The organism is Aeromonas sp. D3 (genome assembly GCF_027705025.1).
Taxonomy (GTDB): domain Bacteria; phylum Pseudomonadota; class Gammaproteobacteria; order Enterobacterales; family Aeromonadaceae; genus Aeromonas; species Aeromonas salmonicida.
In genome coordinates, this window is record NZ_JAPDBE010000026.1 from 1 (window position 1) to 56,073 (window position 56,073).

General features: G+C 59.5%; 54 protein-coding genes and 1 pseudogene (1 of these 55 only partly in view). 30 read left to right on the plus strand and 25 right to left on the minus strand.

The window, feature by feature from the left end:
• Positions 1-249: 249 nt before the first annotated feature.
• Entirely contained in the window at positions 250-750 is a 501-nt protein-coding gene (locus tag OKC28_RS14905; protein ID WP_059168347.1) for an NUDIX hydrolase, read from the plus strand.
• Between the two features lie 62 nt (positions 751-812).
• Here OKC28_RS14905 and OKC28_RS14910 read toward each other — a convergent pair whose 3' ends face one another.
• Together OKC28_RS14910 and OKC28_RS14915 are read right to left on the minus strand one after the other, a co-directional pair.
• A complete protein-coding gene (locus OKC28_RS14910; protein WP_270690024.1) occupies positions 813-2,102 on the minus strand; it encodes a HAMP domain-containing sensor histidine kinase in 1,290 nt (429 codons plus the stop codon).
• The gene (locus OKC28_RS14915; protein WP_234576069.1) at positions 2,099-2,779 is read right to left on the minus strand and encodes a response regulator transcription factor; all 681 of its coding nucleotides are present in this window, start codon (positions 2,777-2,779) and stop codon (positions 2,099-2,101) included. The genes OKC28_RS14910 and OKC28_RS14915 overlap by 4 nt, the downstream gene beginning before the upstream one ends.
• A 149-nt stretch (positions 2,780-2,928) precedes the next feature.
• On the opposite strand from OKC28_RS14915, the gene OKC28_RS14920 reads away from it, so the two are divergent.
• The 4 genes from OKC28_RS14920 (at position 2,929) to OKC28_RS14935 (ending at position 10,831) form a co-directional block, all read left to right on the plus strand.
• Positions 2,929-4,083, plus strand: coding sequence for an efflux RND transporter periplasmic adaptor subunit (locus OKC28_RS14920; RefSeq protein WP_270690026.1), 1,155 nt, complete (start codon positions 2,929-2,931; stop codon positions 4,081-4,083).
• Positions 4,084-4,085: 2 nt separating this feature from the next.
• A complete protein-coding gene (locus OKC28_RS14925) occupies positions 4,086-6,035 on the plus strand; it encodes a MacB family efflux pump subunit (protein WP_442865760.1) in 1,950 nt (649 codons plus the stop codon).
• A gap of 280 nt (positions 6,036-6,315) precedes the next feature.
• Positions 6,316-8,463 (plus strand): prolyl oligopeptidase family serine peptidase, encoded by a 2,148-nt coding sequence (locus OKC28_RS14930; protein WP_270690028.1) that lies wholly within the window; start codon positions 6,316-6,318, stop codon positions 8,461-8,463.
• 214 nt (positions 8,464-8,677) lie between these two features.
• A complete protein-coding gene (locus OKC28_RS14935; RefSeq protein ID WP_270690030.1) occupies positions 8,678-10,831 on the plus strand; it encodes an AsmA family protein in 2,154 nt (717 codons plus the stop codon).
• Between the two features lie 259 nt (positions 10,832-11,090).
• Here the strand turns inward: OKC28_RS14935 and OKC28_RS14940 are convergent, their stop codons facing one another.
• Positions 11,091-11,363: a hypothetical protein gene (locus OKC28_RS14940; RefSeq protein WP_270690032.1), complete on the minus strand. Its 273-nt coding sequence runs from the start codon at positions 11,361-11,363 to the stop codon at positions 11,091-11,093.
• Between the two features lie 219 nt (positions 11,364-11,582).
• Here OKC28_RS14940 and srlA point away from each other — a divergent pair, with 219 nt between their 5' ends.
• The 6 genes from srlA (at position 11,583) to srlR (ending at position 15,693) form a co-directional block, all read left to right on the plus strand.
• Entirely contained in the window at positions 11,583-12,140 is a 558-nt protein-coding gene (srlA, locus tag OKC28_RS14945) for a PTS glucitol/sorbitol transporter subunit IIC (protein WP_005318636.1), read from the plus strand.
• A 20-nt stretch (positions 12,141-12,160) separates the two neighbouring features.
• Complete coding sequence (srlE, locus tag OKC28_RS14950; RefSeq protein WP_099994345.1) at positions 12,161-13,150, plus strand: PTS glucitol/sorbitol transporter subunit IIB; 990 nt, start codon at positions 12,161-12,163, stop codon at positions 13,148-13,150.
• A 27-nt stretch (positions 13,151-13,177) separates the two neighbouring features.
• A complete protein-coding gene (locus tag OKC28_RS14955; protein ID WP_270690036.1) occupies positions 13,178-13,540 on the plus strand; it encodes a PTS glucitol/sorbitol transporter subunit IIA in 363 nt (120 codons plus the stop codon).
• Positions 13,541-13,621: 81 nt separating this feature from the next.
• Entirely contained in the window at positions 13,622-14,401 is a 780-nt protein-coding gene (gene srlD / locus OKC28_RS14960; RefSeq protein ID WP_270690038.1) for a sorbitol-6-phosphate dehydrogenase, read from the plus strand.
• Positions 14,402-14,483: 82 nt separating this feature from the next.
• On the plus strand, positions 14,484-14,840 hold the full coding sequence (locus tag OKC28_RS14965; protein ID WP_265452754.1) for a transcriptional regulator GutM: 357 nt from the start codon (positions 14,484-14,486) through the stop codon (positions 14,838-14,840).
• Between the two features lie 88 nt (positions 14,841-14,928).
• The gene (gene srlR, locus OKC28_RS14970; RefSeq protein ID WP_034523807.1) at positions 14,929-15,693 is read left to right on the plus strand and encodes a glucitol operon DNA-binding transcriptional repressor SrlR; all 765 of its coding nucleotides are present in this window, start codon (positions 14,929-14,931) and stop codon (positions 15,691-15,693) included.
• A gap of 234 nt (positions 15,694-15,927) precedes the next feature.
• Here the strand turns inward: srlR and glnE are convergent, their stop codons facing one another.
• The 6 genes from glnE to OKC28_RS15000 all read right to left on the minus strand — a co-directional run bounded on the left by glnE (position 15,928) and on the right by OKC28_RS15000 (position 22,921).
• The gene (gene glnE / locus OKC28_RS14975) at positions 15,928-18,810 is read right to left on the minus strand and encodes a bifunctional [glutamate--ammonia ligase]-adenylyl-L-tyrosine phosphorylase/[glutamate--ammonia-ligase] adenylyltransferase (protein ID WP_270690042.1); all 2,883 of its coding nucleotides are present in this window, start codon (positions 18,808-18,810) and stop codon (positions 15,928-15,930) included.
• Between the two features lie 242 nt (positions 18,811-19,052).
• The gene (locus tag OKC28_RS14980; protein ID WP_270690044.1) at positions 19,053-19,499 is read right to left on the minus strand and encodes a GNAT family N-acetyltransferase; all 447 of its coding nucleotides are present in this window, start codon (positions 19,497-19,499) and stop codon (positions 19,053-19,055) included.
• A 71-nt stretch (positions 19,500-19,570) separates the two neighbouring features.
• On the minus strand, positions 19,571-20,725 hold the full coding sequence (chrA, locus tag OKC28_RS14985; protein WP_099994342.1) for a chromate efflux transporter: 1,155 nt from the start codon (positions 20,723-20,725) through the stop codon (positions 19,571-19,573).
• 98 nt (positions 20,726-20,823) lie between these two features.
• Positions 20,824-21,267 carry a nucleotide triphosphate diphosphatase NUDT15 gene (locus OKC28_RS14990; protein ID WP_099994341.1) on the minus strand — a complete coding sequence of 148 codons (444 nt, stop codon included), beginning with the start codon at positions 21,265-21,267 and terminating at the stop codon, positions 20,824-20,826.
• 206 nt (positions 21,268-21,473) lie between these two features.
• Complete coding sequence (locus OKC28_RS14995) at positions 21,474-22,478, minus strand: NADP-dependent oxidoreductase (protein WP_265434329.1); 1,005 nt, start codon at positions 22,476-22,478, stop codon at positions 21,474-21,476.
• Positions 22,478-22,921 (minus strand): organic hydroperoxide resistance protein, encoded by a 444-nt coding sequence (locus OKC28_RS15000; protein ID WP_234593076.1) that lies wholly within the window; start codon positions 22,919-22,921, stop codon positions 22,478-22,480. Before OKC28_RS15000 ends, OKC28_RS14995 begins: the two co-directional genes overlap by 1 nt.
• Positions 22,922-23,064: 143 nt before the next feature.
• Here OKC28_RS15000 and OKC28_RS15005 point away from each other — a divergent pair, with 143 nt between their 5' ends.
• The 3 genes from OKC28_RS15005 to OKC28_RS15015 all read left to right on the plus strand — a co-directional run bounded on the left by OKC28_RS15005 (position 23,065) and on the right by OKC28_RS15015 (position 24,216).
• Entirely contained in the window at positions 23,065-23,490 is a 426-nt protein-coding gene (locus OKC28_RS15005; RefSeq protein ID WP_005318661.1) for a MarR family winged helix-turn-helix transcriptional regulator, read from the plus strand.
• Positions 23,491-23,524: 34 nt separating this feature from the next.
• Complete coding sequence (locus tag OKC28_RS15010; RefSeq protein ID WP_270690053.1) at positions 23,525-23,752, plus strand: hypothetical protein; 228 nt, start codon at positions 23,525-23,527, stop codon at positions 23,750-23,752.
• A 146-nt stretch (positions 23,753-23,898) separates the two neighbouring features.
• Positions 23,899-24,216 carry a hypothetical protein gene (locus OKC28_RS15015; protein ID WP_270690055.1) on the plus strand — a complete coding sequence of 106 codons (318 nt, stop codon included), beginning with the start codon at positions 23,899-23,901 and terminating at the stop codon, positions 24,214-24,216.
• A 167-nt stretch (positions 24,217-24,383) separates the two neighbouring features.
• Here the strand turns inward: OKC28_RS15015 and OKC28_RS15020 are convergent, their stop codons facing one another.
• Complete coding sequence (locus tag OKC28_RS15020) at positions 24,384-24,860, minus strand: Lrp/AsnC family transcriptional regulator (protein ID WP_005318665.1); 477 nt, start codon at positions 24,858-24,860, stop codon at positions 24,384-24,386.
• A gap of 117 nt (positions 24,861-24,977) precedes the next feature.
• Here OKC28_RS15020 and OKC28_RS15025 point away from each other — a divergent pair, with 117 nt between their 5' ends.
• Entirely contained in the window at positions 24,978-25,196 is a 219-nt protein-coding gene (locus OKC28_RS15025; protein WP_125599764.1) for a hypothetical protein, read from the plus strand.
• On the opposite strand, the gene OKC28_RS15030 is transcribed toward OKC28_RS15025, so the two are convergent.
• Entirely contained in the window at positions 25,169-25,792 is a 624-nt protein-coding gene (locus tag OKC28_RS15030; RefSeq protein ID WP_087757181.1) for a helix-turn-helix transcriptional regulator, read from the minus strand. The genes OKC28_RS15025 and OKC28_RS15030 overlap by 28 nt on opposite strands.
• A 183-nt stretch (positions 25,793-25,975) precedes the next feature.
• On the opposite strand from OKC28_RS15030, the gene OKC28_RS15035 reads away from it, so the two are divergent.
• Positions 25,976-27,214 carry an MFS transporter gene (locus OKC28_RS15035; RefSeq protein WP_270690060.1) on the plus strand — a complete coding sequence of 413 codons (1,239 nt, stop codon included), beginning with the start codon at positions 25,976-25,978 and terminating at the stop codon, positions 27,212-27,214.
• Positions 27,215-27,354: 140 nt separating this feature from the next.
• On the plus strand, positions 27,355-28,176 hold the full coding sequence (locus OKC28_RS15040) for a Cof-type HAD-IIB family hydrolase (protein ID WP_270690062.1): 822 nt from the start codon (positions 27,355-27,357) through the stop codon (positions 28,174-28,176).
• 139 nt (positions 28,177-28,315) lie between these two features.
• On the opposite strand, the gene OKC28_RS15045 is transcribed toward OKC28_RS15040, so the two are convergent.
• Positions 28,316-28,879 carry a DUF2799 domain-containing protein gene (locus OKC28_RS15045; protein ID WP_270690064.1) on the minus strand — a complete coding sequence of 188 codons (564 nt, stop codon included), beginning with the start codon at positions 28,877-28,879 and terminating at the stop codon, positions 28,316-28,318.
• A gap of 205 nt (positions 28,880-29,084) precedes the next feature.
• Between OKC28_RS15045 and OKC28_RS15050 the strand changes: the two genes are divergently transcribed.
• Together OKC28_RS15050 and OKC28_RS15055 are read left to right on the plus strand one after the other, a co-directional pair.
• The gene (locus OKC28_RS15050) at positions 29,085-29,924 is read left to right on the plus strand and encodes an isopenicillin N synthase family dioxygenase (protein WP_270690066.1); all 840 of its coding nucleotides are present in this window, start codon (positions 29,085-29,087) and stop codon (positions 29,922-29,924) included.
• 213 nt (positions 29,925-30,137) lie between these two features.
• Entirely contained in the window at positions 30,138-31,451 is a 1,314-nt protein-coding gene (locus OKC28_RS15055) for a sodium-dependent transporter (protein WP_059112883.1), read from the plus strand.
• Here OKC28_RS15055 and OKC28_RS15060 read toward each other — a convergent pair.
• Positions 31,413-32,181 (minus strand): annotated as a pseudogene (locus OKC28_RS15060) (substrate-binding periplasmic protein). The gene OKC28_RS15055 and the pseudogene OKC28_RS15060 overlap by 39 nt on opposite strands.
• A gap of 367 nt (positions 32,182-32,548) precedes the next feature.
• Between OKC28_RS15060 and OKC28_RS15065 the strand changes: the two are divergent.
• Positions 32,549-33,862, plus strand: coding sequence for a sodium-dependent transporter (locus OKC28_RS15065; RefSeq protein WP_096119033.1), 1,314 nt, complete (start codon positions 32,549-32,551; stop codon positions 33,860-33,862).
• Between the two features lie 42 nt (positions 33,863-33,904).
• Here OKC28_RS15065 and OKC28_RS15070 read toward each other — a convergent pair whose 3' ends face one another.
• From OKC28_RS15070 to OKC28_RS15090, 5 genes are all read right to left on the minus strand, one after another.
• Positions 33,905-35,530: a hypothetical protein gene (locus tag OKC28_RS15070; protein ID WP_270690071.1), complete on the minus strand. Its 1,626-nt coding sequence runs from the start codon at positions 35,528-35,530 to the stop codon at positions 33,905-33,907.
• A gap of 112 nt (positions 35,531-35,642) precedes the next feature.
• The gene (locus tag OKC28_RS15075; protein ID WP_270690074.1) at positions 35,643-36,368 is read right to left on the minus strand and encodes a DUF3142 domain-containing protein; all 726 of its coding nucleotides are present in this window, start codon (positions 36,366-36,368) and stop codon (positions 35,643-35,645) included.
• A complete protein-coding gene (locus tag OKC28_RS15080) occupies positions 36,338-38,398 on the minus strand; it encodes a hypothetical protein (protein ID WP_270690076.1) in 2,061 nt (686 codons plus the stop codon). The genes OKC28_RS15075 and OKC28_RS15080 overlap by 31 nt, the downstream gene beginning before the upstream one ends.
• 111 nt (positions 38,399-38,509) lie before the next feature.
• A complete protein-coding gene (locus OKC28_RS15085) occupies positions 38,510-38,974 on the minus strand; it encodes a hypothetical protein (protein ID WP_270690078.1) in 465 nt (154 codons plus the stop codon).
• A 67-nt stretch (positions 38,975-39,041) separates the two neighbouring features.
• Complete coding sequence (locus OKC28_RS15090; RefSeq protein WP_270690080.1) at positions 39,042-40,418, minus strand: aminotransferase-like domain-containing protein; 1,377 nt, start codon at positions 40,416-40,418, stop codon at positions 39,042-39,044.
• Positions 40,419-40,534: 116 nt separating this feature from the next.
• On the opposite strand from OKC28_RS15090, the gene OKC28_RS15095 reads away from it, so the two are divergent.
• The 9 genes from OKC28_RS15095 to putP all read left to right on the plus strand — a co-directional run bounded on the left by OKC28_RS15095 (position 40,535) and on the right by putP (position 50,405).
• Positions 40,535-41,131: a LysE family translocator gene (locus OKC28_RS15095; protein ID WP_005318697.1), complete on the plus strand. Its 597-nt coding sequence runs from the start codon at positions 40,535-40,537 to the stop codon at positions 41,129-41,131.
• A 115-nt stretch (positions 41,132-41,246) separates the two neighbouring features.
• Positions 41,247-41,837 carry a LysE family translocator gene (locus tag OKC28_RS15100; RefSeq protein WP_021139498.1) on the plus strand — a complete coding sequence of 197 codons (591 nt, stop codon included), beginning with the start codon at positions 41,247-41,249 and terminating at the stop codon, positions 41,835-41,837.
• 154 nt (positions 41,838-41,991) lie between these two features.
• Positions 41,992-42,690 carry an aspartate/glutamate racemase family protein gene (locus tag OKC28_RS15105; protein WP_270690083.1) on the plus strand — a complete coding sequence of 233 codons (699 nt, stop codon included), beginning with the start codon at positions 41,992-41,994 and terminating at the stop codon, positions 42,688-42,690.
• Between the two features lie 122 nt (positions 42,691-42,812).
• On the plus strand, positions 42,813-43,919 hold the full coding sequence (locus OKC28_RS15110; protein WP_021139500.1) for a 1-acyl-sn-glycerol-3-phosphate acyltransferase: 1,107 nt from the start codon (positions 42,813-42,815) through the stop codon (positions 43,917-43,919).
• A 302-nt stretch (positions 43,920-44,221) separates the two neighbouring features.
• Positions 44,222-44,692, plus strand: a complete 471-nt coding sequence (locus OKC28_RS15115; protein WP_265434343.1) for a YhcH/YjgK/YiaL family protein — start codon at positions 44,222-44,224, stop codon at positions 44,690-44,692.
• A gap of 216 nt (positions 44,693-44,908) precedes the next feature.
• Positions 44,909-46,108, plus strand: coding sequence for an acetate kinase (locus OKC28_RS15120; RefSeq protein ID WP_131730027.1), 1,200 nt, complete (start codon positions 44,909-44,911; stop codon positions 46,106-46,108).
• Positions 46,109-46,241: 133 nt separating this feature from the next.
• Complete coding sequence (locus OKC28_RS15125; RefSeq protein WP_270690088.1) at positions 46,242-47,492, plus strand: mechanosensitive ion channel family protein; 1,251 nt, start codon at positions 46,242-46,244, stop codon at positions 47,490-47,492.
• A gap of 177 nt (positions 47,493-47,669) precedes the next feature.
• On the plus strand, positions 47,670-48,596 hold the full coding sequence (locus OKC28_RS15130; protein ID WP_270690090.1) for a L,D-transpeptidase family protein: 927 nt from the start codon (positions 47,670-47,672) through the stop codon (positions 48,594-48,596).
• Positions 48,597-48,884: 288 nt separating this feature from the next.
• Positions 48,885-50,405, plus strand: a complete 1,521-nt coding sequence (gene putP, locus OKC28_RS15135; protein ID WP_270690092.1) for a sodium/proline symporter PutP — start codon at positions 48,885-48,887, stop codon at positions 50,403-50,405.
• A gap of 45 nt (positions 50,406-50,450) precedes the next feature.
• Here putP and OKC28_RS15140 read toward each other — a convergent pair whose 3' ends face one another.
• Both OKC28_RS15140 and OKC28_RS15145 read right to left on the minus strand, forming a co-directional pair.
• Entirely contained in the window at positions 50,451-51,053 is a 603-nt protein-coding gene (locus OKC28_RS15140) for an NAD(P)H-dependent oxidoreductase (protein WP_270690094.1), read from the minus strand.
• A gap of 136 nt (positions 51,054-51,189) precedes the next feature.
• The gene (locus OKC28_RS15145) at positions 51,190-51,567 is read right to left on the minus strand and encodes a MerR family transcriptional regulator (protein ID WP_265457238.1); all 378 of its coding nucleotides are present in this window, start codon (positions 51,565-51,567) and stop codon (positions 51,190-51,192) included.
• A gap of 750 nt (positions 51,568-52,317) precedes the next feature.
• On the opposite strand from OKC28_RS15145, the gene OKC28_RS15150 reads away from it, so the two are divergent.
• Positions 52,318-52,548: a hypothetical protein gene (locus tag OKC28_RS15150; protein ID WP_270690097.1), complete on the plus strand. Its 231-nt coding sequence runs from the start codon at positions 52,318-52,320 to the stop codon at positions 52,546-52,548.
• A 95-nt stretch (positions 52,549-52,643) separates the two neighbouring features.
• Here the strand turns inward: OKC28_RS15150 and OKC28_RS15155 are convergent, their stop codons facing one another.
• From OKC28_RS15155 to OKC28_RS15175, 5 genes are all read right to left on the minus strand, one after another.
• The gene (locus tag OKC28_RS15155) at positions 52,644-53,033 is read right to left on the minus strand and encodes a hypothetical protein (protein ID WP_270690100.1); all 390 of its coding nucleotides are present in this window, start codon (positions 53,031-53,033) and stop codon (positions 52,644-52,646) included.
• Positions 53,034-53,553: 520 nt separating this feature from the next.
• Positions 53,554-54,426 carry a class A beta-lactamase gene (gene bla / locus OKC28_RS15160; protein WP_270690102.1) on the minus strand — a complete coding sequence of 291 codons (873 nt, stop codon included), beginning with the start codon at positions 54,424-54,426 and terminating at the stop codon, positions 53,554-53,556.
• Between the two features lie 282 nt (positions 54,427-54,708).
• Positions 54,709-55,293 (minus strand): lysozyme inhibitor LprI family protein, encoded by a 585-nt coding sequence (locus OKC28_RS15165; RefSeq protein ID WP_333562741.1) that lies wholly within the window; start codon positions 55,291-55,293, stop codon positions 54,709-54,711.
• 106 nt (positions 55,294-55,399) lie between these two features.
• A complete protein-coding gene (locus OKC28_RS15170) occupies positions 55,400-55,762 on the minus strand; it encodes a DUF2061 domain-containing protein (RefSeq protein ID WP_017413068.1) in 363 nt (120 codons plus the stop codon).
• Between the two features lie 195 nt (positions 55,763-55,957).
• Positions 55,958-56,073, minus strand: the final stretch of a protein-coding gene (locus OKC28_RS15175) for a 23S rRNA (adenine(2030)-N(6))-methyltransferase RlmJ (RefSeq protein ID WP_270690104.1). It continues 739 nt past the right edge of the window; the window shows 116 of its 855 coding nt (coding positions 740-855); the start codon falls outside the window, past its right edge; the stop codon is at positions 55,958-55,960.

Consider the following 56,073-nt stretch of genomic DNA (forward strand, 5'->3'; position numbering starts at 1 on the left):
TGTCCGTTTCACACCTTGTCCCATCGGGCTCTCCATTTATGTGGGGGAAAGGTGTAAACCATATTCAGGACGGGACATTTGCATCACAGCCAAGCTCCAACACAACAAGGCTTTCCCGTTTGGGAGGGCCTTTTGTATTTCGACTACGGGGTCGTCTAGTACCTGCTGAGCAGTGGACTCTATACTGGCTGATTTGAAGAGGCTTTGCGGCATACAATGCACTTTGGTTTCAAATGGGAGGTGGCCTCTATGTTTTGCCCGCGCTGTGGTATCGAATCGCTGCAAAAGCGCAGCGAGAAAGAGTTTGCCTGTGGTTGTGGTTTCCACTATTTCCAGAATGTGGCGTCGGCCGTGATGGTGGCGCTTTGCTGGCAGGATGAAGTGCTGGTTGCGGTGCGAGGGCGGGAGCCTGGCAAAGGACTGCTGGATCTGCCCGGTGGTTTCGTCGATCCTGGTGAGTCGCTGGAGGCCGCATTGGTCAGGGAGCTGAAAGAGGAACTGGGGCTGGATCTGGGGAGAGAGGCGCCTCGCTATCTCAGCTCCTTTGCCAACGTCTACCCCTATGACGATGTTGTCTATCACACCTGCGATACCGTCTTCATGCTGGAGCTGGCACACAAACCTGCTGTCGTTGCGGCCGATGATGTGGCCGCTTGTGAGTGGCGCAAGCTGGCCGGGATTTCGCCCGCCGAGTTTGCCTTTTGCTCCACCGCTGCTGCCATCACCCAACTGCAACGCTTGCGGGGGTAAGCAGCTGATCCACTGTCCCAGGAGCCGCGAACTGGGGCGGCGAGAATGCTGAGGATGAATGGCTAGCCCGGCAGGGATAGGGTGACTATCAAACCGCCGTTATCGCCGTTTCTGGCCTCGACCCGGCCGCCCTGTGCCTGAATGGCTTTACGAGTGATGGCGAGTCCCAACCCATAGCCCTTGCCTGCAGAAGGGGACCCGATCCGCACGAAGGGATCGAACATGCTGGAGAGCTTGGTTTCGTCCACCCCCATGCCTTGATCCGCCACCTCGATGGAGAACTCTCCCCCTTGCCTGTGCAGGGTCAGGGTGATGGATTGACCAGGGTGAGAGAAGCGCAGGGCATTGCGTACCACATTGTCGAGCGCGCGGCGGATAAGCTCAGCCTGACCGCAGATGGTGTGGTCCACCGCCTCATTCACCAGTTGCCTAATCTCGACACCCATGTGCTGCGCCTCGTAGCGGGCATCGCTCACCACTGCCTCAACCAGGGCTTGCAGATCGTAATACTCCTCACAGTCCCGTTCACCGTGGCTGGCACGGGTGAGGGTGAGCAGTTCGCCGATCATCTTGTCCATGCGATGGGTTTCGAGCTGGATCCGCGCCAGGGATCCCTCGATCCTGGCCGGATCCTGCTGGGCCAGACCGATAGCCAGTTGCAGGCGTGCGAGGGGAGATCGCAGCTCGTGGGAGACGTCGTGCAGCAGCTGTTCACGGCTCTCGGCCAGCAGTTGCAACCGCTCGGCCATGGCATCAAAGTCACGGGCCGCCTCGCTGATCTCGTCGTGGCGTCGTCGCATCAGAGGATAGAGACGCACGCCCAGATCACCCTGGGCGAGACGCTCGAATCCCTGCCGAAACTGGTTCATGGGGCGGGTCAGATGCCAGGCGAGCAGGGCGCTGAAGAAGAGACCGCCGAGGCCGCCTATCCACCACATGGGCGGCGGCATGTTGAGCCAGTCGTTGCGTCGCGGCGGCGGTGCCAGTTGTTGCTGCAGACCGGACGTGTCGTAACCAAGCCAGTAACGCTGGCCATCGGCTCCTTTGACAGTGCGGGTAAGCAGATGAGGGAAAGGGGATTGGGCGGCTTCACTCTGCTGGATATGCAGAAGCGGGCGTTCCTCGGCGGGCCAGCTGGTCGTCAGGGTATTCAGGGCGGCGGGCCCCTTTTCTTGCAGCAGGGTCGCCGCCGAGTTCAGTTGCCGCCCGGCCAGCTGCCGGGCCATTCTCTCCTCTGGCGGTCCTTCATGGCTGTAGAGACTGAAAGCGACCCATAGCAGCTGGCTCATCATTATGATGGTGAACCAGAAGCCGAACAGTATCTTCCAGAACAGGTGGCCCTTGAGGATCATGTCAGCCGGTATCCTATGCTGCGCACCGTCTCTATGCCGATGGCCTCACCCGCCAGCGCCTGCAGCTTCTGGCGGATATTGCAGATGTGCACGTCGACGCTGCGATCATAGGGCTCGCGCGGGCGGCCCAGTCCGTGCAGGGATAGCTCATCCTTGCTGACTACCCGCTCTGGCGCCCGCAGCAGCAGTTCCAGCAGATTGAATTCCGTGGCGGTCAGCTCCAGTGGCTCGCCTTGCCAGTGACACTGGCGAGTGGCGGGGGAGAGGGTCAGTTCCGCCAGACGCAAACCGTCACCCTTGCCAGCTGGCGCCGGTGCAGGTTCGACTCGTCGCAGCACGGCCCTCAGCCTGGCGACCAGCTCTCTGGGGTAACAAGGCTTGGGCACATAGTCGTCGGCCCCCATCTCCAGTCCGATCACCCTGTCGATGTTGTCCCCCTTGGCGGTGAGCATGATGACGGGGATCTTGTTGTCGTGGCGGATCTGGCGCAGCACCTCGCTGCCGTTGATATCGGGCAGCATGATATCGAGCACCACGGCCACATAGTTGCCGGAGAGAGCGTGTTGCACACCGCTCTTGCCGGTCAGCACATGGGTGGTGACAAAGCCTTCGCCGCCCAGGTATTCACTCAGCATGGTGCCAAGCTCCAGGTCATCGTCCACCAACAGGATCTTCATTGCTCTTCTCCCTCTCGAGTCGGCGCCATTTTCCCGTGTCTGCATGCGGCTGGCAGCTGCTTTTACGCAATCCTTACACTGCCCTGCAGGAGGCTTAACCGGGCATTGGGGTACATTGCGCTGGCTTGTTTCATCAAAGGATATCCCCGATGACCCGTACCCGTCTGTTCGTTGTCCGTCTGCTGCTGCCAGCCCTCTTGCTGATTGCGGTGGGCTGGTTTTTCAGCGCGACCGGTGCGGCGCCGGTGGCCTCCTATATCACAGCCACCGCCGAGCGGCGCGATCTGGAGCAGAGCGTGCTGGCTGACGGTACCCTGCAGGCCCAGAAGCTGGTGAGTGTGGGGGCGCAGGTCTCCGGCCAGATTAAGGTCTTGCACATTGCGCTCGGGGATCAGGTGAAGCAGGGCGATCTGCTGGTCGAGATCGACGATCTCACCCAGCAGAACGCCCTCAAGGATGCCGAGGCCGCCCTCGACAATGTGCAGGCCCAGCTGGCCTCGCGTCGGGCGACCCTGCGCAACAATGGGCTGGTGTTCGATCGTCAGCGCAAGGTGCTGGCTCGGGGGCTTGGTAGCCAGGCCGACTATGACAGCGCAGAGGCGACACTTATTGCCACTCGCGCCGATATCCGGGCGCTGACCGCGCAGGCGGTGCAGGCCCGCATCGCCGTAGATACCGCCAGAGTCAATCTGGGCTATACCCGCATCGTCGCCCCCATGGCGGGCACCATAGTGGCCATTCCGGTGGAGCAGGGACAGACGGTCAATGCGGTGCAGAGTACCCCGACCATCGTCAAGGTGGCGCGGCTCGACACCATGACGGTGGAGGCCCAGATCTCGGAGGCGGACGTGATCAGGGTGAGCACGGGCCTGCCCATCTACTTCACCATACTGGGGGCACCCGAGCATCGTTACGAGGCCAGGTTGCGCGCCATCGAGCCCGCGCCGGACTCCATCAATGATGACACCAGCAGTTCGACCACCACAGCCGTCTATTACAACGGCCTGTTCGAGGTGAGCAATCCGGAAGGCGCCCTGCGCATCGGCATGACGGCTCAGGTACACCTGGTGCTGGCGACCGAGCGCAATGCGCTGGTGATCCCGGCCATCGCCCTGAGCGGTGACAGGGTGCAGGTTGTGGATGGTGCGGGCAAGCTGCAGTGGCGGCAGGTGAAAGTGGGCCTCAACAACAAGGTGGATGCCCAGATCCTGAGCGGCCTCGAGGCGGGGGAATCCGTGGTGGTGAGCCAGTTGGCGGCCCAGAACCAGCAGAGCGGGCGCATGGGCCCGCCCATGGGGATGTGATCATGACCCAGCCACTGCTGCAACTGAGCGGGATCCAGCGTCACTTCGGCGAGGGGGATCAGCGGGTACAGGTGCTCAAGGGGATTGACCTGACCATAGAGAGGGGGGAGATGGTGGCCATCGTCGGTGCCTCCGGCTCCGGCAAGTCGACCCTGCTCAATATTCTGGGCTGCCTCGACCAGCCGAGCGACGGTCATTACCGGGTTGCCGGTCAGGAGACGAGCAAGCTTGCCGGGGATCAACTGGCGGCGCTGCGCCGCGAGCATTTCGGTTTCATCTTTCAGCGCTACCACCTGCTGGGGGATCTCAGTGCCCGCGACAATGTGGCGTTGCCAGCCATTTATGCCGGTCTGGCTGCCGGTGAGCGGCAGGCCGGGGCAGAGACGCTGCTGCGCAGGTTGGGGCTGGGTACGCGGCTCGACTACAAGCCGAGCCAGCTCTCCGGTGGCCAGCAGCAGCGGGTCAGCATAGCCCGTGCCCTCATCAACGGTGGTCAGGTGATACTGGCAGATGAACCGACTGGCGCGCTCGACAGCCACAGTGGCACAGAGGTGCTCGGCATACTGCATGCCTTGCATGAGCAGGGTCACACCCTGGTGATAGTGACCCATGACATGAGCATTGCCGAGCAGGCCGAGCGCATCATAGAGCTCAAGGACGGGGAAGTGATAGCCGATCGCCGCCGCGTGCCGGCATCTGACCCCCAACCTTTCCAGGATAAACCCCGGCCTGGCCGCTCTGCATGGGGTGGCGAGCTGGACAGGTTTGCCTCTGCCTTCAGGATGGCGCTGCGGGCCATGCAGGCCCAGCGGATGCGCACCTTCCTCACCATGCTCGGCATCATCATAGGTATCGCCTCCGTGGTTTCCGTGGTGGCGCTGGGGCGCGGCTCCCAGCAACAGGTGCTGGCCAACATCAATGCCATGGGCACCAGCACACTGGAGATCTTTCCCGGCAGCGGCTTTGGGGATAAGCGGGCCGAGGCGATACAGACCTTGCGGACCGAGGATGCCGATGCCCTGGCCGGGCTCGATTATGTTCACAGCGTGACCCCCAGTCTGGCGACCAGCACCACGCTGCGCCGGGGCAGTCAGGCTGTCTCCGGCACGGTAAACGGGGTGGGGGATCAGTTCTTTCAGGTGCGCGGCTATCGGGTGTTGCAGGGCATGTTGTTCGATGCCGGTAGCGTGGCCAGTCTGGCGCAAGAGGTGGTGATAGACGCGAACAGCCGGGATCGACTGTTCGATGCGGGGGAATCACCCCTCGGGCAGGTGATCCTGCTGGGCAAGCTGCCGTGCCGGGTGATCGGTGTGGTGGCCCGTAATCAGAGCGGCTTTGGCAGCGACGAGAACCTCAATGTCTGGATCCCTCACACCACGGCCATGAAGCGGATGCTGGGTCAAAGCTATCTGCGCAGCATCAGCGTGCGGGTGCAGGATGAGGTTTCCCTGGCCGCCGCCGAGGATGGTCTCAGCCGGCTGCTGCGCCAGCGCCATGGCAGCCAGGATTTCTTCGTGCTCAACACCGACAGCATCCGTCAGGCCATCACCAGCACCACTGCCACCATGACGCTGCTGGTCGCCATGATAGCGCTCATCTCCCTGGTGGTAGGCGGCATAGGGGTGATGAACATCATGCTGGTGTCGGTGACGGAGCGTACTCGCGAGATAGGTGTGCGGATGGCGGTAGGCGCCAGGGCCAGCGACATCATGCAGCAGTTTCTGATCGAGGCTGTGCTGGTCTGCCTGCTGGGGGGCGCCGCCGGAGTGCTGCTCTCCCTGCTGGTCGGCGTCTTATTCGAGCACTTCAGCAGCCAGTTTGCCATGCGTTACTCCGCAAGCACCGTGCTGGCTGCCTTCTTCTGCTCGAGCCTGATCGGTGTGCTGTTCGGTTTTTTCCCGGCTCGCCGGGCGGCGAGGATGGATCCCATCCATGCACTTGAGCGGGAGTAACCAGACTTTCGGCGCCTTTGTGCGCCAACTCATTCGCATCCTGGGGCGGGAGCTCATCCCTCTTCAACCTCCGGGTGCGGATTGGCCTGACGGCATGGACTGCCAGTCTGGCAAGCCTGAACTGTGTCATTGACGTGACACGCCCTGCTCTGCGCAGGTTTTTCAACCGGGCCCCGTGCCCGGTTTTTTTACGCCTTCCTTTACCGTATTGAGGGGGATGCGATGGACGCGGCTCTTTGTTAACCTGCCTGTTTCACCCGAACCGCAGGGAGCTGCATCGATGCGATCCATTGTCAGCCTGCTGGCTTTGTCACTGCTGTGTGCTTGCAGCAGCCACTCAACCCGAGAGGATGTCATGTCAGGGAAAGAGCGCCTTCACTACCCCGTCACCCGCCAGAGCGATCAGGTGGATCACTACTTCGGTCACGCCGTGGTCGACCCCTATCGCTGGCTGGAAGACGACCGCAGCGCGGAGACCGAGGCCTGGGTCAAGGCCCAGAACAGTGTCACCCGGGATTATCTGGCACGCATTCCGTTTCGCGATGCCATCAAGGACAAACTGGCCGCCTCCTGGAACTACGCCAAGGAGGGGGCACCGTTTCGCGAGGGGCGCTACCACTACTTCTTCAAGAACGATGGCCTGCAAAACCAGCATGTCTTGTGGCGCCAGCAGGCGGGCAAACCCGCCGAGGTGTTCCTCGATCCCAACCGCTTGAGCACCGATGGCACCACGGCGCTGGATCAGCTGAGTTTCTCCCGGGACGGCCGCATCCTGGCCTATTCCTTGTCCCTGGCCGGCAGCGACTGGCGCGAGATCCACCTGATGGACGTGGAGAGCAAACAGCCCCTTGAGGCCCCCCTCAAGGACGTGAAGTTCAGCGGCATCAGCTGGCTGGGCAACGAGGGCTTCTTCTACTCCAGCTACGACAAACCCGATGGCAGCGAGCTGTCGGCCAGTACGGATCAGCACAAGCTCTACTTCCACCGTCTCGGCACGGCGCAGCAAGACGACCGCCTGGTGTTCGGTGCCATCCCGGCCCAGCAGCACCGCTACGTGGGGGCAACCGTGACCGAAGATGATCGCTACCTGCTCATCTCGGCGGCGGACTCCACCTCCGGCAACCGCCTCTATGTGAAGGACCTGAGCAAGGAGAACGCGCCGCTGCTGACGGTGCAGGGGGATCTGGATGCGGACGTGAGCTTGGTGGACAACAAGGGCAGCACGCTTTACTTGCTGACCAATCGGGATGCCCCCAACCGCCGGCTGGTGACGGTGGATGCGGGCAACCCCGGCCCCGCCCGCTGGCGTGACCTTATCCCCGAGCGCCAGCAGGTGCTGACGGTGCACAGCGGCAGCGGCTATCTGTTTGCCGAATACATGGTGGATGCCACCGCCCGGGTCGAGCAGTTCGACCATGACGGCACACGGATTCGCGAGGTGGCGCTGCCGGGGCTCGGCAGCGTCAGCGGCTTCAACGGCAAGCAGGATAATCCCGCGCTCTACTTCGGTTTCGAGAACTATGCCCAGCCCCCCACCCTCTACCGGTTCGAGCCAAAGAGCGGGGCCATCAGCCTTTATCGCGCCTCGGCGGCCCCCTTCAAGCCCGAGGAGTATGTCTCAGAGCAGCGCTTCTACCAGAGCAAGGATGGCACCCGGGTGCCGCTCATCATCAGCTACCGCAAGGGGCTGAAACTCGATGGCAGCAATCCCACCATCCTCTATGGCTATGGCGGTTTTGACGTGAGCCTGACCCCGAGCTTCAGCGTGGCGGTCGCCAACTGGCTGGATCTGGGAGGCGTCTATGCGGTGGCCAACCTGCGGGGCGGCGGCGAGTACGGTCAGGCCTGGCACCTGGCGGGCACCAGGATGAACAAGCAGAACGTGTTCGACGACTTTATCGCGGCTGCCGAATACCTGAAGGCCGAAGGCTATACCTCCAGCGACAGGCTGGCTGTGCGAGGTGGTTCCAACGGCGGTCTGCTGGTGGGGACCGTCATGACCCAGCGGCCGGATCTGATGCGTGTTGCCTTGCCTGCGGTGGGGGTGCTCGACATGCTGCGCTATCACACCTTTACCGCCGGGGCTGGCTGGGCCTACGACTACGGTACCAGCGCCGACAGCGAGGCCATGTTCGACTACCTGAAGGGCTACTCGCCGCTGCACAATGTGCGGGCCGGTGTCAGCTACCCCTCTACCATGGTGACCACGGCGGATCACGACGACCGTGTGGTGCCAGCCCACTCCTTCAAGTTTGCCGCCACCTTGCAGGCCGACAACGCTGGGCCCAACCCCCAGCTCATTCGCATCGAGACCAATGCCGGGCATGGAGCAGGCACGCCGGTGGCCAAGCTGATCGAGCAGAGCGCGGACATCTACGCCTTCACCTTGTATGAGATGGGCTACCGGCAGTTGCCGCGTCGACCCTGACCCATGCGAGATGGGCTACTGGCCGTTGCCGACCAGATCATGACATAAGGGCCCTGTTGGGCCCTTTTCTTGTGGCCGGTGAGCGACTCACGCCTTGTGCTCCCGTGTCGCGACCATCCCTGTCTCGCCATTCTCCCGTTTTGGGTGGAGGGGGCCATCTGCCCCGTCCCCGGTGGTATAGTCAGCCACAGGATCAGCATTCAAGGAGTCCATCGTGAAGAAGATCATTTACATCTTGCTGGGGCTGGCATTGGCCGCCCTGGTAGTCATCACAGCCCTGGTCAAGCTGATTGACCCCAATGAGTTCAAGCCACAACTGGTGGAGCAGGTACGCAAGAGCACAGGCCGCGAGTTGGTGATGGAGGGGGATATCGGCTGGCGTTTCTGGCCGAGTCTGGGTCTCTCCCTCGAGCGGGTGGCGCTTCGCAACCCGGCTGGTTTTGCCGAGCCGGATCTGGTGCGCTTCGAGCGGGGGGATGCCTCGGTCGCCGTGTTGCCCCTGCTCTCCCATCGACTGGACATTGGCGAGGTGACCCTGACCGGTGCCCATCTGTTTATCCAGACCCGGGCTGATGGCAGCTCAAACTTGAACGGTCTCATCAAGACGCCTGAGGCGGCAAAGGACAGCGAGCCCGCGCCAGGTGGCCAGAGCCAGCCCCCTGCGAGCAATGGCCAGACCTGGCAAATCACTTTGCAGGGGGTGGTGCTGGAGCAGGCAAGTGCTCTGGTGCAGGACGATCGCAACGGCACTCTCTCCAGGCTCGATCAGCTCGATCTCGCTCTCGGCCAGCTGACGCCGGGTCAGTGGGTGCCGGTGACCCTGGCCGCCAAGGGGGCGCAAGGCAAGCTTGCCTTCGATATCAAGGGGGAAGGAGAGGTCAAGCTGGCACAGGATGCGCAGGCCAGCGAGCTGAAAAACCTGAGTCTGAGCGGCAGCCTCAGCCAGCCGCAACAGCGGCTGGATAGCTTCTCGGTCAAGGTCGATCGGCTGGCACTGGGAGAGTGGAGCAGCCTCACCCTGAACCTGCAAGGCGCCCAGCTGGAAGGTGACCAACCGACTCTGGCCGGCTCGCTGGAGGGAACCCTCAAGGCGCGAGTAGACAAGGGTTTGCAACTGGTCGAAGTCTCGGATGCGAAGCTGGCGGCCAATCTGCAAGGTAAAGCACTGCCACGCCCGCAGATGAACCTCAAACTGGCAGGGTTTGCCCGCGCCGAGCTGGATCAGCAGAAGATCACCCTGAGCAAGCTGGTGATGAGCGCCGACGATGCCCTGCTCCGTGGTGAAGGGACGGTGCGACTCGGTGCCGTGCCCAAGATTGAATTTGATCTCAAGGGCGACAAGCTGGATCTCGACAGCTGGCTCGGCGAACCGGCAACGGTCAAGGCAGCCGCTCCGGCGCAGCCCGCTGCGGCTAAAGCGGATGATAAAGGCACAGTGCCCGCCAAGGCTGCCAAGGGGCTCTCGACGGTAGAACCGGACCTGAGCGCGCTCAAGGCATTCGATCTTGCAGGGCGCTTGCAGCTTGATAGCCTGCGGTTGAAGGGGCTGGACTTGAGCACCGTCGATCTGCAACTTGCCCTGGCCGGTAGCCAGCTCACCCTCAAGCAATTCAGTGCCGGTGTGGCCGGTGGTCAGGTGACCGCCGAGGGTTCAATAGATGCGCGTCAGCAACCAGCCCGTTATCAGGTACACAAACGGGTGCAAGGGGTGAATGTGCGCCCGCTGCTGCAAACCCTGGCCCAGAGCGATCTGCTGGAAGGCAAGGGGGATCTCGAGGTGCAGGTGCAGGGCACTGGACTGTCTGAGCAGGCGCTGCGCGACAAGATGCAGGGCAAGGTGAGCCTCAAGTTGAGCGATGGTGCCCTGCATGGCATCAACCTGGCCGAGATGATCCGCGAGGCGCGAGCCACTCTGACCGGCAAGGGGACAGATCAGGTCAAGGAGGCACGCAAGACCGACTTCAGCGCCCTCACCGCCAGCTTCCAGTTGGCGAACGGCGTGGCGCGCAGCGACGATATCCAGCTGTTCGCCCCGGCACTGCGAGTGCGGGGCCAGGGTCAGACGGCATTGGTGCCCCAAACCCTCGATTTTCTGTTCCTCACCTCCATAGTGGAGAGCAGCAAAGGCCAGGGGGGCAAGGGGGTGGATGAGCTGAAGGACATCACAATACCGGTACGCATCGGCGGCCACTGGCAGGCCCCTACCTATCGGCTGGATGTGAAAGAGTTGCTCACCAACAACAAGGTGCTGGAGGAGAAGGCCCGCAAGGAGGCCGAGCGCGGTCTCAAGAAGCTGTTGGGTGACAAGGCTGACAACGACGCTGTCAAAGGGGTGGCCGATCAGCTGCTCAAGGGGCTGTTCAAGTAGCAACTCCTTTCTTTTGTTGTCATTCAGAGCCCGCCCCGTGCGGGCTCTTTGCTGTCTGCCATGGTAGAAACGGGTCGCTGTCGGTTCGTTGGCTAGACCGAGTAATACCTCAATTTCCCTGTCGCAGCTCCTTTGCAGCACCATCACCCATACGTTGCTGACAGAAGACTTCTATCAGCAACTCACTCTCTAAAGGCATAAAAGACCTTGTGTTTTATCCGCGGCTTTTGAGGTAGCTCATTTTACGCCTTCGTCGTTTTCAAAGTGAATGAGCCGGGTGATTGTGCCCGATACCCGAGTTAACGACATCAGCCGTGGTGCTTTCATCGATACAGGGTTTACAGGCTTCACTGCTCAGCTTGAAGCCCAATAAGTGCGCCCGTTTTTCAGTGAATTGCCATGTAGATGAACGATGGGAGAGAGCTTTGGTTTTCAATGTGAAAAAGCCGATAGATGTAAAATCGCTGCTGTAACGATTCAGCTTGTTGTGTTTTACAATTTTTGAGATTGTCAGCCTTGGCTTGCTCGCCACAGGTGGCATCGTTAGCGAAACTCAAGGGTAAAAACGGAAAAAGTGCTACTGAAATCACACATTGAAAATCATTTTGTGAAAATCGTCTTTCATTGTGAAAGTATTAGGTTGCTGGGGCCGCACGCTATCAAGGAAGCAGCCAAACCCCCGTCACACAGCTGAAGTCATCCACATTCTGTGTGCCCTTATCAACCACTGGAGTTACTTGAGGACTACACCATGGATATCATTATTCATGCAGCGGAATGGTTCATTGGACTGTTCCATAAAGGAGGTGAGGTATTTGTCGGCATGATGACTGGCATTCTTCCCTTGCTCATATCCCTGATGATCGCAATGAATGCCTTGATTGCATTCATTGGTCAGGAGCGGGTGGAGCGCTTGGCCGCAAAAAGCGCTGGCAATCCCATTTCCAGATATTTGATACTGCCGGTCATTGGCACATTTGTTTTTATGAACCCGATGACCCTCAGTTTGGGACGCTTTCTGCCTGAACGATATAAACCATCTTATTATGCAGCAGCCTCCTACAGTTGCCATTCAATGAATGGTCTATTTCCTCATGTTAATCCTGGTGAGCTGTTCGTTTATCTGGGTATCGCAAGTGGGCTGACTCAGCTTGGTTTGCCATTGGCACCTTTGGCCATGAGTTATTTATTGGTTGGCATGATAAGTAATTTTTTCCGCGGCTGGGTAACAGATTTGACGACGGCATTTGTTGAGCGTCAGCAAGGGATTTATCTTAGTGGCGAAGTCAATATTAAAGTCACTGCTTAAGTTCACTCAGGAGTTTCATCATGGATAATGTACTCTATATAACAAAAGGCGCTTCGGGTTGGGGTGGTCCACTGATTGTGCCGATCAAGCCTGGCAATAAAATCCTGTATATCACGGCAGGTACCCGCCCCGATATTGTTGACAGAATGGTAGAGTTGTCCGGCATGGAGGCAGTGGATGGCTTCAAGTCTTCTGTGCCCGAGGAAGAGATCGCAGTCGTCATCATCGACTGTGGTGGTACGCTGCGGTGTGGTCTCTATCCTAAAAAGAAAATTCCTACTGTGAATATTCATTCCACCGGTAAAAGCGGGCCAATGGCACAGTTTATCGTTGAGGATATTTATGTTTCCGGAGTCACGCCTGATAATATCAGGTTGCAAAATGCCAGCGGGGATGTGTCTACAGAGGCAGCCCCACAGACCTTGGTTCAGAATGCAGACAAACCTCAATACGACAGTAGCAAAAAACTGAGTGAGCAAAGTGACAGCTTGCTTGCAAAAATAGGGATTGGCATGGGCGGGGTCATGGCAACCTTCTTTCAGGCTGGTCGGGAAACCATCAACACTGTCATCAACTCCATTATTCCCTTCATGGCATTTGTATCAATGTTGATTGGGGTAATACTGGCTTCTGGAATCGGTGATGTGATAGCGCATGCACTTATTCCGCTAGCTCAGAATCCGGTTGGTCTAATCATACTGGCACTTATTTGCTCTTTTCCGTTCCTCTCTCCCTTTCTTGGGCCAGGGGCCGTTATTGCACAAGTCATTGGTGTCTTGGTAGGAACCCAGATCGGTTTGGGTAACATACCGCCTCATCTGGCATTGCCCGCTCTGTTTGCTATCAACGCCCAGGCAGCTTGCGACTTCATACCGGTTGGGTTGAGCCTGGCAGAGGCAAAACCAGACACGGTACAGGTAGGTGTCCCATCGGTACTTTATTCCCGTTTTCTAACGGGAGCACCTACGGTTGCTTTTGCCTGGTTTATTTCATTTTTCATTTATCAGTAATCACGCTTGTAGAGAAGGACACAGACAATGCTCTATCGGACGCAAGTAACTCAGATTGGGAAATTCGCAACAGAATCACTCAATGAAAATATGATGATTATCTTCAATGACAATGCACCAAAGGATGTCGCTGACTATTGCTTCATTCATCCAGATGCCGAGTTGAATGGTGAGATTCTGGTAGGTGGAAAATTTTTATTAGGTGCAATCAGCTATCCCATTACGGCGGTTGGCTGTGTAGTAAGCCACAACCTTGATGCATTGGGTCATATTACCATTCGATTTGATGGCGCTTCAGAAGCTGAATATCCGGGGACTGTCCATGTCAATGGCACATGCCCAAAGGCTCTGGAGATTGGCACAGAAATCATATTTACATCGAATCACTGAAAACTCACACCCCCTCTACACATTATTGAGTTTGGTCGCTCTGATGTAGAGGAGGGTGAGATACAACCTTGGGAGAATAACATGTCTAAAGTAGCGCTGATAGTTGGTAGCGGTAAAAGCCTGGGCGCTTTTCTGGCCAAAGGGTTGGCTGATGATGGCTACCGTGTGGTCGTCGCCGATCTGGATGGCGATGCTGCCCGGAAAACAGCGGATGAAGTGGCTCATGATCATGGTGCAGAAAATGTCATGTCGATTCAGGCCAATGCCATTCAGGAAGAAGATGTCATCCGCATGGTAAACGCCATTGATGAGCGCTTCGGTCGTATCGATCTGCTGGTATACAATGCGGGAACGGCTACCGCCGCCAAGATCGACAGCTTTCCTCTCGCTGATTGGCATCGCTCACTGGATATCAACCTGACGGGTTATTTCCTTTGTGCAAAAGAAGTTGCGCGGATCATGATACGGGAGTCTCACGGTGGTCGTATCATCCAGATAAACTCCAAATCTGGCAAAGTGGGTTCCAAGCATAACTCGGCTTATTCAGCTGCAAAGTTTGGTGGTATAGGGCTGACGCAATCTCTGGCTCTGGATCTGGCAGAGCACAACATCACAGTGCATTCACTGATGTTGGGAAATTTGCTCAAGAGTCCCATGTTCCAATCGCTAAAACCCCAGTATGCGGTAAAGCTCGGCATTCCAGAGGATCAAGTGGAACAGGCTTATATCGACAAAGTTCCCCTCAAACGTGGCTGTGACTTTCAAGATGTACTCAATGTGTTGAAATTCTATGCCAGCGACAATGCTTCTTACTGTACTGGCCAGTCCATCAATATTACTGGTGGTCAGGTCATGTTTTAAGTCCATCATGGCTTGTCACCAGATATTTCGGCAGTGCATGAGGCACTGCCGTTTCACTTTGTTTTCGTCAGTGAGGTAACTAATGGATACGGTAAATGCCTTGATTTTTGTTGCATTGACTGCATGGGTTTTGCAAATGGTCTTGGGATTTTTCCAATTAAAATCTTTCAACCGTATGTTGCAGGAGCTGAGCCGAAAGGGAGTGGTCAGGATAGGCCGAACAGCTTCCCGTTGGCGGCCACGCACCCTGGTGGTACTCGTCCATGATGCAGAAGGCGTGATCCTTGATGCTCGCCTGATGAAAGGGATCAGCACCTTTACACGCCCCAAGCCACTAACCGCGTTGTTGCACGCCAGTTTGCCCCTGAGTGAGCAGGATGTGACTGGGTTATCTCCCTCCATCCGGGAGGCGATAGCGTGCGCTTTATCAACTAAGTGACGTTTTTCCTGTACATTTGTTTTCATTTTGAAAAAATGGAGGTAGATTCCTGAACTGGTCAGACTTTTAATCACTGTGAGAATCCTGAATGTCTATAGAAACTCGACGCGATATGCTGGTTCGTTATCTACGTGAAAATGGCAGAACGTCAGTGAAGGAGCTGGCTGACTATTTCAACATCACAGGAGCCACAGTTCGTAGCGATCTTCGCTTTCTGGAGCAGGCACAGCTGGTGATGAGGCGGTATGGCGGGGCGGAGGCATTCAATGGTGCCGCTCTGGAAGACCGTACCATGGACGAGAAAACCACGCTCAATTTGAACATCAAGCAGCGTATCGGGGCCAAGGCTGCCAGCCTTGTGCAAAATGGTGAGTCCATCGTGCTCGACAGTGGCAGTACCACCTTGCAGATGGTGCCCTGGCTGGCTGAACATGTCGGACTCAAGCTGATGACCAACAGCCTGCACATCATGAATGAAGCGGCAGCCCTTGAGAGCTCCCTGACATTGCTGATGCCAGGCGGCACCTATCGCAAACGCTCCGCTTCCTTTCATGGCAAGTCGGCCGAGCAGGCTTTTCGGGACTTCACCTTCGACAAACTCTTTATCGGTGCCGATGGTTTTGATGTTGAACAGGGGATCACCACCTTCAACGAGGCATATCAGGTGAGTCAGGCCATGTGCCAGTCAGCGAAAAAGATCATAGTGGTGACCGACTCCTGCAAATTTGGCCAGCGAACCCCCAACGTGGTCGTGCCGATCGACAAGATAGACATCATCATTACCGACCCCGGGATTAGTGATGCGGACCGTCAGGCACTGGAACGACAGGGTATCGAGATCTTGCTGGTTTGACGCCCGATCCAGGGCAATGGCCTCCAGAATATGCCTGAGAGGCAGGTATAGGCTCTCAGGGACGGAATCATGATTCCGTCTATTGGCCTGTGTGCGCTTCTGAAGAGATACCGCTTATGCTGCCGACTTTTATCGAGCTGGCCGCAGGGCGATAGGGCCAGATGCCACCGACCATCCCGGAAAGTACAAGGGGCGCTGAAGCGCCCCTTTTCATTGCTCCGGCCAAGCCTTGCGTCACTCCCCCAACAGCAGTTGCCAGACCGCCAGCACATGGCCTCGCTCGGTCAGCAACTGGTCGTCCCCCACCTTGCGGGAGATCTCCGAGAGATTGAGGCGATGGCCGAGGTTGCGGATCTCCAGATAGGCGTGTTTCAGCCCTTCCGCCTGCTCCAGGGTGAGCACTCCCGCCATCACGCACTCATCAAAGATACGCACGTTATCGGACCAGCGGGTCAGGGCCTCGGGTTCGCCGTTGGCGTGAGCCAGCACCAAATACTGGGCGATGAACTCGATATCCACCATGCCGCCGGGGGATTGCTTGAGATCGAACTCCCCCTCGCCGGCCTTGAGCAGGTGATCCCGCATCTTGTGGCGCATCTCGCGCACCTCTTTTGCGAGGATGGCGAGGTCTCGCTCCTTGGCCAGCACGGCGCGGCGGATCCTCCCAAACTCGGCGATGACGGTCTCATCGCCGTAGATGGGGCGGGCCCGCACCAGCGCCTGATGCTCCCAGGTCCAGGCCTCGCTGCGCTGATACTGCTCATAGGCGGTCAGCGACGAGACCAGCAGGCCCGAGTCGCCTGAGGGACGCAGTCGCATGTCGATGTCATAGAGGATGCCTGACGGAGTGCGGGTGCTGAACAAGTGCAGGATCCGCTGGGCGAGGCGCAGGTAGAACTGGCGGCTGTCGATGGGTTTGCGGCCGTCGGTATAGCTGTTGGGATCGCCGCCGTGCAGGAACACCAGATCGAGATCCGAGCCGTAGCCGAGCTCGATACCGCCCAGCTTGCCATAGGCCACCACGGCGAAACCGCGCTGGCCGGTCACAGTCACTTCGGGCGGCACCCCGTAGCGTTCGCTCATCTGGGTCCAGGCCTGATTGACCACCTCTTCGGTGATTGCCTCCGCCAGCCAGGTGAGGTGGTCGCTCACCTTCATCAGCGGCAGAGCGCCGGCGATGTCGGCCGCCACTATGCGCAAGAGCTGCACCTGCTTGAACTGGCGCAGCGCCTCCATCTGCTGCTCGACGTCCTCTTCGGGGATGCGCAGCAGGAACTGGCGCAGCTGGGGCTTGTACTGATCCAGCGGGGTCGGGTGGTAGAGGTGCTGGGGATCCAGCAGCTCATCCAGCAGTATGGGGTAGCGGGCCAGCTGCTCGCTCACCAGATGGCTGGCATCGCACAGCCGCACCAGCTGGCGCAGGGCGGCGGGGTTCTCCGCCAGCAGCTGCAGATAGGCGCTGCGGGTGAAGATGCGGGTCAGCAGCTCGCACACTCGCTCGAACAGGCGGGCAGGCTCACGGCTTGCCACCACCAGTCGCAGCAACTCAGGCATCAGCCAGTCCAGGGCGATGCGCCCCTGCGGGCCCACCTGGCGGCGCTTGTACTCCTCCTTGAAGCGCAGCAGGGCGGTGCAGAGCGGAACCGGATCCTGGACGCCCTGAGCGACGAGCAATGTCTCCAGCTCGGCAGCATCGAGCTCGGTGCGCCAGAGATCGAGCCAGAGTTGTTCCAGATGGGCGGGGGCCTCTTTCTCTTCGCCTACCACGGCGGCGAACTCCTGATGAACGGCGGCCATCTCCTCATCCAGATGGGCCATAAAGGCGCCCCAGTCCGTAAAACCCAGGGCGGTGAGCAGCCGCAACCGATCCCGCTCCTCGGTGGGCAGGGTCTGGGTCTGCTGATCGCCGATTTCCTGCAGAATGTTCTCGACCCGGCGCAGGAAGCGGTACGCCACCAGCAAGCGGTCGCAATGCTCTGCCTCGAGGGCGCCGCACTGGGCGATGGCGGCCAGCGCCTCGGGCAGGTGGCGCACCCGCAGCGCAGGCTCGCGACCGCCGCGAATAAGCTGCAGCGCCTGGGCGATAAACTCCACCTCGCGAATGCCGCCAGCCCCCAGCTTGATGTTGCCCTCCAGCCCTTTGCGGCGCACCTCGGCGGCGATCATCGCCTTCATCTGGCGCAGGCCGTCGATGACGCCGAAATCGATGTAGCGGCGAAACACGAAGGGGCGCAACATTTCGGCCAGCGCGACTGCGTGTTGGCACTGGGGGCCCAGCACCCGCGCCTTGACCATGGCGTAGCGCTCCCAGTTACGGCCGTGGTGCTGGTAATAATCCTCCATGGCGGCAAAGGAGATGGCGAGCGGGCCCGCATCGCCGAAGGGGCGCAGCCGCATGTCGACCCGGAATACCTGACCATCCTGGGTGGGCTGGTGGAGGGCATTGATCAGCCGCTGCCCCAGCTTGATGAAGAAGGGCTGGTTAGCGAGTTCGCGCCGTCCGCCGACCGTGTAGCCGTTCTCGGGGAAGGTGAAGATAAGATCGATATCCGAAGAAAAATTCAGCTCGCCGCCGCCGAGCTTGCCCATACCGAGGATCAGCAGCGGCTGCGGGTTGCCATCCCCGTCCATGGGGGTGCCCAGCTCGTTGCACTGCCTCTCGTAGAGCCAGTCGCGGGCGGAGCAAATCAGGGCATCCGCCAGCTTGGTGAGATGGATAAAGCTCTCTTCCACCGCCGAGTGCCCCAACAGCTCGCGCCAGGCGATCACCAGCATGCGGCTGCGGCGGAACTGGCGCAGGGTGCGCTTGAGCGCCTCTTCATCATCCACCTCGGCGAGCAGAGCGGTCAGATCGCGCTGATAGGCGGGCCAGCGTTCTGACCGCTCAAGATCCCCCGAGGCGAGGATCTGCGTCACCAGTTCGGGCTGCTTGATGAGCGAATCGGAGACAAAATCGGAGAGGCCAAGCAGGGTCAGCAGGGTCTGGCGAATCGCCTCGGGCAAGGCGCCATAATCGGGCGCCAGCTCGATCAGCCGTTGCCACTGGCGCTCGGCCTGATCCTGCAGCAAGGGCGGAAGAGAGGAGGGGAGGGAGAGAGAAGCAAAATGCTGGGCCACGGTTGCCGTCCTTGTGGTTAACGGGTCTGCAGAGTGAATGAAAATCCTGGCAGCCAATCTAGCACTGTCGCGCGGCTCGTCACAGTACGACAGAGGTCAATTAGACCAGGGGGGTCAGTGACCTGCCCCAAGGACAATCAAGTCGAGGACACCCTCATCAGGCACTGTCACGCCCCTGCGTCACAGCGCAGGGGCGTGCTGCATGAACCGGCGAGTGCCACGGGCCACCTGCGTGGCAGAGCTCAAGATCGCAGATAAATCTCGGGATCGTACTTTTCCATCAGGCTGGCAGGTTTGCGCGGCGGCTCGAAGCCAAAACCGGCATAGAGACCGTGGGCATCGGAGGTAGCGAGGGAGAGGCGGCGCAGTCCCTGCAATTGCGGGTGAGCCAGGATGGCCGCCACCAGCGCCTTGCTGTGGCCCCGGCCGCGATGGGCGGGCAGCACGAATACATCCGCCAGATAGCCGAAGGTGGCCCTGTCCGTGATGACCCGTGCGAAGGCCACCTGCTGGCCTGCCACGTAGCCACCGAAACAGAGGGAGTGGTTGATGGCTCTCTGTACCGTTGCCTGTGGAATGCCGAGGCACCAGTAGGCCTCCTCGGACAAAAATCGGTGGATCAGCGGCACGTCTAGCCGCCCCTTGTCATCGCTTATCTCCAGTTGGGAGTGATTTTGTGGCTGCTGCATCCTGGCTCCTTGCCGTCATATGAATAAGAAAGGCCCCTGACGGGGCCTTCCAGTTTACTCAAATCGCGGCATCAGGCCAGCAGCATGGCGGCGCCAACCAGCAGTCCCGCAAGGGCCAGAATGGGCAGCTTCAAGACGCGTAACAGATAGAAGCCGATGGCGGTGAGTGCGAGATCGCTCGGGGTCTGCACGGCGCCCAGCCATACCGGCTGGTAGAGGGCGGCCAGCAGCAGCCCCACCACGGCGGCGTTGATCCCTGTCACTGCACCTGCCAGCCGGGGGCGGGCCAGCCAGCTCTGCCAGCTTGGCCCCAGGGCCCACAGCAGCAGAAAGCCCGGCAGGAACAGCGCCAGGGTTGCCAGCAGGGCGCCAAGCAGTGGTGTCGCTGGCAGCAACTGGGCACCAAGGTAGCTTGCCAGCGTGAACATGGGGCCGGGCACCAGCTGGGCCAGACTGTAGCCGGTCAGGAACTGTTGTTGAGTGAGGGTATGGCCCACGCTCTCTTGCAACAGGGGCAGCACCACGTGGCCGCCACCGAATACCAGGCTGCCCGCCTGATAGAAATCGGCGACAAGGCGGCTGACGGAGCCGTGAGCCAGCAGTGGCAGGCCGATAAACAGCAGCGCAAACAGGATCAAGGCAGGCCAGTGGGGCGGGTGGGCGATAGGGGGGTGAGGCTGCGATGAGAGCGGCGTTGCCGGTTGCTGCGCACTGAACCGGGCACAGAGCAGGGCGGCGCCGAGCAAGAGGCCTAGCTGGGTCAAGAGCCCGGGTTGCCACCAGAGTACTGCGGCGGTGGCCACCATGACGCCTTGTTGCAACTGTGTCTTGCAGAACTGGCGGCTCATGGTGAGCACCGCATCCGCCACCACCACCAGTGCCAACAGCTTGAGGCCGTGCAGGGCGGCTTCCAGCCATACATTGGCGGTCAGCTGTCCCAGACCGATGGCGGCGGCCAGCAACAGCAGGAACGAGGGCAGGGTAAAGCCGACAAAGGCGGCCAGGGCCCCCGTCAGGCCGGCCCTGTGGCGCCCGATGGCAAAGCCGAGCTGGCTGGAAGCGGGGCCCGGCAGCAATTGGCACAGGGCCAGCAGCTGGGCAAACTCGGCCTGACTCAGCCAGCCCAGCCGCTCGACGAAGGTGCGCTGGAAATAGCCGATATGGGCGGCGGGCCCACCGAAGCTGACACAGCCCAGCCATAGAAATTGAATGAATACCTGCCCCATGTCGTCACTCCCTTGTTGTCCTTGTCGAGCCGGTTGGGATGATATGACAAAGCGGTGACTTTTTTATGACAAATCAGGGGGCTGATGGCAGGCAATGGTCACTCTGTCGGCTGGCCTGGTTGTGGCAGATAGCAACGACCGGCCAGCCAGCAGGCTATCGATTGGCGACTGGCATCGAAGTGAGGCTCTGGCAGATCGCGGGGATCACACCATACCCAGCCCTCGCATTTTTCCGGCTCCAGCAGTTGCGGCTCGCCTTCCACCCGGGCCAGCAGGGTGACGGAGATGTAGTGCAACCCGCTCTCGCGCCAGGTCTCCAGGTTGTTGGTGACGGCGATGACGCTGGGCGCCGTGATGACGAAGCCGGTCTCCTCCGCCACTTCCCTGATCGCCGCTGACTCGAAGCTCTCCCCCAGTTCCAGATGGCCGCCTGCGATGGACCAGTAGGGGGCATGGCTGCCCTTGCGCTTGCCAAGCAGCACCTGGCCCTGACTGTTGGTGAGGATAACGCCGACACCGACGCGGGGGTAGAGAGTGGACATATGCGAGGCTCCTTGCTGTGGTTATGTGGGGCAAACGAGTTGGTCAGGATAACACTGTCATCGACCACCGACGCGGGGGTAGAGAGCGGACATATGCGAGGCTCCTTGCTGAAACGGCGGATTGCACCATAAAAAAACGGGCCCACCTTAGGTCGGTTGGGCCCGTCATGCAAGTTGCTTGCTCTGTGATGGTCCAGTCCGGCGACTTAGTCCAGCTTGACCAGCATCTTGCCAGTATTGCGTCCTTCGAACAGACCGATGAAGGCCTGCGGCATGCTGGCCAGCCCCTGATAGATGGTTTCCTCGGCTTGCAGTGCACCGGCCTCGAATGCCGGGATCACCTCGGCCAGAAACTCGTCGTAGTGCTGCCAGTGTTCAAACACGATAAGCCCCTGCATGGTGAGGCGTTTGCGGATCACCTGAGAGAGGTTGCGCGGGCCGCTCGCCTCGCCCTTGCTGTTGTACTGCTCAATGAGTCCACACAGCACTATGCGACCGTGTACCGCCATGTTGTTGAGGGCTGCATCCAGCATGGCGCCGCCCACGTTCTCGAAGTAGACGTTGATGCCTTCCGGGGCGAGTCGCGTCAGCTCGGCGTCGAGATCCGGGGTTTCACGGTAGTTGATCACCTCGTCAGCCCCCAGCGTCTTGAGGTAGGCGACCTTGTCGGCCGAGCCTGTGGAGCCGATCACTCTGGCCCCCGCCCGCTTGGCGAGTTGCACCACCATGGATCCGACCGCGCCGGAGGCCGCCGACACCAGCACGGTTTCGCCGGCTTGCAGCTTGGCGATGCGGTTGAGCCCGACCCAGGCGGTCATGCCCGGCATGCCGAGGGCTCCCAAGAATAACTGGGCTGGCAGTGTTGTGTCGGGCAGGCGAGTCAGCTGATCGGCCTTGGCGACCAGTCTATCGCGCCAGCCCAGCATGCTGCTCACCCGATCACCAACAGCAAAGTCGGGATGGCGCGAGTCCTGCACAGTGCCGATGGCACCGCCATCGAGCGCACTTTGCAGGGCAAAGGGCGGTACATAGCTCTTGGCCTCTGTCATGCGACCGCGCATGTAGGGGTCCACTGACAGCCATTGGTTGGCGATCAGCACTTCCCCTTCCTGTAACTCGGGCAGCGCGACCTCGGCCTGGATGAAATCGTTCTGACTGGGCATACCGACCGGGCGGCGCAGCAGCTGGATTTGATGACTGAGCAGACTCATTATTTTTCCTCCAGTTCGATATCGTTTAGCCGCAGGTGGGTGACGACATTGCCCCGCATGGCATTTGAGAAGGGGCAGGTCTGGTGGGCCAGCCGCACTAGCTGCTCGGCCTGCGCCGTCTGTTCAGGCTGCGCTGCGGCGAGCGCCACGTCCAGCGTGATGGCAAAGTTGAAGCGGCCATCGGCCAGTGCCAGCAACTCGACGCTGGCCGTGACCGGCGCGCTGGTGATGGGCGTGCCGAGTTTCTGGGCCACGTGGATCAGGGCGTTGGAGAAACAGGCGGCGTAGCCAGCGGCCAGCAGTTGTTCCGGATTGTTGCCCTTGCCGTTGCCGCCGAGGGCGGTTGGCAGGGCCAGTGCCAGTTGCAGGCTGTTGTCCAGAGTGTGAACTTCGCCGTTGCGGCCCGCCTGGGCGATGGCCTGTGTGCGATAGAGTGTCTTCATGTCGGGTGCTCTGATTTGTTTTGTGTGCAAAGTAAAATCAGACTAGTCCTGAAAGCGAAGGTTGGCAACTGTTTTGTGTGCAAATCATTTTTTCCTCCACCTTGCTGGGGTATACTGGCCCCACTTGCCAACGAGGTGCCCCCATGAGTGAATTGAAAAAGCAGGTCTGTTTTGCCCTCTACAGCGCCTCCAACGCCGTGATGCGCGCCTATCGGCCGCTGCTGGACAAATTGGACCTGACCTATACCCAGTATCTGGTGATGTTGTCGCTGTGGGCGCGGGATGAGGTCAGCCTCAAGGAGATTGGTCAGGAGACTGGGCTGGATGCGGGCACTCTGACCCCCATCGTCAAGCGGCTGGAGAGCAAGGGTTGGCTGACCCGCACCGTCTCCAGCGAGGACGAGCGGCAAAAATGCATCTGCCTGACCGAAGCGGGGCGCCAGCTGCAACGGGAGGTCAAAGCGTGTTGCCTGGCAGACAACTTGCGCAATCAGGTGGATCTGGCCGATGCTGAACTGGCCCAGCTCAAGCAGCTCTGCGATCGCATTTCGGCGCAGCTGGGGCGCTGAGTTCGGCCGACCCATACAGCTGAGGATCCACCCCATGAAAATCCTGTTGCCCCTGTTTGCCCTGCTGCTGACCGCCTGCAGCACAGGTCCTCGCTCTCCTTCGATGGCGATCGATGATGCCGATGCCTGGCAGGCCATCTGCAAGGATGGCACCCGGGTACGTGCCGTGATCGAAGAGGGGATCTGCGCAGATCATAGAGGCGTTGCCATGTGGACGAATAAGCCAAGAGCGGCCCGGATGGCAGAGGAAGCCGCCAAATAGTGTGATCTCGGCGCCATAAAATGACACAACCGGCCCATTGGCCGGTTTTTTTTCGCGATCTCGCCTGCACTTTGCCACCTTGTTCATGGTGTGCTCACGCTTCTCTTCCCATACTGGCTCCACAGTTCCAAAAGAGGAGAGACAAGATGCAAACATCTTTGGTCGGGCTCTCCATTCTGTGGGGGCTAGCCAGTTTTGGTGTTCAGGGGGATTTCATCGAGAGCCGTGATTCCGTTGCGCCTTCCTGGCAAGCCGAGTCCAGAGTGGAGATGGAAGGTTATCTGATAGAGTCGCTGGGGGAAGATCGCTGGCTGTTCGACAATGGCAGCGAGAGTCTGCTGGTCTCCCTGCCCGAGGGGCAGTGGATATCGACCGGTGAGCGATTGCGGGTGAGCGGTGAGCCCCAGCAGGAGCAGGCTGGTTGGCTGCTGCAGGTGCAGGATGTCAGCCAGGTCGCGGTCTGATCAGACTCAGTATCAGGGCATTGAGTCGCGACATGAGCGAGTGCCAATAGATAGCAATCAATAAAGAGAGGAGGCCCCGGGGCCTCCTCTCTTCGTCAGGTGTCTCTCATGCTCCAATCCGCCTCACCTCGCGTATCGAGGTGGACACATGGCGGCAGGCTGATCCCTTACCCCAGATGGTTCAGCGGCAGTGCCGTCTTGTGCTTGATGCGGCGCAGCACAAAGCTGGAACGGACGCCGGTCACGCCCGGTATGTGGGTCAGCTTGTCCAGCAGGAAGTGCTGGTAGTGCTCCATGTCCCTCACCACTACCTTGAGCTGATAGTCGGCATCGTTGCCCGTGATGAGGTCGCACTCCAGCACTTCGGGCAGCTCCTTGATGGCCTTGTCGAAGTTCTCGAACCGTTCCGGCGTGTGTCTGTCCATGGAGATATGGATATAAGCGGTGAGGGTGAGCCCCAGCTGGCGGGCGTTGAGCAGGGTGACGTGGGTATCGATGAGACCGGCATCCTCCAGCGCCTTGACCCGGCGGGAGCAGGGGGAGGGGGAGAGCCCGACCAGCTCGGCCAGCTCCAGGTTGCTGATGCGGCCATTCTCCTGCATCAACTCCAGAATATGCCTGTCTATGCGATCAAGTTTCAGCATTCTCCGTTCCTCGTTGCAATTATTAATTCACTTTTCCTAGATTAAGGGTGAACTATTGCAAAAACAACTGGAAATACATGCTACTTCGCAACCACTCACCGCACCGGGAGGGATACTATGGTTGCATCTTCCGGTGGCAAGACAGATACCCAACCCGGTCTCTGTGGTGAAGGACCTTACCGGGTCACACACCCCATCAGCCGTCCGACCTTATCGGGAAACGACGGGCTGGAACGAGAGCACCTCCTCCCCGAAGGCAACAAAGCAGGCATCCCGGCGCCTGCTTTGTTGTTTCTGGCATTCGGCGATCACGGGGTCGGCGGCGTGATGCGGTAGAGGCAGCGGTGATCCCCGTCCAGCAGGTATTGTTCCCGCTCCACCCTGGCCGGTGCCAGCAACTGGCGAAACATCTCCAGCTCGCTGCGACAAAACCCCCGACAGGCCCGCGCCGCGGCGCAGATGGGGCAGTGGCTCTCCCATAGCAACCAGCTGCCGTCCTCCTCCTGGCGCATATCTGCCATATAGCCCTCGCGCGTGCGCTGCTCTTTCAACGTGGCCAGCCTGTCTGCCAGCGCAGGCTGAGTCAGCTGTGCCTGATAACGGCCCAGCTGTTGCTGCTCACGCTGCTGGATCAGTCGCTCCATGCCCACCTCGCCAAACAGCTGCTGGATATTGTCGATAAGCTGCAAGGTCAGTTCGCTGTGGGTATCGGGGAAGCGCTGCCAGGCCTGTTCGGTCAGATGCCACAGGCGCACGGGACGGCCACGGCCGCGCGCTTCATCGCTAAAACCCACCCAGCCGTCGGATTCCAGCGCGATCAGATGCTGGCGGGCGCCCATGGAGGTCATCTGCAACTGCTCCCCCAGCGCGGCTGCGCTCTGGGGGCCGTGACTCTTGAGCAGAAACAGTATCTTGTCGGTGCTGGCGTTCATTGAGGGCTTCCCGTTATCGGCAGGTGCGCCAAGGATCCAAGGTATCGGAGGAGGATCTTGTCAGTACGGATGTTCATGGGGTCATTATGGATAGCGGCCATTTTTAAATCAACAATTCACTTTACTTAATGATGCACCTTGCTCAGTATAAATAAATCAATAACTTTATTTAATGAGGCGGACATGGAAGGGATCAAGGGGCAGGCGACCCTCTGGGTATTGGTGATGACGGTGATACTGGCTATAGCGGGCTTCAGCCTGCCCTCGCCCGTGCTGGCGCCACTGATGCTGGATCCGGCGCAGGGCATGTTGACGCCACAGGCATCTGACTGGAGTCGCAAGGTGTGGCTGGGGGTCATTATGGGGCTCTACCCGCTGTTTCAGCTGGTGGGATCCCCCAGGCTGGGCAGACTCTCGGACCGCCACGGCCGTAAACCGATCCTGATGCTCTGTCTGATCGGCGTGCTGGCAGGGTATGCCCTGATGGCGTTGGGGATCGTCTGGCGATCCTTGCCACTGTTGTTGCTGAGTCGGGTGGTGGAGGGATTCTTCAATGGCAACATCGCCATCGTGCAGGCCATGGCGGCTGATATGAGCACCACTAAGACCAAGACCCGCAACTTCGCCTGGATCAACATAGGCATGAACCTGGGCTGGGTAGTAGGGCCGATGATAGGAGGTTATGCGGCCGTGGTATCGGGGGATTACAGTCTGGCCGCCTGGCTGGCGGTGGCCATGACCCTGGTCAACCTGTTGCTGGTGCTCTGGTTGTTGCCCAATAAGGCCCCGGTTTCTCCCAGCCAGCAGGCGCCGTCGCTCTCTTCTCGTCAGCTCTTGCTGCAACCGGCTCTGTTGCCCTATTTCGTGCTGACCCTGCTCAGCTACGGCGCTGTGCAGCTCTATTTCACCTATTTCAACGTCTGGCTGGTGGAACGGCTGGCCTGGGATCCGGCCCAGTTGGCGCAGGCCTCGGTACTGGTGAGCCTTCCGATGATGGCGGGCTCCTGGCTAGGTGCTAGGTTCGCTCACCACTGGCGCGGCAGCAGCCTGGGGGTCGTCGGTCATCTATTGATGGCGGCGGGCATGTTGCTCTTTATCCTGCCCAGCCACTGGTGGGGGTTGGCACTCACCTTCATTCCAGCAGGGATCGGCATGAGCCTGGGGGTGCTGGCCATTTCAGTGGCCATCTCCAATCGCAGCCATGCCGAGCAGCAGGGGCAGGCGATGGGGCTCTACCGTGGGCTGAATGTGGCCGGCTCAATCCTGGCGGTCGTAGTGGGTAGTCTGGCATTGCTGGCAGGGACAGAGTGGCCCTTCTATCTGGCTGCCCTCTCAGGTGTGATCTGTGCCATCGGTTTCTACGGTCTGCGCAAACGGGCCGATCGACGCCAGCGTCTGGCGAGCTGTGCCGAGCCGGGTTGAGGAGCCGTGGACGGGAGGGACTTGCCGTGTGCCCCGGTCAGATCACAGATTGGGGGCCCGGTCCCTGACAGGGCTTGCATCGGGGCGCCGGCTCTGGGACGGTAAGGCTCTTTGCTGATTTGTTTGAGGCTGGAGGAGCTATGAGTGAGTACAAGGCCATCGCACTGGACATGGATGGCACCCTGCTGACCCGGGATCACAAGATCTCGTCTGCGACCCGAGCGGCGCTGGCCCAGGCGCGGGCCCACGGCATCAAGGTGTTGCTGGTGACGGGTCGCCACTTCATGACGGCGCGCCCCTTCCATCACGAGCTGGCCCTCGATACCCCCATCATCTGCAGCAACGGCGCCTACCTCTATGATCCGGTGCAGGAGAGGATCCTGGCGGGGGATCCGCTGGCGGTGGCCCCGCTCACCGAGCTGTTGGCTCAGGTCGAGGCGCAGCAGATGGGGGCCCTGTTCCACCTTAGCGAAGGGATCGGCCATATCGGCTGCGAGGATCACATCACCCGGATGCGCCACTGGTCGGCAAACCAGCCGGATCATCTCAAGATCTCCCTGCTGCCTGCGGACGATCTGGCGAGCTGGCTGAAAAATCCGATCTGGAAGCTGGAGCTGTTCAACCAGGATCCTGCCCTGCTGCATCAGTTCATGGGGGAGGTGGTCGAGGCCATGCCCTTTACCCGTGACTGGGCGGCGCCTTATGCGGTGGAGCTGGTGCAACCGGGGTGCAGCAAGGGCAACCGGCTGGCCCTGTGGGCCGAGAGCGAGGGGATTGCGATGGAAAACGTGGTGGCGTTTGGTGACAACAACAACGACATCAGTATGTTCGAGCAGGTAGGGCTGGCGGTTGCCATGAGCAATGCCGCCGCCCATGTGCAGGCCCATGCCGACCTGGTGACCGCCGATCACAATGAAGACGGGATCGCACTGGCGCTGCAGCGCTGGGTGCTGCCCTCGTAAGGATCCGTGGCCAGAGGAAAGGGGCCATCTAGGCCGGGAAATAGCCCGGATGGCCTTTTCTTTTCGCATCCATGCCGAAAGAGAAGGGGATCGCCCGGGCCGGGAGGAGGTTCCGGCTGTACTCGGTGCAGCCCGAGTCTTAATTGCCGAAAGAGAACTGGATCACCCGGTCAGGGAAGCGGATCCGGTTGTAGTCTCGGCGCAGTCCCTCGTAATGACGGATGGCCCGCTCTCGTTTGGCGCGGTAGTAGTCGCGCTGCTTGCTGTCGTTTTCGTTGCGGATCTGGCGCTCCAGCTGTTCGATATCCCGTTCTGTCTGCTGCAAGTCGCTCTTGATCTCGCTGAGCTGCTTCTCCAGCAGGTACTCCTTGCGACCACGATCGTACTGGGTGAGGAAGCTGGCATCGTTGGGACAGACACCCAGATACTCATGACCTGACTTGGCCTTGCTGTAGGCCAGTTCAGGAATGCAGTAGAGCTCAAGCCCCTTGGCATAGCCCCGTTTCCACTCGGCTTCATCCACCTTGAGGCCGTACTCGCCACAGGTCGAGACATAGTCACGGGTTGCCTGACGGGTCTTGCCCTGCTCCCCATCCTGATAGCCCAGGTTGTACCAGCTCATGGCACGGCACTCCTCTTCCGACAGCGAGCTGCAACCGGCGAGCAGAAAAGGCAGGGTCAGCAACAGGATCTTGGGGGACATAAACGGGCTCCAGCGTGGATGATGGAGGCATTCTAGTGAGGATGCGGGGTCAGGACAAGGGAGGATCTCGGGTCTTGGCTGGTGCCGTTTTTTGACGTTTTTGTCACTATTTGCGACCGGCTGGGGCGGGAGGGGCGGTTCACTTTCCTTGTGGTCATGGGCGAGGTAAACTGCGCCATCTTTTAACTGGTGCGTAACAAAAACAATGAAAGTCCTGACCGTCGATTACCGCTCGCACGATGCGGCGCAGCGCTTCACCGAATCCCTGCGTACCACGGGCTTCGGGGTATTGACCCACCACCCCATCCCGAAAGAGCTGGTGCAGTCCATCTATGACAACTGGTATCGCTTCTTCATGAGCGAACAGAAGCAGGATTTCCTGTTCAACCGCGAGACCCAGGACGGCTACTTCCCGCCGTCTGTTTCCGAGGTGGCCAAGGGTCACAGCCAAAAGGACATCAAGGAGTACTTCCACCTCTATCCCTGGGGCCAGATGCCGGAAGCGCTCAGGGAGCAGGCGATGGAGTACTATCGCCTCGCCAACGATCTGGCCGCCGAGCTGCTGGGCTGGGTGGAGCAATACACCCCGAGCGACATCGCCGCTCACTACAGCTGCCCGCTATCTTCCATGATTGAAGAGAGCCAGAAGACACTGCTGCGGGTGCTACACTATCCGCCGTTCGACGGCACCGAAGCGCCGGGTGCCATCCGCGCCGCCGCCCACGAGGACATCAACCTGCTGACCATTCTGCCTGCCGCCAACGAGCCGGGCCTGCAGGTGAAGGGAGCCGATGGGGAGTGGATGGATGTGCCCTGCGATTTTGGCACCCTCATCATCAACATCGGTGACATGCTGCAGGAGGCCTCTCGCGGCTACTACCCCTCCACCACCCACCGCGTCATCAACCCGACCGGCGGCAGCGCCGCTAAGTCCCGCATCTCCCTGCCGCTGTTCCTTCACCCGCGGCCGGATGTGGTGCTCTCCGAGCGTCATACCGCCCACAGCTACCTGATGGAGCGACTGCGGGAACTGGGGGTTATCTAGGCGCTCAATGCGAGTCCATGACAGTCAAAACCGGAGCAAAAATGCTCCGGTTTTTATTTTTCGGCACGATAACGCGTAAAACTGAATATTATTAGGTAATGATGCCAATAAATCGTTTTTTAGCCCGATAAGCGGCGTTGTGATTGCGTGGCCTTGACCGTACTCTGAGCGCCGTTTTGGGCCCAGCTCGTGGGCACCTGTATTGGAGTTCTTATGAAGCAGTCCCAATGGTCATCCCGGCTTGGTTATATTCTGGCCGCCGCAGGCTCCGCCGTCGGTCTCGGCGCTATCTGGAAGTTTCCCTACGTGACCGCCGCCAATGGTGGCGGTGCCTTCCTGCTGGTCTTTTTGCTGTTCAGTTTCACCCTGGGGGTGGCGGTGCTGATGGGAGAGACACTGCTCGGCAGCATGAGCCGCCGTGGTGTGGTGGGGGCGTTTAGCGCCCTGATGGGCAAGCGCTGGCGCTGGGTCGGGGCCATGGGCCTGCTCTGCAGCCTGCTTATCTTCAGTTTCTACAGCGTGGTGGGCGGCTGGACCCTGGGCTACACCGGCATGGCGCTGGCCGGTAGCCTGCAGCATGGGGATGGCGCCGCCCTGACCGCCCGCTTCAACGACTATGTCGGCGATCCGCTCTGGCCCGTGTTGACCCACCTGCTGTTTGCCGCCCTCACCTGGTGGTTCGTGCAGGGGGGCGTGCAGCAGGGGGTGGAGCGTACTTTGCGCTGGATGATGCCGGCCCTGTTCATCATGATACTGCTGCTGGTGGCCTTCGGTCTTACCCTGCCCAATGCCATGGCCGGGGTACGCCACTTCCTGATGCCGGACTTCAGCAAGCTCGGCATGTCCGGCGTGCTCGATGCCATGGGGCTGGCCTTCTTCTCCCTCTCCATCGGACTCGGCATTCACACCACTTATGGTGCCTACTTGCCTTCCAGCGAAGGGGTAGGTCGTTCCAGCCTCTGGGTGGTACTGCTGGCGAGCCTCATCGCCGTACTGGCGGGCTTGATGATTTTCCCCGTGCTGGCGGCGACCGGCATAGATCCCGCCTCCGGCCCGGGTCTCACCTTCATGACGATGCCGGCGGTGTTCCAGCAGTTGCCGTTTGGTCAGGGACTGGCGGTGATCTTCTTCTCCCTGCTGGTGGTGGCGGCGCTCTCTTCGGCCATCTCGCTGCTGGAGCATCTGCAGTGCTTCATCTGCGAGAGTCTGGGCTGGTCACGCCGCGCGGCCTGCAGCCTCATTACTCTGCTGGTGATGGTGAACGGTATTCCCGTCAGCCTGTCGTTCGGCCCCTGGGCGGATGTGACCCTGTTTGGCAAGAACATCTTCGAGCTGCTGGATTTTGTCACCTCCAACCTGATGATGCCTATGTTCGGGCTGGCGCTCACCCTGTTGCTGGGGTGGAAGCTGGGTCAGCGAGCCTTGCCCCAGGGCTTGGCGCAGCACTGGCGGACCCTGGTGATGGGCTGCTGGCGCTGGCTGGCACCCTTATTGATCGGCGGGATCCTGTTGCGCGGCTTGATGTGAGGTTCGATCTTGATGGGGGGGCAGCATGCCCCTCCCACTTTTCAACCTGACCTTGTCGAGCGCGGACTGCCAACGGGCTATGACGGCATCATCCTGATCCCTGGAAAAGGCGAGGTAGAGCCATGACTCATGAAGCACTACCCCCCGAGTTTGTCACGCTGCGATGTGATAACCCTCGCTGTTCCAAGGTGGCATCCAGCATCATTTCGCCTACCGGAAATGCATCAATTTTGCCCAGCACCAAGCGTTGCAAGGCTTCCTCAACCGATTGGTAGCGCACCAGATTGGTATATCCCTCGCGGGTGAGTCGTTCGTCATCGGCATTACCGAGCACAACCCCGACCCTTGGCAAATGACGCAAGTCGTCGAGGCTCTTCAGTTTGTGTCTGGGTGACGGGGGCTGATAGATGATCACTTTGCTCCGAAACAGTGGTCCTACCCATTTAAAGAAGGGCTCTCTCTCGGGTGCCCACTGGGTAACAAACAGTGCATATCCCGGCTCCAGTCTGGTCAGTGCCAGGGCCCGTTTGAAGGGGTAAATCCGGATGGGATACGTTTCTCCCAGTTCATCTTGAATTTGCTGGAGCAGGCGAACGGCGAGCCCGTCGAGCTTGTCATCATGGTGATGAGTGAAGGGGACGAGTTCATGGCTGAGCAGGGTCAGCGAGGGTTGTGCCGACAGTGTCAGGCTGAGGCTGAAGAGTGCTCCGATGAGCAGAGTTCGTTTCATGCACTGTCCTGTTTCATATGCTGAATCAAGTGGCCGCAGGGGTGACATTATCATGGTCAACAGGGCATCCCTGATTGATAAATATAGGGTTTTCAATGGAAGTTGAAAATTTTTATTTCTCATTGTGTCAATTTTTCTTGCCATGGTTTAGGCTGTGGCTCCTTTTTGGCGTTCAGGTCATCCTATTCATGTCACCCGTTTTCGCGCTGTCAGGCCGATTTTGCAGCTCCCAGGAGAGGTGACCTTGCACGCGCAGTTTGTCTGAATGTTCATTGCAAAGGTCGCCGCCAGGCGGCCTTTTTTGTGGTTACCCGTTTGATGTTTACCCATGGAGTATCGATGTGATGTTGTGTTCCCCGGAGGTTGTATGAGCCAGGTTCAGTGGTCTTCCCGTCTCGGTCATGTGCTGGCGGCGGCCGGTACGGCGATCGGCCTTGGCGCCATCTGGAAGTTTCCCTATGTGACGGCCACCAATGGTGGCGGTGCCTTCCTGCTGGTGTTCCTGCTGTTCAGCTTCACCCTGGGGGTAGCCGTACTGGTAGGGGAGACATTGCTCGGCAGCCGCAGTCAGCGTGGTGTGCTCGGTGCCTTTCACAAGCTGGTTGGCCCGAACTGGCGCTGGATGGGCTACATGGGGATATTGTGCGGCTTCTTCATCTACAGCTTCTACAGTGTGGTGGGCGGCTGGACCGTGGGGTATGCGGCGCTGGCGGTGGCGGGCAAGCTCAACCTGAGCGAGGGCAGCGCCCTCACCGCCCTGTTCAACGGTTATGTCAGTGACCCCTGGTGGCCCGTGCTGACTCATCTGGTCTTTGCCGGACTGACCTGGTGGTTCGTGCAGGGTGGCATTCAGAAAGGGGTGGAGCGGGCACTGCGCTGGATGATGCCGGCGCTGTTCATCATGATGTTGCTGCTGGTGGGGGTGGGTCTCTCCATGCCGGGTTCCATGGCCGGGGTACGTCAGTTGCTGGTGCCGGACTTCTCCATGCTGACCGGCCAGAGCGTGCTGGATGCGCTGGGGCTGGCTTTCTTCTCCCTCTCCATTGGCCTCGGGGTGCATACCACCTATGGTGCCTACCTGCCGAGCAGCGAAGGTGTGCTGCGCTCCGGTGTCTGGGTGGTGACGCTGGCGAGCCTTATCTCCGTGCTGGCGGGTCTGATGATTTTCCCGGCGCTGGCCTCGACCGGTATCGATCCCACTGCCGGTCCCGGCCTCACCTTCATGACAATGCCCGCCGTGTTCAGTCATCTGCCGTTCGGTCAGGGACTGGGAGTGGTCTTCTTCCTGCTGCTGCTGGTGGCGGCACTCTCCTCCTCCATCTCCATGCTGGAGCATCTGGTGCGTTTCACCACGGAGGAGTGGGGCTGGTCACGGCGTGGTGCCTGCCGGGTGCTGACCCTGCTCATCATGGTGTCAGGTATTCCGGTCAGCCTCTCATTCGGCCTCTGGAGCGAGCTGACCCTGTTTGGCAAGACCATCTTCGACTTGCTCGATTATCTGACGTCCAACCTGATGATGCCGCTGTTCGGCCTGGTGCTGACTCTGCTGCTGGGCTGGCGACTGGGGGACACCATACTGCCCGCCGGTCTGTCACCCGTGCTGCGGCTCGGCCTGCTCTGGTGCTGGCGACTGGTCGCGCCGCTGCTGATCGCCGGTATTCTGGTGCGGGGCCTGTTTTAAGAGGGCTTCTTGCGAGGTCCGTCAGCCCGGCCATCACCGGGCTCAGTTGGGCGGGGAAGAGGATGACTTGGGGTGCAGGTGTGATCGGATCTGCAGCAAGGTCTTCTGGTACGCGTCGGCATGGTGCTCCATGAAGGTGACGCTGTGGGTCAGGCGCCGCTCCAGCCGATCAACCAGCAGTGCCACCTTGGGTGCCGGCATGCCGGCAGGCCAGCACAGCTGCAGCAACTCCAGCAGTTGCCAGGCATCCCCCGGCAGAGCCGGGAACTCTTCCTGCAGTGTCAGGGCGTATTGCACAGCGAGCTGATGCTGACCCGATACGCTGGCCCGTTGCCGCTCCTGACGCAGATAGGTCAGGCGCTGCTCACGGCGGTCCAGTTGCAGTTTCAGGTCGATGACCACCTGCTTGAACAGCTGCTGAAGCAGCGGTGATGGCGCTACTTTGGCCTGGTACTGGCCGAGTTTTGCCAGATAGCGCTGGGCATGGTGAGGCAGGCCGCAAAACTGGCTGACGGCAAAGCCGAGCAGCTGGGTGAGGTGGTTGTCTCGCGCCGTATCTGGCGGGTGTTTGGCCAGCAGCACTATGGCGTCATCGAAACGGTAATCCAGACCCAGCATAAGGGCCTGCAACAAGGCAGCCTCGTGGGCCCGCAGTGTGGTGGCCTTGCTGAGATAGTCAAACTCCTGTTGCAGGGCACTGATCCTGGCTGCCGTGGGGTAGTGCCAGAGCACGGCCAGACTGGCATTCAGGACGAAATTCTCGATAGACAGACGGAACTTGTGCTCGCTGAAAAAGCGCAGGCTGAGCGCGTTGGCCTGTTCGAGCGCCTTCCCTTCATCTTTCAGCAGCAGAGCCAGCAAGATGGCCGCCTGGCACCACTCGGGTGACCAGGACTGTTTTTGCAGCAGCTTGCCGAGTACTTCCCAGGCCGATTCCCACTGCGCTTCGTGCATCAGGCAGGCCAGCATCAGCTCCAGCTGGATTGTCGGCGGCAGCCGTTCCTGATTGTGGGTCAGGTCCTTGCGGGCGCTGTCCAGCTTGTTCAGCCCCAGCAGAGAGTGGATCAGCCCCTTGCGCGGCCACCAGGCGTCGTGTTCAGTGGTACACATGGCATAGTGCTGGGTAGCCTGGAAGTGATCCTTCTCCTGCAGCAACATATAACCCTTGACCCTGTCCAGCAGCGGGCCCAGCGCCTTGTTCTTCTGGTGCTGATAGAGCAGGTCTTCGCACAGGGAGCAGGCGAGGCGCCACTCCCTGAGCTTCATCGGTGCGGCCAAGTGGCGGGTCAGTCCGGTCAGCAACACCAGTTCGTGCAAGCAGCGCGTCAGCTGATCCGTGTTGAAGGGCATGGATAGACGCAGTGGAAAATAGAGCTCGGAAGGGGGGTAGTGGAGCAATTCATCGTCCCCATCCAGCAACAAGAGGACACAGCCAGGTTCGAGCAGGCCCAGATAGTGGGCCTCCTGCAGCAGGCGGATCCCCTCATGGGCCTGATGGCGATACTGGCGGCAGATGATGGCGTCGAACGGCTGCTGGCGCATCAGGGCGGGCAGTGTGGTGAGTTCTTTGCAATAGGTCAGTTGGGATGGCGTGACGCCATGGTCACTCAGTCCTTGGGAGAGGGCCGAGCTGAGCATGGCATCGTCTGCGATCAAAAGGATCTGCATCCTTGGCGCTCCCTTGCTGGTTCACGTTACGAAAAAGTATGGCATGGGATGGAGTCAAAAAGAGCTTTCACTATTGTCTGTAAACGGTACTCGGGTCAATACCCCGCCGGGGTCAAGGGGGTGGCGGATTGATCAGAAACACCACAGCTCCCCCATAGGCGGGGACCTGTGCCAATCTCGCTTCCCAGGCGGGATCCCACTCTCCCCCCTGCGCCAGACCCAGCTTGAATGGCAGTGTCAGCCGGTGCAGCGTCTGCAGATAGCGGGCATAGCCGGGTTCGGTATGACGGCCCCGATAGGTCTGCACCACCAGTTCGTCAACCACACCTGTCAGGGCGTTCAGCTCCCTGATGTCACCGGTGCGCGTCCAGTCCAGCAAGCCTGTGATGCTGATGGCGTAGCGAGCGGGCAACTGTTGTCGCAGCTGATGCAGGAAGTGCCCATAGTCGGCCAGCTGGTGGGTGCGGGCATCGAAATCTATCTGGACACCGCGCACTTCATTGCCTTTTCGCTGCCAGGCAGCCAGCTGGTTTTCCAGGTTCTGCAACAGGGTGTCATCCCAGTCGAGCCGCTCCACCCGATAGGCGAGCCACAGTTCGCCCACCGGCAGCTTGCTCGGCGCTATGCCCTGCCCCTGAAAGCGCAGGGGCAGGGCCGGGTCGAGGGGGCCTATTTCCCCTTGATGCAGATAGAGGCGATCTGCCTGCTGCAACACGGGTTGGGGTCTGACCCCGGCCCACAGCCAGAACTGGCGGTACTGGCTCGCCTCGACGGTTGCCCTGGCCTCGGTGCCGAGCAGCGTCAGCATCACCAGTAATATTTGAGCTGTTTTGCCCACTGGCTTGCCCCGTGTTGCTGCTTGAGGGTGTTGAACCAGGCCTTGCGCTGGCTGACGGGCAGATCCTGACTGCCGCAACCGTTGCTGCCGCTCGGGGCGTAGCAGTTGATGGCGCGATAGAGGGCGTAGGCCTTGTCGTCCTTGCCGGCTTTGGGATTGGCGATGACCTGCTGATACCAGTCGAGGCGGCTGCGCTGCTTGCCGGCAAACAGGTCCTGGCTCCCCGCCAGGGTATCGGCTCCCGGTCGATGGAGCAGGGGATCCCAATCCAGCCCTTGTGCCAGGAAAAGCTCGCCCAGGCAGTTGAGGGCTCTGGGCGTACCAGGCGCCTTGGAGAGGGTGGTGACCACCTCGGTCAGGGCCGGGCACTGATAACCCTGGCTGCCTTGCCAGTTGAACGGTGCCGCAGGGGGAGCGCCCGCCATATCTTGCAGGAAGCCCTGGTAGTCGCCATGGGTCAGCTGCTTGTAACTCAGGGTGTAACTGGCACGCTGACGCAGGGGCTCGGAGGCGGTTTCATCCCGGGCCATGCGGCGCAGCAGGGGTGCCGGTGCCACATACTCCAGCAGCGGGATGCGGTAGTGATCGCTCTTGATGGGGCTTTCCTTGGCAAACACCTGCTCCAGCTGGCCTGCCCGTTCCAGGGTCATGGCCAGGGCAAGCTGCAACAGCTGATCCTGCAAGAGGGTTGGCTGGTTGGCGAGCAGGGCGCGCCACTGCTGTTCGGCTTTGACCCACTGCTGCTGGGCGGCCAGTGCCATCCCTTTCAATACCTGCTGGCTGAAGGCCAGATTATTCAGGGGGCCGTTGGCCAGCGCAGGAGCGGCAGCGACCACGGCGGCATAATCCTTGGCGAGATAGTAGCGGCTGGACTGCTCCAGATAGGCCAGCCAGGGAGCGTGCCGGGCAAACTGGGGGGCCTGCTGGCCGATCTCGGCGGCGAGCAGCGGTTGCCACTCATCCCAGCTGTCATGGATCCGCAGCCGGCGCAGATCCTGCACCAGGGTCAGCATGGGCATGGTTGCCGAGCCTGTGAAGCCGGGTTGCATCAGCAGTTTGAGATCGATCTCGTTGACCAGATCCGGTGGGCTCTGCTGTTGGCTCGCCTGCAGATAGTGACTGGCCAGCAGCTCGTTATCCCCCTTGAACCAGGCAAGTCGACGCAACAAGCCGGTGGCGGAATCCAGATAGCGCCCCTGTGGGTAGCGGATACGGTAGTCGGTGATGAGCTGCTCGCAGCGCTGCAGCTGAGCTTGATCGATCCGGCTGCGGTCCAGGCTGCCCCAATCGTCGAAGGCGCTTTGCTGGGACTGGTTGAGGGCGACCCGGATCTTCATGTAGTCGGCCGTCTCCTTGAGCCAGGGCTGGTCCTGTTCGGCGAGGGCGGCAAACAGGGCGTCGGCTTGCGTAAACTCCCCCTGATAGAAGTGCTGGCTGGCGGTCAGGTAGTCGGCAAACCCCTTGGCGGCGGCGGACAGCGGCGCCGTCTTGCTTTCGCCCTGGGGCGTGCTTTCTGCCGCGTCCTGCGCCTGGCCGCACTGACCCAGCATGGCGAGCCGCTGGCTTGCCAGCTGGTTGCGATCGCCGGCGGTGAGGGCGGGCGTTTGCACCAGTGCCTGCAAGAAGGCCTCGGCAGAGACTGGATTGTTGCTGATGCAGCGCCCCTCGCTCCAGCTGCCGGCCCGGGTGATGGCCGCTTCAGTGGTGGCGGCCTCTATGCCGAGCGACGCGGCCAGCGCCAGCAGCGGATCCGGCCCAGCTGGCCCAGTGTCGCCAACGGCCGGGCTTATCAGCTCATCGACCCGGAATGGCAGAGGCAGCGCCCCGCCGGGCAGGGAGAAAGCCTGCTCATCGGCCAGCAGCAAGGCCAGATTGGTACGGGTGTCGTTATCGGGGGAGAGAAATGGCAGTCCGTTCAGATGGCACTGGGCTGCGGTCAGTTGCAGGGTGAGCGGCGTTTCGCAGCCATCCGGGCCACAGGCCAGCACAGGCAGGCTGCACAGCGCCAGCCACAGGGGAGTCAGTTTCATGAGGGCGGTTTCCGGCCAAGGGAGTCAAGAGAAGGGGATGGAGGCAAGCTACAAGATGTGAGGGCGCCTTTCAACTGACCATAGGGGGCGCCTGGATTGAGCAAAGGCGGTTTATTGCAGGCCGGGCCCACTGGCCGAGAAGGGGCAATCGCGCTGGTGGATCAGGCGGGAGCCCTGAGCGTCGCGTCCCTGCCAGCTGAGCGCAAGCTGGCCCAGACGACCCAGATGGCGCAACTCGAACTCATAACGCAGGCAGGGATTGTCGAGGGGCAGGGCCGTCATGCCATCCGGCAGCCGGTAGTGATAATTGAGCCGTGGCCCATCCTGCAACTGGCGACGATCGAGCCTTACTCCTGCTACCTGAGGGGAGGCGGCAACCAGATGGCGGCGCAGGCTCAAGGGGGCATCGATCGCCTTCTGGTAATGGAGGCCGTTCATGGCGGCCAGCTCCTCTTCCAGCCGTTGCAGCTCCCCCTCCAGCCCGCTCAGTGCCGTGCCCAGCTGTTGATGACCGGGCGCAGCGCAGCCCCCCAGCAGCAGGGTGACAAGCAGAAGCGAGACGCGGGTCGGGTGCATGGGCTCTCCTTTGGGCGCCCGGATCTGGGCGCCCTGGGCCGGATAATGGCTGACTGATGGTGGCTGACTATAGCAGGGGATTGGTGGGCGGCGCGGCGCGCAGCAGCTGTGCCAGTCGTTCCAGTCCCTCGGCGACACGGGCATCTGTGGCCGGTTGGCTCAGGCTCAGCCGTACCCCTTGCGGCGCCGCGAACTGGCCGGCGGCGAAGTGTTCTCCGCTCGCCACCCCGACGTCAAGGGCGTTGGCGGCCTCGGCGAATTCCTGACTGCGCCACGGCTCCGGCAATGGCAGCCAGGCGTGCATTGAGCCCGCCTGCCAGTGAGCCCCCGGCAACAGGTGGCGCAACAGCTCGCCGCGACGTGCCAGGATCTGCCGCTGCTGCTCGACCAATGGCATTATCTGGCGCTGGCTGACCAGCTTGCAGGCCAGCTCGATCAAGAGCGGGCTCACCATCCAGCTCGACAACCGCATCGCCTGGGCGAAGGCATTGCGCAGGGCGGGTGGTGCCAGCACGAAGCCGACCCTGAGCCCGCCACAGGCGATCTTGGCCAGGCTGCCCAGATAGATGACCCGCTCCGGCGCCAGGTTGACCAGGGGAGCCACCGGGATACTGGGCAGCAGGCCGTTGACGTCATCTTCGATGATCAGCAGGTCATGGTGGCGTGCGATGGCGACGACGGCCTCGCGCCGTGCCTGGCTCATGATGGCGGTGGTGGGGTTTTGCAGGGTCGGGGTGAGGTAGAGCAGCTTGGCCCGCCGCGTGCGGCAGGCAGCCTCCAGCGCGGCGGGGATCAACCCCTCCTCGTCCATCGCCAGCCCCACCACCTGGTTCTTCAGCTGGCGGGCATTGCCCAGCATGCCGGGGTAGCTGAGGCCTTCACATAAAATGGTCTCCCCCACGCAGCCGGTGGCCAGCAGAGAGAGCATGATGCCGTGCTGGGCGCCGTGGCTGAACAGCAGGCGATCCTCGCTGCCGTGCACCCCCTGCTCGGCCAGCCAGTCGATGAACAGCTGGCGCTGACCGGGCTGGCCCGCTTCCTTGTCGTAGCCGAGCAGGGCATTGAGATCCCCGTCGGCCACTTCCCCCAGCATGGGGCGAATGATGGCGGCCCTGTCCAGTTGCACTGGCAGGTTTTGCCACAGCTCGATGCGATGCCCCTCTTCCTTGCGGATCACCCACTCATTGGCCGGATCCGTGCCTGTCCCTTTGACCCAGGTGCCGTGTCCCACCTTGGCAGCCAGCAGGCCGCGCCGCTCCGCCTCGCCATAGGCACGGGTGATGGTACCGACGGTCACTCCCAGCTGATCTGCCAGGGCCCTGTGGGTCGGCAAGCGGGTCAGGGGTGGCAGGTCGCCACTGAGAATGGCCTGTTCTATGGCTTTCACCAGCTTGAGATAGAGGGGGCCATCGAAGGGGGCAAGGTCCGGGGTCCAAATTGTCATGGTGACAATAAATCCATTGATCCAAAATTGCCCTCAATATAGCGTGAAAGCCAACCTGTTCACAATCAAATACAGCACATTGTATCGATACAATGTAGCAATAAAGGAGTCACAAGATGACGATGGAATGGTATGTCACCCTGTTCGGCTTTGCCGTGCTCACCTGCGGTACGCCGGGCCCCAACAATCTGATGCTGACGGCATCTGGCGCCAACTTCGGGGTGCGCCGTACCCTGCCACACCTGACCGGCGTGGCCGTGGGTCAGCCCGTGTTGCAACTGGTCATGGCATTGGGGCTCTATCCCCTGTTCGAGAGCTGGCCTCTGCTGCGATTGGGGCTGCAGATCTTCGGCAGCCTCTATCTGCTGTGGCTGGCGTGGCGGATCGCCGTGGCCGGTGCCCCCGGTGATCCGGCCCGGCGTGCCCGTCCGTTGACCCTGCTGGAAGGGCTGGGCTTTCAGTTTCTCAATCCCAAGGCCTGGATGATGGCCATCTCCGCCATCAGTCTGTTCAGTCTGCCAGGTGCCAGTTACTGGCCTAGCCTGTGGGGGATCATGCTGGTGTTTCCGCTGGTGGGCTTCCCGGTCTGTTTTGTCTGGGTCTTGTTCGGTCACCAGTTGAGCAACTGGATCAGCACGGATCGGGGCTGGCGACGCCTCAATGGCTCCCTTGGTGTGCTGACGGCGCTTTGTGTGGTGATGCTCTGGTATTGAGCGCGTGCCGCTGGCAGGCAAGAAAGAGCCATTTCTGACTTGTCGCCACGGGGCTGGCTCTGCATATTAGAAGGCTTGCCGTATATCGGACGCTTTGTATCACCAAGAGGTTGAGATGGATCTGAACTGGTTGCTTCCCCTGGCGGGTTTTGCCCTCATTACCTGTGGCACGCCGGGCCCCAATAACATGCTGCTCACCAGTGCCGGTGCCGCCCAGGGATTTCGCCGCACTCTTCCCCTGCTGGTGGGGGTGGTGGGGGGGATCAACCTGATGATCTTGGCCACGGCGCTGGGGCTCGGGGTGATGTTTGAAAAGGTGCCGCTGCTGCATGACGGACTCAAGCTGATTGGCTCGGCCTATCTGCTCTGGCTGGCCTGGAAGGTGGCGACCGCCAGTGGCCCGGCCGAGGGCAACCGACCGCTCATTCCGGCCCATCAGGGCGCCATGCTGCAACTGCTCAACCCCAAGGCCTGGATGATGGCGCTCTCCGCCATCAGTGGCTTTACCCTGGCGGGGGAGGCTTACTGGCCCTCGGCCAGCTGGGTGCTCGGCATCTTTTTTGTGACCGGCCTGTATACCGGCGCCTTTTGGGTGCTGTTCGGTGCCCAGGTGCGCCGCCTCATCCGCACCGCCACAGGCTGGCGTCGTTTCAACCTTGGCATGGGGCTCGCCACGGCAGCCTGCGTGCTGATGATCTGGATTTAGGCGTCCAGGATCCCTTGACGTGTCGGCTCGGCCGCGACAGACGTCAACAGACCCTGGACCTTTGGCCTTACCTTCTGTCTTGTTGGCCCTTCGGGGCCTTTTTTATCTCGCTGGCAGCGCCGTACTGCACTGGCACTGCATTAAAGGAGTCCCCATGAAATGTATCGGTCTGCTGGGTGGCATGAGCTGGGAATCCACCGTCAGTTACTATCAGGCGTTCAACCAGGAGGTGCGGGCACGGCTCGGCGGCCTGCACTCGGCGCGGGTGCTGCTTAGCAGCGTCGACTTTGCCGAGATAGAGCGGCTGCAGCATGTCGGTGACTGGCCCGCGACCGCGCGCCTGCTGGCTGCCGAGGCGCGCAAGCTGCAGGCAGGCGGCGCCGATTTTCTGCTGATCGGCACCAACACAATGCACAAGGTGGCGCCCGAGATTGAGGCTGCCATCGATATTCCGCTGCTCCATATCGCCGATGCCACCGCTCGCCAGTTGCTGGCGGACGGGGTGCAAAGAGTCGGGCTGCTTGGCACCCGTTTCACCATGGAGCAGGATTTTTACAAGGGCCGCCTGCAAACCCTGTTCGGGCTTGAGGTGCTGGTGCCGCCAGCGGCGCAGCGTGAACGGGTGCATAGCATCATTTATGACGAGCTCTGTCTTGGCGAGATCCGTACGTCATCGCGGGCCGAGTATCTCGCCATCATCGCCGGGCTGGCCGAGGCGGGTGCCCAGGCCGTGATCCTGGGATGTACCGAGATTGCCTTGCTGGTGGGTGACTCAAAAGCAGCCGTTCCGCTCTATGACACCACTGCGATTCATGCCGAAGCGGCGGTGACACTGGCATTGCAGCCTGATTAACTGGTCAGATCTCACTATTCGTACTCGCTCCATACCCCTTGCCATAAAAGCGTGTAAAATTGCGCCCTGAATTTCCCGGCCAACTCGGTTGGCCGCGACTCCTTACACGCAAGGCTGACATTGTGACTGAAGTAGATAGATTCGCGGACATTCGCCCCTACCGCGATGAAGAAGTGCCGGCAGCCATAGAACGGCTGATCCAGGATGATGAATTTATCGGCGCCATCGCCAAGTATCGTTTCGGTTCCCTGATGAGCTGGCTGGGCTGGGCCATTCGCCCGCTGATCCGCCAATTCCTGCGCTACAAGTGGTCCAAGGTGACCACCATCCATCAGGTGCAGATGGGGGTGACCCGTTACATGTCCCGCATGATTGCCACCTCCACCAAGGGCGTGACCTTCTCCGGCCTCGAACACCTCAAGAAAGAGCAGGGTTACCTGTTTGTCTCCAACCACAGGGACATCGCCATGGATCCGGCGTTCGTCAACTGGGGGCTGCATACCCATGGTTTTGATACGGTGCGCATCGCCATCGGTGACAACCTGCTGCGCAAACCCTGCGCCACCGAGCTGATGAAGCTCAACAAGAGCTTCATCGTCAAGCGCTCCGCCAAGGGACCGCGGGAGATGATGAAGATGCTCGGCGAGCTGTCCGCCTATATCGGCCAGTCGGTGCACGAAGGCCACTCCATCTGGATCGCCCAGAAGGAAGGGCGCGCCAAGAATGGCGATGACAAGACGGATCCCGCCATCCTCAAGATGTTCTATGTGGACGGCAAGAAGCAGAAAATCGACTTCGTCGACTACATGCGCAGCCTCAACATAGTGCCGGTCAGCATCAGCTATGAGCTGGATCCCACCGACAAGGCCAAGGCGCGCGAGTTGTACGAGAAATCGGTCAACGGCAGCTACGAAAAAGGCGAGTTCGAGGATATCGAGAGCATCGTTGCCGGCATCGTCGGCCAGAAGGGGCGGGTACATGTCTCCTTCGGCGCCCCCATCAGCGAGGGTTTCAGCGATCCGGACGAGCTGGCTGCGCTGATCGACAAGGCAATCTGGGGCAATTATCGCCTCTTCCCGGGCAACTACCTGGCCGCAGATGTGTCCGGCAAGGCCAATACCATAGAGCAGGCGGCCTTCCTGACTCGTCAGTCAGAGGTGCCACAAGAGCACAAGGCCATCTGGCGCGCCATGTATGCCAAGCCGGTGGAAAACGCCCGCAAGGCTTGAATGACACCGGTTGTGTGAAAAAAACGGGAGCAGATGCTCCCGTTTTTGCGTCTGGTCAAAGTCGACGACGATGGAGTAGTGAATAATATTGTTTCAGCTGGTACGATCACCGGACGAATGCGTTTTCGTCTCTTGGCAAGCAGCGGATGAGTGTGTAACAGTGACCTCAGACGCTCGGCACGAGCAAATAGGCGCTTCCTGTCTGCATGGATTGCAGATGGTGCGACACAAGGACCTGAACAGGGTCCTTTTTCATTTTGCGGCAAAGATGCCGCCTGAATACACCTAAGGATCCGCTCGCCATGATCACCGGCAGTCTGAATACCCTGCAGCGAACGCCGCTGCCCGCCCAGCTGGCCCGCATCATGGCCGAGGTGGTGAAAAGCGTCGACCATTGGCTGAGTGCGCCGCTCGGCAAGACAGAGATCGACGGCCTCACGCTGTTCTGTCTGGTGAGCGAAGAGCTGACCGAGCCGGCAGCGGATCGCCGTGGCGAGTTTCATCAGCAGTATCTGGATATACAACTGCTGCTGCGCGGGGAAGAGTGGATAGGTGTCGGGCCTCACAGTTACGTCAATGACGGCGCCGATCATCCCCACCCCGATCTCTGGTTCGTCGACGACGAACAGACCAGTTATCTGGCGTTGCAGCCCGGTGATTTTGCCATCTTCTGGCCGGGAGAACTGCATCGCCCTCTCTGTACCCCCAACCAGCCGGCTCACGTGAAGAAGCTGGTGGTCAAGGTGCACAAGGATTTGCTGGCCGGCCTGTAGCCGTCAGCACGGCAGCTCAACGGGTGCGCGGCCCCCTCCGGGTTCACACCGACCCATGATGAATCGAGTGCACAGCGTCTTCGGGACCCGCACTTAACGTATTGAAAAATTGGGCGCACTTTCCTGCGACCATAAGCCCCCGGCAGGGGAATCCCATCCATTGTTGGATGACACGACACTGTCGGCATAAAGCCGAAGCACAGGAAGATGTAGAACATGAGCAAGTTGGTATTGATCCTTAACTGCGGTAGCTCTTCCCTGAAATTTGCCGTAATGGACGCCGAAACAGGTGAGGACATGCTGTCCGGCCTGGCCGAATGCTTCAATCTGGATGATGCACGTATCAAATGGAAACTCCACGGGGTCAAGGGCGAAGCCATGCTGGGAGCGGGTGCCGCTCACCAGGCCGCCCTCGACCACATAGTGGGCCACATCCTGCCTCAGGATCCGACCCTGGCCGAGCAGCTGGTGGCCATCGGCCATCGCATCGTGCACGGTGGCGAGCAGTTCTCCCGCTCCGTTCGCATCGATGATGGCGTGATCGCCGGCATCGAGGCCGCCATTCCGTTCGCCCCCCTGCACAACCCGGCGCACCTCATCGGCATTCGTGCCGCGCTCAAGGTCTTCCCGCAGCTTGCCGAGAAGAACGTGGCCGTGTTTGACACCGCCTTCCACCAGACGCTGCCGCAGGAAGCCTATCTCTACGCGCTGCCCTACAAGCTCTATAAAGAGAACGGCATCCGTCGTTATGGCGCTCACGGCACCTCTCACCGCTTCATTGCAGAAGAGACCGCCAAGGCGCTGGGCAAGCCGCTGGCCGAGCTCAACATCATCAACTGCCACCTGGGCAACGGTGCTTCCGTCTGCGCCATCAAGAACGGCGAGTCCGTCGATACGTCCATGGGCCTGACCCCGCTGGAAGGGCTGGCGATGGGCACCCGTTGCGGTGACATCGACCCCGCAGTCGTCTTCTTCATGCACGATCAGCTCGGTTACAGCGTGGACGAGATCAACCACACCCTTACCCGCGAATCCGGTCTGCTGGGTCTGACCGAGGTGAGCAGCGATTGCCGCTATGTCACCTCCAACTATGCGACCGACGCTGGCGCCAAGCGTGCGCTGGATGTCTTCACCTACAGAGTTGCCAAGTATGTTGGCGCTTACGCTGCTGCCATGGAGGGTCGCCTCGACGCTCTGGTGTTCACCGGCGGTATCGGTGAAAACGCCGCCATGGTGCGCGAGATGGTGCTGGATCGTCTGGCCCTGTTCGGCTTCAAGGTAGATAAAGAAGCCAACAATGCCGCCGTGCTCGGTGGAGAAGGCCCCATCACGGCTGAAGGCAGCCGTCTGGCGCTGGTGATGCCCACCAATGAAGAGCTGGTCATCGCCCGCGATGCCCTGAGTCTGGTCGGCTAACGCCCCTTGCTCCGATACAACGCCCGGCCTGCGCCGGGCGTTGTCGTTTCAGGCTTCCGGCTGAGCAAGTTGTCATTTGACATGGGGTGGCAGATACGTACCCTGACGGCTGTTTCACGCATTGGAGGTAGGGATGAAGGTGATATTTTTTAACTGGCTGGCGAGCATGGGTGTTGAAGTCAGCAACATGATGGCGCTGGTGATCGCCCTGGGCTTTATCGTCCTTACCTCGCTGATATTGCACGTATTGTTGCACCGGGTCCTGTTGGTGCGACTAGTGACAGTGCTTGCCAAGTCCAAACAGGTGTGGCTGCCTCCCCAGTTGCAACAGCGCCTGTTCTACCGGCTCGCCTTCGTATTGCAGGGAGCCGTTATGCTCGGTCAGGCGGAGATCTGGCTGCCGAGCAGCTCCGACAGTTTGCAGTTGATCGAGATGGTGACCCAGTTCTGGATCCTGCTGTTCCTGCTGCTGGCCCTGTTTGCCCTGCTCGACTGCATCTCGTCGGTGAGCCGTTACACCCGGCTCGGGCGAGACTTGCCCCTGCGCGGCATCTTCCAGGGGGTGAAGCTGGTGGCCAGCATACTGGTCGGCATCCTGATGATCGCCCTGCTGCTCGGCAAGTCACCGCTCTTCCTGTTCAGTGGCCTGGGTGCCATGACAGCCGTGCTGATGTTGGTGTTCAAGGACCCCATCCTCGGCTTGGTGGCGGGGATCCAGCTCTCCGCCAACCGCATGCTCAGCGTCGGCGACTGGTTGCAGATGGACAAGTACGGTGCCGACGGCGAGGTGACCGATATCGGCCTCACCACCGTCAAGGTGTCGAACTGGGACAAGACCATCACCACCATCCCCACCTATGCGCTCATCTCCGACTCCTTCAAGAACTGGCAGGGGATGACAGAATCCGGCGGCCGCCGCATCAAGCGCAGCGTCAATATCGACATGACCAGCGTGCGCTTCCTGACCGCGGATGAGCAGATGCAGCTCAAGCAGGCCCAGCTGCTGGCGCCCTACCTGGGCCGCAAGGAGCAGGAGTTGAGCGCCTATAACCAGCAGCTCAGCGATGCCCTCAGTTGCCCCATCAACGGGCGCCACCTTACCAATCTCGGGACCCTGCGCGCCTATCTGGACGCCTACCTGCGGGCCCATACCGGTATTCGCAAGGACATGACGCTGATGGTGCGCCAGCTGGCACCGACTACCGACGGTCTGCCGCTGGAAATTTACTGCTTCACCGCGACCACGGCCTGGGCGGATTACGAAGGGATCCAGGCCGATATTTTCGACCATATCTTCGCCATCATTGAGCAATTTCATCTGCGGTTGCATCAATCTCCCACAGGTTACGATATGCGTGCCTGGCAGAGGGGGCAAACGGAGTGAGGACACGGGTCGAGGTGGCAGGGGAAGCGCCATATTAATCATCGACCCGTATCCAGTTGTCAGTTGAAATTTGGTGTGCAGAGGAGAAAAATGGCGGCCTTCTCTTCGCGCCCCTGATCCCTCTTGAATCAGCTGTCAGCCCTGAGACGTCAATCAAGTCATCATCATGGGAAAGTTATGAAGCTCCTTCGCAATAGTGCGGCTGCTCTGTGCTGCAGCCTTGTTCTGGCCGCCGCGCCTGTGTTTGCCGTTCAATACGATCTGCCCGGGGCCAACAGCCGTCTGGTGGGCGAGAATATGGAATACGTGGTGCCGGCCGCAGAAAACGGTCAGCCGCTGGAGGCCGTGGCCGCCAAATTCCAGCTGGGGCTGACCAATATGCTCGAAGCCAACCCCAAGGCGGATCCCCTGCTGCTGCAGGCGGGCGAGACGCTGGTCATCCCCCATCAGCTGATACTGCCCGATGCCCCCCGCGAAGGCATAGTGCTAAACGTGGCAGAGATGCGCCTCTACTACTACCCGAAAGGCAAGAAGGTGGTGGAAGTGCTGCCCATCGGCATAGGCCAGCTCGGCACCGACACCCCGGAAAACTGGGTGACCAGCGTGCAGCGCAAGAAGGCCGGCCCGACCTGGACCCCTACGCCTAAGATGCACGCCGAGTATGCCGCCCGTGGCGAGAGCCTGCCGGCAGTCTGGCCAGCCGGCCCGGACAACCCCATGGGGCTGTTTGCGCTCTATATCGGCAAGATGTACGCCATCCACGGCACCAATGCCCAGTTCGGCATAGGCCTGCGGGTGAGCCACGGTTGCGTGCGGCTGCGTAACGAAGACATAGAGTACCTGTTCAAGCAGATCCCGGTCGGCACGCGGGTGCAGTTCGTCAACCAGCCCATCAAGGCCACCGTCGAGCCCGATGGCCGCCGTTATCTGGAAGTGCACCAGCCCCTGTCCCGCAGCGAAGCCGAGTTCAACTCCAGTCTGCCTGCTCCGCTGCCCATGACCCAGGCCGTGACCCGCTTTATCGCCCATGCCGACAGCGACTCCCAGCTGGTCAAGCAGGCGCTGGAGCAGCGCAGCGGCATGCCGATCGCCATCAATCGCTGATCCTGTCGTTCATCGTCTCAAGCCCCGATCTGTGGTCGGGGCTTTTTTTGCGCTCATGCCGCCTGGCGCCAGGGGACGAGGGGAGCAGACAAGCCCTTGCTGTCTCAGGATAAAATCCGGCTGATTACTCCCTGAGCGGTTCGTTAGTTAGAGATGAAACGTTTATATTGTGTTTTTTATTTGTTAAAAGTGGTTGAGGTCATGGGATCTGCTGATTAAGCTAGGGCGGTTTTTTAAGGAAGAGCCCGTCGTCAGAACGGGTACACACGTCACCTAATGGAGTTTTGAATGACAGCCAGCACCCCCATGCTTATCACCTTTCTGGTGTATATCCTCGGGATGGTCTTGATCGGTTTTATCGCCTATCGCGCCACCCGCAACTTTGACGACTACATTCTCGGCGGCCGCCGTATGGGGAGCTGGGTCACAGCCCTCTCCGCCGGGGCCTCCGACATGAGTGGCTGGCTCCTGATGGGCTTGCCGGGCGCCGTTTTCATCGGCGGTATTTCAGAGAGCTGGATCGCCATCGGCCTCACCATAGGGGCCTATCTCAACTGGCGCTGGGTGGCCGGTCGCTTGCGGGTTCACACCGAGAAGAACCGCAACGCCCTGACCCTGCCGGACTACTTTACCTACCGCTTCGAGGACAAGAGCCGGGTGCTGCGCATCCTCTCCGCCCTGGTGATACTGCTGTTCTTTACCATCTACTGCGCCTCCGGCGTGGTGGCCGGTGCCCGCCTGTTCGAGAGCACCTTCGGCATGAGCTATGAGACAGCCCTCTGGGTCGGCGCCGCGGCCACCATCACCTACACCTTCTTCGGCGGCTTCCTCGCGGTGAGCTGGACCGATACGGTGCAGGCGACCCTGATGATCTTCGCCCTGATCCTGACGCCGGTATTCGTCATCATCGCCGTTGGCGGCATCGACACCGCCATGGTGCAGGTGGCGGCGCAGAACGCCAGCAACCTCGACATGTTCAAGAACCTGGACTTCATCGCCATCATCTCGCTGATGGCCTGGGGCCTGGGCTACTTCGGCCAGCCCCACATACTGGCGCGCTTCATGGCGGCAGATTCTCACCACTCCATGGTCAGTGCCCGCCGCATCAGCATGACCTGGATGGTATTCTGCCTCGGCGGCGCCGTGGCCATCGGCTTCTTCGGCCTCTCCTACTTCTCCACCTTCACCGAGCAGGCCGCCGGTGTCACCGGCAATCCGGAGCGGGTCTTTATCGAGCTCTCCAAGATACTGTTCAACCCCTGGATTGCCGGCGTGCTGCTCTCCGCCATCCTGGCGGCCGTGATGAGCACGCTGAGCTGTCAGCTGCTGGTCTGTTCCAGCGCCATTACCGAAGATCTCTACAAGCCCTTCCTGCGCAAGAACGCCTCCCAGCAGGAGCTGGTGTGGGTGGGTCGCATGATGGTGCTGTTGATCTCTGTGGTCGCCATCGGTGTTGCCATGAATCCGGAGAACCGGGTACTGGGGCTGGTGAGCTACGCCTGGGCCGGCTTCGGTGCTGCCTTTGGTCCCGTTGTGCTGCTCTCCGTGCTCTGGTCGCGCATGACCCGCAACGGCGCCCTCGCGGGCATGCTGGTGGGTGCCATCACCGTCATCGTCTGGAAGCAGTTCGGCTGGCTGGGGCTGTATGAAATCATCCCGGGCTTCCTCTTCTCCACTCTGGCAATTGTGGTGTTCAGCTTGCTGGACAAGGCGCCCTCCAAGGCCATGGTGGATCGCTTCAACGAGGCCGAGCGCGAGTTTCAAACCCCGCCGCCCGCCAGCATGAGCGAGCCGGTCGCCGTCAACTGAGTCGGCCACCGCCAATAACAAAAAGCCCCGCGATGCGGGGCTTTTTCATGTGCGGCGACTTAGCCGGCGCACATCGGCGCGGGCCGCAGCACAGGTCTCTGTCAGCCAGCGGGCCCTGTCCTGATCGCTGGCCGTGTGCATGGGGCCCAGGTATTGGCGGTGGGTGAGCCGGATACCGCACAGCCCCAGTACCTGCTTGTCGAGGATGCGCGAGGCGGGATCCCCCAGCCACCAGCGGTAGTACCAGACAGGGCTGTCCATGGTAAGCAGCAGGCGCGCCGTCTTGCCTGCGAGCAGACGCAGGGGCTGGGCCTTGCCCTTGACATATTGAAAGGCAAAGCCGGATAGCAGGGTGCGATCCAGCAGACCCTTGAGACGGGCCGGCATGCTGCCCCACCAGAGGGGGGAGACGATCACCAGATGATTAGCGGCACTCAGGCTCTGCTGCAACGCCAGCAGATCCGACTCCAGCGGCGGCATAAGGTCATAGCCATGGCGCAAGTCCGGCTCGAAGGCCAGCTCCCCCAGGTGCAGCAGTGTGACTTCTGCGCCTGCCTCCTCGGCGCTGCGAGCATACTCGCGGGCCAGGGCATGGCAGAAGCTGTCGGGTTTGGGATTGCCGTTGATGACAAGCAGACGGGGTGGCATGGTCAGGGCTCCTGATGGGGTGAGCCCGCATTAGACCCTCTGTCCCATGGGACAGAGTCAAGGGGCACAGCGGCCCTCTTTGATGAGGTCGATGGTCAGGGCGACGGGGTTGCCATCGAAGGGCGCTTGCCAGGGCTTAGTCTGGCTGGAGGAGTGGCGTGCGGCAGGGATGCTGTTGCAGCAGCGCAGCACACTGGGTCAGGGCTTGATGCTGGCGCTGTAAACGGGCCTGCTCCGCGCCGATCTGCGCCAGCTTGTCGGCGATAAGCCGTTCCACCTTCTGCCAGGGAAATTGCGCCATGTCGGTCATGCCGGCCAGCAGGGGGGTGAGCTCACTCAGTTTGCAACCCAGCTGCTGGGCCTGGCGAATAAACCCGACCCACTCCAGATCTTCCGCACGGTAGACTCGATACTTGCCGCGCCGCCTGGGTTCGGGCAGCAGTTCCATCTGTTCGTAGAGGCGGATCGCCTTGGGAGTGGTGCCCGCCAGCCGGGCAAATTCGCCGATATACATATTGCTGCTCGCAAAGGTTGTTCGAGTAGGAGCTCACTATAGGTCAGTGGCGGGCGGGAGAGAATCCCCGTGGGGGAGGGCGCGCCCCATCGGCGCAGTGATTTGCGCAGCAGCGCTCCGTATGTGGCTTTCCCCATCGAATGCGAGGGCCTTGCCCTCGACGGGGTTTCGCCCGCCCTTCGGGCCTGGGCGAGTGACTTTGGAAAGACCCACTTTTTGTTGAACATAAGACCAAAGGTCTTCTCCCCCGGCAAGCCGTCCGCTTCGTGGATTCCCTCGCCTCCTTCATCGGGTCGGACAGATCGCCGCACACGGCACTTTGGCCTTCGCCATCCATGGCTTCGGCCAAAGCCCGCTTCGAACATCCCTGTTCTCGCGCCATATCGGGGTCGAGCAGTGCTCACCCTGATCCCATCTGGCCCATCTGCCATCTGCCACCTGCGGTTGCGCCGTCGTCCATGACGGCGCTCCTGACCCGCTAAACTCGGCTCGGCGGCTTGCAGGGGAAAACAATACCCTGCCTGTCTGCGGCGCAGTGAGGTGTGCCGCAGGGGCGGGATATGGCCTAGTTGACCCATGATGGGGCCACAACGGGCGCTGGTGGACTGGTGATCGCCGCTATAAGCAAATATTGGGTCATCATCGGAAAACCCATAAATTCAGCTTATGGTGGCTCTAGAACGCCAGACCGGGCCACCAGGGGGCCGAAAAGGGCCCCCCAAGGGGATTTGCCGATCATTTAGGAGGGTGGTGAATATCTCTTTTATCAGTCTGATGAGCGAAGCGTTATCAGACAATCGCGGCAGAATGATCGTTGGAAGGGCGCCTGATAATTATCCGGCTGCCTGTGTGCTGCTTGATTCGCGCCTGTTCGAATACGCTTCACTATTCGAACCTACGGGCTTTTTAATACGGTATTGGGAAGGGGGGAACCCCCTGCGCCAGCAAACGAAAATAGACCTGGCTGAGAGTTTGGATTGAGTTGGCCACGATAACGAAACTATTGTCGTAGTGGGTTAAAGCAAGACACCGGCTCGGGGCCGGTGTCAGGTGATAACGTGATCTGTACAAACTGTCTATAAGCACTCGAGGAGAAACTTATTGGGGTGCGGCCATACCTCCTCTTCCGGCTTGTCAAACTGCAGAAATTCTATCAAATCACGACCTTCCAGAATAAATGCTACCGTTACTCCGTTACAGGGGCTCGTGGGCTCAAGAATCACATGTCGATCTTTGATCGCCTTTTGTAGATCTTCAACAACGTAACCAATATGAGGTTGTGTCCGGATTATCTCTGGGAGAGGGCTGTCCTTATCAAACTCCATCCACTCCATCGCATATGGTGATTCAAAATACCCTGTAGCATGCATTTTCAAACTAGGGTTGTAGGTTTCTGCTGGCAGCCCTGAAGTAACCGGAATTCCTACGTGATGGAAGGTAAGCTTCTGATGAGTAGGTTTATTCATTTAAAATCCTGAAAAAGTAATTTTTTATAGCCTTGGAGGCTACATGTAGGAATAAATTCTTACACTTCTGGGAGCCTCACTATTTTCAGAGACTATCACACAATGCAGTGGACATACAAATCCGGCACTCGATTATAAAGACCCTCGGATTACGCTGGCGCTTTCCCAGTATTGTGTTTATGTTGATGCCAACAGGAGGAAATCTCTAATCTGTGGCTGGTAAGAGGCTGACCTGAGAAGCATATGCAGTCGGAGTACCAATGAAAATCGTAAATAGTGACGGATACCCTAAAGCTATGAATGTAAAAAGAGATCTGTGTGTATGAACTAAACCGATAGTGTTATCCACGAAAAAATATACTTGCAATGATATATATTTTTCGGAGGTAGATAAACACCATCGGAGTTTAATAACTAAGTACACATTTCAATAGCACTATTAAATAATATGAAAACCAACTTGAATAACATGAGTAGGTTTAATATATTACGCTGTTTTTATGTCATGTAATAGCTATGTTTATTTGTAGGAGCTGAAAATAGTTGCACCAATGTCTGATATAACCTTATCTCTTTCGCTCATTGAGGAACCGTCCTTCCGTACGTACATTGCAATAACCAGTGGCTGCCTGTTTTCAGACCAAACAATTGAGATTATTCCTCGTACACCATAGTCACTGGCACCAGAGCGATCTGCAATGAACCAGCCATCAGGTAGGGATGCTCTGAGTAAGTCATCAGCAACTTTGTTCCCTTCCATCCATTTTTTGAGTTGAGTTCTAGATTTTTCTGATAATACATCTTGTAATAAAATTCTATATAGGCTTTGTGCCATTGCATCTGTAGTTGTAGTATCTCTGATATCATATTCAATGTTTTTTGTTAAATCAGGTTCGTAGCGATCCGAGCGTAGAGCGTTATCGCCGATAGAACGCATGAATGCAGTTAATCCATCCGGTCCCCCGACCGAAGAAATGGCGTAGTTTGCAGCAGTGTTGTCACTATATGTCAAAGTGGCTTCGCATGCATCTCTTAGAGTAAGCTTCTTGCCAATTAGTTTTTCTGTAACCGGGGAATAAGTGACAATATCTTTTTTCTTTAGCTCTATAAAGTCATCGAGTGCAAGTTGACCTTTGTCAACCTTTGCAAGTACATTTGCACAGGCCAACGCTTTAATTGTACTATTGAAGTGAAATCGCTTTTCACCATGTACGGACTCTCTCTTTCCTGATTTTGTGTCAAAAACAGTAACTCCAATACTCCAACCCTGATTCTCATACGAATTTACTTTATCGCTCAGAGTAGAAGCAAATACACTCGAAGGAAAAATAAAGTTTGATAGCAGCAATGATGAGAGTAAAAACTTCTTCTTTATTAAAAAAACGTTGTTCATAAAATTTCCTTTTTACTTTATTTTAAATGATATTGTTACATGGCTAACTTTATAAAAAAGCAAGCTTTGCGGTAACTACGATGATATCATTGTTTATTGTTTTGTAAGTTTTTCAATCATTGTTAAAAAATAAACTTGATAAATATGTTTTCATTAAGCCATGCAAAAAGCATGGTATGTTTGATTATGTTCATGAGGAAAAAGTACAGAGGTTTTGTGAAGTCTATATGAAGTGATCGATGTTTGCGGGGGTTAAGGTTGATATTTTGAATATCGCAGCTCTTAAGCTGTATGGCAATCCCCCGCGTGGTTTCTTAAATCCATGTGGTTTGCATGGAACTCTATGATCTGTTTATTGAGGTTTTGCCCCTCATAACGGGCGCCACTGGCGCTGGGCACTTCATAGGCGAGCACCTGTTGCTGGCTATCCCCTTCGCTCAGGTTGATCACGGCGGCGGGCAGCTTGGCATCGTTATAGAAGTAGGTGGAGAGAGTGACCTTGTTGCCGCACTTGTAATCGACCGGCGTCGTGACCATCAGCTGGCCACCTTTTATCTGCAACTCAGTGATCCGCTGCTGGTAGTTCTCCTCCACGCATTGGCGCAGATCCTTGGCCTTCCAGCAGTCGTTGCGACCCTTGATCCAGCCGCGCTGCATGGCCTTCTGTGTTTTGAGCTGTTCGGGGGAGAGGTTGGCGAGCGCCTTGGGATAGAGGGTGGCCAGCTCGTTATCCAGCGCCGCCAGCGCGGCATCCTTGCAGATCAGGGTTTCGGCCGCGCCTGCTGCCTTGGCACAATCAAAGGAAGGGGTGGCAGCACAGGCCAGCAGAGGGGTAAAGAGAAGGGGGCCAAGCAGCAGTTTGTTCATCGGGAAGATTCCAGCAAAAAGAGTGGGATGCCCGGCTACTACAGCACAATGTAGCAGGGCCGCCGAGCGCTTTTTGCGCCGGGCGGCCCTGAACAAGGCAAGGGGTTCAGGCCAGCGCCAGTTGCTGGCGGGCGCGCCACAGCCGCTCGTGGAAGAAGAAGACAACAGTGTTGATGGCGGGCTCTATGATGGCCATCACGCCGCCGGTGAGCAGTTCGCCGCTCAGCAGGAAGGCGACGGCAAACGCCACGCTGAAGTGTACCAGGGCGAAGCTGCTGGTCTTGGCCTGCAGGCTGTGACTGGGCTTGAACTTGTGCCAGCCCAGATCATGAAAGTAGAAGGCGACCGTGTTGACGGCGGGCTCTATCAGGGCGATCAGGCTGGCGGTCAGCAGCTCACCAGTCAGCAGGTAAGCCACGGTAAAGGCGACACCGAAGTGCAAGATGGCAAAGCTGATGGTCTTTTTCATGATGGTGACTCCCTCTGGTGATGACAGCAGTATCCGCCACAATTGCATTAAATGAAAACTATTCTCATCTAATGGTTGGATAGGGAGAACCTATCAAGGGTGATGGCTCTGCCAGTCGCCCAGTCATGAATATCCCGTCCCGGAATGACAAAAAGCCCCGAAAGGGGCTTTTTGTTTCAAGAGTCAGGGCTGGCCTCAGGCTTCCGTTTTGCTTAACCATTCCACCTTGTACTTGGCGCCAGCCCCCTGTGCCAGCTTGGCGCACAAGGGTTTGAGGAAGGCTTCTATCTGCTCGTCCAGCATCCAGGGGG

Excerpts from the sequence above, each read along its gene's own strand:
- OKC28_RS15155 (WP_270690100.1), bottom strand. The coding sequence starts at position 53,033 with ATGAATAAACCTACTCATCAGAAGCTTACCTTCCATCACGTAGGAATT.
- OKC28_RS15035 (WP_270690060.1), top strand. The coding sequence starts at position 25,976 with ATGGAAGGGATCAAGGGGCAGGCGACCCTCTGGGTATTGGTGATGACG.
- OKC28_RS15065 (WP_096119033.1), top strand. The coding sequence starts at position 32,549 with ATGAGCCAGGTTCAGTGGTCTTCCCGTCTCGGTCATGTGCTGGCGGCG.
- OKC28_RS15145 (WP_265457238.1), bottom strand. The coding sequence starts at position 51,567 with ATGTATATCGGCGAATTTGCCCGGCTGGCGGGCACCACTCCCAAGGCG.
- OKC28_RS15090 (WP_270690080.1), bottom strand. The coding sequence starts at position 40,418 with ATGACAATTTGGACCCCGGACCTTGCCCCCTTCGATGGCCCCCTCTAT.
- OKC28_RS15070 (WP_270690071.1), bottom strand. The coding sequence starts at position 35,530 with ATGCAGATCCTTTTGATCGCAGACGATGCCATGCTCAGCTCGGCCCTC.
- OKC28_RS15020 (WP_005318665.1), bottom strand. The coding sequence starts at position 24,860 with ATGCTGAAACTTGATCGCATAGACAGGCATATTCTGGAGTTGATGCAG.
- OKC28_RS14930 (WP_270690028.1), top strand. The coding sequence starts at position 6,316 with ATGCGATCCATTGTCAGCCTGCTGGCTTTGTCACTGCTGTGTGCTTGC.
- OKC28_RS14965 (WP_265452754.1), top strand. The coding sequence starts at position 14,484 with ATGGATACGGTAAATGCCTTGATTTTTGTTGCATTGACTGCATGGGTT.
- srlE (WP_099994345.1), top strand. The coding sequence starts at position 12,161 with ATGGATAATGTACTCTATATAACAAAAGGCGCTTCGGGTTGGGGTGGT.
- OKC28_RS14990 (WP_099994341.1), bottom strand. The coding sequence starts at position 21,267 with ATGTCCACTCTCTACCCCCGCGTCGGTGTCGGCGTTATCCTCACCAAC.
- srlA (WP_005318636.1), top strand. The coding sequence starts at position 11,583 with ATGGATATCATTATTCATGCAGCGGAATGGTTCATTGGACTGTTCCAT.
- srlR (WP_034523807.1), top strand. The coding sequence starts at position 14,929 with ATGTCTATAGAAACTCGACGCGATATGCTGGTTCGTTATCTACGTGAA.
- OKC28_RS15165 (WP_333562741.1), bottom strand. The coding sequence starts at position 55,293 with ATGAACAAACTGCTGCTTGGCCCCCTTCTCTTTACCCCTCTGCTGGCC.
- OKC28_RS15105 (WP_270690083.1), top strand. The coding sequence starts at position 41,992 with ATGAAATGTATCGGTCTGCTGGGTGGCATGAGCTGGGAATCCACCGTC.
- OKC28_RS14980 (WP_270690044.1), bottom strand. The coding sequence starts at position 19,499 with ATGCAGCAGCCACAAAATCACTCCCAACTGGAGATAAGCGATGACAAG.
- OKC28_RS15030 (WP_087757181.1), bottom strand. The coding sequence starts at position 25,792 with ATGAACGCCAGCACCGACAAGATACTGTTTCTGCTCAAGAGTCACGGC.
- OKC28_RS15080 (WP_270690076.1), bottom strand. The coding sequence starts at position 38,398 with ATGAAACTGACTCCCCTGTGGCTGGCGCTGTGCAGCCTGCCTGTGCTG.
- OKC28_RS15125 (WP_270690088.1), top strand. The coding sequence starts at position 46,242 with ATGAAGGTGATATTTTTTAACTGGCTGGCGAGCATGGGTGTTGAAGTC.
- OKC28_RS15000 (WP_234593076.1), bottom strand. The coding sequence starts at position 22,921 with ATGAAGACACTCTATCGCACACAGGCCATCGCCCAGGCGGGCCGCAAC.
- OKC28_RS14925 (WP_442865760.1), top strand. The coding sequence starts at position 4,086 with ATGACCCAGCCACTGCTGCAACTGAGCGGGATCCAGCGTCACTTCGGC.
- OKC28_RS15085 (WP_270690078.1), bottom strand. The coding sequence starts at position 38,974 with ATGCACCCGACCCGCGTCTCGCTTCTGCTTGTCACCCTGCTGCTGGGG.
- OKC28_RS14905 (WP_059168347.1), top strand. The coding sequence starts at position 250 with ATGTTTTGCCCGCGCTGTGGTATCGAATCGCTGCAAAAGCGCAGCGAG.
- OKC28_RS15100 (WP_021139498.1), top strand. The coding sequence starts at position 41,247 with ATGGATCTGAACTGGTTGCTTCCCCTGGCGGGTTTTGCCCTCATTACC.
- OKC28_RS15010 (WP_270690053.1), top strand. The coding sequence starts at position 23,525 with ATGAAAATCCTGTTGCCCCTGTTTGCCCTGCTGCTGACCGCCTGCAGC.
- OKC28_RS14915 (WP_234576069.1), bottom strand. The coding sequence starts at position 2,779 with ATGAAGATCCTGTTGGTGGACGATGACCTGGAGCTTGGCACCATGCTG.
- OKC28_RS15045 (WP_270690064.1), bottom strand. The coding sequence starts at position 28,879 with ATGTCCCCCAAGATCCTGTTGCTGACCCTGCCTTTTCTGCTCGCCGGT.
- OKC28_RS15055 (WP_059112883.1), top strand. The coding sequence starts at position 30,138 with ATGAAGCAGTCCCAATGGTCATCCCGGCTTGGTTATATTCTGGCCGCC.
- OKC28_RS15130 (WP_270690090.1), top strand. The coding sequence starts at position 47,670 with ATGAAGCTCCTTCGCAATAGTGCGGCTGCTCTGTGCTGCAGCCTTGTT.
- OKC28_RS15115 (WP_265434343.1), top strand. The coding sequence starts at position 44,222 with ATGATCACCGGCAGTCTGAATACCCTGCAGCGAACGCCGCTGCCCGCC.
- OKC28_RS14920 (WP_270690026.1), top strand. The coding sequence starts at position 2,929 with ATGACCCGTACCCGTCTGTTCGTTGTCCGTCTGCTGCTGCCAGCCCTC.
- OKC28_RS15015 (WP_270690055.1), top strand. The coding sequence starts at position 23,899 with ATGCAAACATCTTTGGTCGGGCTCTCCATTCTGTGGGGGCTAGCCAGT.
- OKC28_RS14995 (WP_265434329.1), bottom strand. The coding sequence starts at position 22,478 with ATGAGTCTGCTCAGTCATCAAATCCAGCTGCTGCGCCGCCCGGTCGGT.
- OKC28_RS14910 (WP_270690024.1), bottom strand. The coding sequence starts at position 2,102 with ATGATCCTCAAGGGCCACCTGTTCTGGAAGATACTGTTCGGCTTCTGG.
- srlD (WP_270690038.1), top strand. The coding sequence starts at position 13,622 with ATGTCTAAAGTAGCGCTGATAGTTGGTAGCGGTAAAAGCCTGGGCGCT.
- putP (WP_270690092.1), top strand. The coding sequence starts at position 48,885 with ATGACAGCCAGCACCCCCATGCTTATCACCTTTCTGGTGTATATCCTC.
- OKC28_RS15120 (WP_131730027.1), top strand. The coding sequence starts at position 44,909 with ATGAGCAAGTTGGTATTGATCCTTAACTGCGGTAGCTCTTCCCTGAAA.
- OKC28_RS14955 (WP_270690036.1), top strand. The coding sequence starts at position 13,178 with ATGCTCTATCGGACGCAAGTAACTCAGATTGGGAAATTCGCAACAGAA.
- OKC28_RS15005 (WP_005318661.1), top strand. The coding sequence starts at position 23,065 with ATGAGTGAATTGAAAAAGCAGGTCTGTTTTGCCCTCTACAGCGCCTCC.
- chrA (WP_099994342.1), bottom strand. The coding sequence starts at position 20,725 with ATGGGGCAGGTATTCATTCAATTTCTATGGCTGGGCTGTGTCAGCTTC.
- bla (WP_270690102.1), bottom strand. The coding sequence starts at position 54,426 with ATGAACAACGTTTTTTTAATAAAGAAGAAGTTTTTACTCTCATCATTG.
- OKC28_RS15025 (WP_125599764.1), top strand. The coding sequence starts at position 24,978 with ATGGTTGCATCTTCCGGTGGCAAGACAGATACCCAACCCGGTCTCTGT.
- OKC28_RS15140 (WP_270690094.1), bottom strand. The coding sequence starts at position 51,053 with ATGCCACCCCGTCTGCTTGTCATCAACGGCAATCCCAAACCCGACAGC.
- OKC28_RS15040 (WP_270690062.1), top strand. The coding sequence starts at position 27,355 with ATGAGTGAGTACAAGGCCATCGCACTGGACATGGATGGCACCCTGCTG.
- OKC28_RS15050 (WP_270690066.1), top strand. The coding sequence starts at position 29,085 with ATGAAAGTCCTGACCGTCGATTACCGCTCGCACGATGCGGCGCAGCGC.
- OKC28_RS15095 (WP_005318697.1), top strand. The coding sequence starts at position 40,535 with ATGACGATGGAATGGTATGTCACCCTGTTCGGCTTTGCCGTGCTCACC.
- OKC28_RS15170 (WP_017413068.1), bottom strand. The coding sequence starts at position 55,762 with ATGAAAAAGACCATCAGCTTTGCCATCTTGCACTTCGGTGTCGCCTTT.